Annotated in this window: 54 protein-coding genes (2 of these 54 only partly in view); 23 read left to right on the top strand and 31 right to left on the bottom strand. The window is 69.3% G+C overall.

Going from position 1 to position 56,985, the window contains the following annotated elements; translation table 11 throughout:
- Positions 1–266, bottom strand: partial view of an NUDIX hydrolase gene (locus H284_RS0119780; RefSeq protein ID WP_020077559.1) — the 5' portion only. The gene continues 166 nt to the left of window position 1, outside the view; 266 of the gene's 432 nt are visible here — the first part of the coding sequence; its start codon is at positions 264–266; the stop codon falls past the left edge of the window.
- 122 nt (positions 267–388) lie between these two features.
- On the opposite strand from H284_RS0119780, the gene imuA' reads away from it, so the two are divergent.
- The 3 genes from imuA' to H284_RS0119765 are packed head-to-tail and all read left to right on the top strand — an operon-like array spanning position 389 to position 6,157.
- Positions 389–1,081, top strand: coding sequence for a DnaE2-dependent mutagenesis accessory factor ImuA' (gene imuA' / locus H284_RS0119775; RefSeq protein WP_020077558.1), 693 nt, complete (start codon positions 389–391; stop codon positions 1,079–1,081).
- Entirely contained in the window at positions 1,082–2,749 is a 1,668-nt protein-coding gene (locus H284_RS0119770) for a DNA polymerase Y family protein (RefSeq protein WP_020077557.1), read from the top strand.
- Positions 2,750–2,764: 15 nt separating this feature from the next.
- On the top strand, positions 2,765–6,157 hold the full coding sequence (locus H284_RS0119765; RefSeq protein WP_020077556.1) for an error-prone DNA polymerase: 3,393 nt from the start codon (positions 2,765–2,767) through the stop codon (positions 6,155–6,157).
- 26 nt (positions 6,158–6,183) lie between these two features.
- Here H284_RS0119765 and H284_RS0119760 read toward each other — a convergent pair whose 3' ends face one another.
- From H284_RS0119760 to H284_RS0119750, 3 genes are read right to left on the bottom strand one after another with little or no spacing between them, the layout of a single operon-like run.
- Complete coding sequence (locus tag H284_RS0119760) at positions 6,184–7,017, bottom strand: AMP nucleosidase (RefSeq protein ID WP_020077555.1); 834 nt, start codon at positions 7,015–7,017, stop codon at positions 6,184–6,186.
- A gap of 30 nt (positions 7,018–7,047) precedes the next feature.
- Entirely contained in the window at positions 7,048–7,890 is an 843-nt protein-coding gene (locus H284_RS0119755) for a VIT1/CCC1 transporter family protein (protein ID WP_020077554.1), read from the bottom strand.
- A 51-nt stretch (positions 7,891–7,941) separates the two neighbouring features.
- Entirely contained in the window at positions 7,942–9,714 is a 1,773-nt protein-coding gene (locus tag H284_RS0119750) for a DEAD/DEAH box helicase (protein ID WP_020077553.1), read from the bottom strand.
- Between the two features lie 130 nt (positions 9,715–9,844).
- Here H284_RS0119750 and H284_RS0119745 point away from each other — a divergent pair, with 130 nt between their 5' ends.
- Entirely contained in the window at positions 9,845–10,633 is a 789-nt protein-coding gene (locus H284_RS0119745; protein WP_020077552.1) for an SGNH/GDSL hydrolase family protein, read from the top strand.
- A gap of 102 nt (positions 10,634–10,735) precedes the next feature.
- On the opposite strand, the gene H284_RS0119740 is transcribed toward H284_RS0119745, so the two are convergent.
- A complete protein-coding gene (locus tag H284_RS0119740) occupies positions 10,736–11,992 on the bottom strand; it encodes a D-alanyl-D-alanine carboxypeptidase family protein (protein ID WP_231371292.1) in 1,257 nt (418 codons plus the stop codon).
- 19 nt (positions 11,993–12,011) lie between these two features.
- Entirely contained in the window at positions 12,012–12,836 is an 825-nt protein-coding gene (locus H284_RS0119735) for a TrmH family RNA methyltransferase (protein ID WP_020077551.1), read from the bottom strand.
- A gap of 77 nt (positions 12,837–12,913) precedes the next feature.
- Between H284_RS0119735 and H284_RS0119730 the strand changes: the two genes are divergently transcribed.
- Both H284_RS0119730 and H284_RS0119725 read left to right on the top strand, forming a co-directional pair.
- Positions 12,914–13,759 carry a Sir2 family NAD-dependent protein deacetylase gene (locus tag H284_RS0119730; protein WP_018191106.1) on the top strand — a complete coding sequence of 282 codons (846 nt, stop codon included), beginning with the start codon at positions 12,914–12,916 and terminating at the stop codon, positions 13,757–13,759.
- Between the two features lie 38 nt (positions 13,760–13,797).
- Positions 13,798–14,397, top strand: a complete 600-nt coding sequence (locus H284_RS0119725) for a histidine phosphatase family protein (protein WP_018191107.1) — start codon at positions 13,798–13,800, stop codon at positions 14,395–14,397.
- 85 nt (positions 14,398–14,482) lie between these two features.
- Here H284_RS0119725 and H284_RS0119720 read toward each other — a convergent pair whose 3' ends face one another.
- Both H284_RS0119720 and H284_RS0119715 read right to left on the bottom strand, forming a co-directional pair.
- On the bottom strand, positions 14,483–15,556 hold the full coding sequence (locus H284_RS0119720; RefSeq protein WP_018191108.1) for a glycosyltransferase family 4 protein: 1,074 nt from the start codon (positions 15,554–15,556) through the stop codon (positions 14,483–14,485).
- Positions 15,553–16,488 (bottom strand): alpha/beta fold hydrolase, encoded by a 936-nt coding sequence (locus tag H284_RS0119715; protein ID WP_018191109.1) that lies wholly within the window; start codon positions 16,486–16,488, stop codon positions 15,553–15,555. The genes H284_RS0119720 and H284_RS0119715 overlap by 4 nt, the downstream gene beginning before the upstream one ends.
- 166 nt (positions 16,489–16,654) lie before the next feature.
- Between H284_RS0119715 and treS the strand changes: the two genes are divergently transcribed.
- The 3 genes from treS to H284_RS0119700 all read left to right on the top strand — a co-directional run bounded on the left by treS (position 16,655) and on the right by H284_RS0119700 (position 19,567).
- A complete protein-coding gene (gene treS / locus H284_RS0119710; RefSeq protein ID WP_018191110.1) occupies positions 16,655–18,364 on the top strand; it encodes a maltose alpha-D-glucosyltransferase in 1,710 nt (569 codons plus the stop codon).
- Between the two features lie 125 nt (positions 18,365–18,489).
- A complete protein-coding gene (locus H284_RS0119705; RefSeq protein ID WP_018191111.1) occupies positions 18,490–19,176 on the top strand; it encodes an exonuclease domain-containing protein in 687 nt (228 codons plus the stop codon).
- 70 nt (positions 19,177–19,246) lie between these two features.
- The gene (locus tag H284_RS0119700; protein ID WP_018191112.1) at positions 19,247–19,567 is read left to right on the top strand and encodes a DUF4190 domain-containing protein; all 321 of its coding nucleotides are present in this window, start codon (positions 19,247–19,249) and stop codon (positions 19,565–19,567) included.
- Between the two features lie 108 nt (positions 19,568–19,675).
- Here the strand turns inward: H284_RS0119700 and H284_RS0119695 are convergent, their stop codons facing one another.
- The 3 genes from H284_RS0119695 to glgA all read right to left on the bottom strand — a co-directional run bounded on the left by H284_RS0119695 (position 19,676) and on the right by glgA (position 22,104).
- Positions 19,676–19,927, bottom strand: coding sequence for a type B 50S ribosomal protein L31 (locus H284_RS0119695; protein WP_018191113.1), 252 nt, complete (start codon positions 19,925–19,927; stop codon positions 19,676–19,678).
- Positions 19,928–20,082: 155 nt separating this feature from the next.
- Positions 20,083–20,883, bottom strand: a complete 801-nt coding sequence (locus tag H284_RS0119690; RefSeq protein WP_018191114.1) for an ABC transporter ATP-binding protein — start codon at positions 20,881–20,883, stop codon at positions 20,083–20,085.
- Between the two features lie 30 nt (positions 20,884–20,913).
- A complete protein-coding gene (gene glgA, locus H284_RS0119685; protein ID WP_020077550.1) occupies positions 20,914–22,104 on the bottom strand; it encodes a glycogen synthase in 1,191 nt (396 codons plus the stop codon).
- 47 nt (positions 22,105–22,151) lie between these two features.
- On the opposite strand from glgA, the gene H284_RS0119680 reads away from it, so the two are divergent.
- Positions 22,152–23,396, top strand: a complete 1,245-nt coding sequence (locus H284_RS0119680) for a glucose-1-phosphate adenylyltransferase (RefSeq protein WP_026307182.1) — start codon at positions 22,152–22,154, stop codon at positions 23,394–23,396.
- Positions 23,393–24,058, top strand: a complete 666-nt coding sequence (gene serB / locus H284_RS0119675; protein WP_018191117.1) for a phosphoserine phosphatase SerB — start codon at positions 23,393–23,395, stop codon at positions 24,056–24,058. The genes H284_RS0119680 and serB overlap by 4 nt, the downstream gene beginning before the upstream one ends.
- A 72-nt stretch (positions 24,059–24,130) precedes the next feature.
- On the opposite strand, the gene fabG is transcribed toward serB, so the two are convergent.
- Positions 24,131–24,841 carry a 3-oxoacyl-ACP reductase FabG gene (gene fabG, locus H284_RS0119670; RefSeq protein WP_018191118.1) on the bottom strand — a complete coding sequence of 237 codons (711 nt, stop codon included), beginning with the start codon at positions 24,839–24,841 and terminating at the stop codon, positions 24,131–24,133.
- Between the two features lie 89 nt (positions 24,842–24,930).
- On the opposite strand from fabG, the gene H284_RS20445 reads away from it, so the two are divergent.
- From H284_RS20445 to H284_RS0119655, 3 genes are read left to right on the top strand one after another with little or no spacing between them, the layout of a single operon-like run.
- Positions 24,931–25,239, top strand: a complete 309-nt coding sequence (locus H284_RS20445) for a DUF3099 domain-containing protein (protein WP_029043034.1) — start codon at positions 24,931–24,933, stop codon at positions 25,237–25,239.
- A 5-nt stretch (positions 25,240–25,244) separates the two neighbouring features.
- On the top strand, positions 25,245–25,469 hold the full coding sequence (locus tag H284_RS0119660) for a hypothetical protein (protein WP_172823194.1): 225 nt from the start codon (positions 25,245–25,247) through the stop codon (positions 25,467–25,469).
- A complete protein-coding gene (locus H284_RS0119655) occupies positions 25,466–26,329 on the top strand; it encodes an SURF1 family cytochrome oxidase biogenesis protein (RefSeq protein WP_020077547.1) in 864 nt (287 codons plus the stop codon). The genes H284_RS0119660 and H284_RS0119655 overlap by 4 nt, the downstream gene beginning before the upstream one ends.
- Positions 26,330–26,419: 90 nt before the next feature.
- On the opposite strand, the gene H284_RS0119650 is transcribed toward H284_RS0119655, so the two are convergent.
- The 6 genes from H284_RS0119650 to sufB all read right to left on the bottom strand — a co-directional run bounded on the left by H284_RS0119650 (position 26,420) and on the right by sufB (position 32,232).
- Positions 26,420–28,018, bottom strand: a complete 1,599-nt coding sequence (locus H284_RS0119650; protein WP_029043033.1) for an ABC-F family ATP-binding cassette domain-containing protein — start codon at positions 28,016–28,018, stop codon at positions 26,420–26,422.
- Positions 28,019–28,122: 104 nt separating this feature from the next.
- Complete coding sequence (locus tag H284_RS0119645) at positions 28,123–28,452, bottom strand: metal-sulfur cluster assembly factor (protein WP_018191123.1); 330 nt, start codon at positions 28,450–28,452, stop codon at positions 28,123–28,125.
- 18 nt (positions 28,453–28,470) lie between these two features.
- Positions 28,471–29,265, bottom strand: a complete 795-nt coding sequence (sufC, locus tag H284_RS0119640) for a Fe-S cluster assembly ATPase SufC (RefSeq protein WP_018191124.1) — start codon at positions 29,263–29,265, stop codon at positions 28,471–28,473.
- Between the two features lie 2 nt (positions 29,266–29,267).
- Positions 29,268–29,597, bottom strand: a complete 330-nt coding sequence (locus H284_RS0119635; RefSeq protein ID WP_018191125.1) for a non-heme iron oxygenase ferredoxin subunit — start codon at positions 29,595–29,597, stop codon at positions 29,268–29,270.
- Positions 29,597–30,817 (bottom strand): Fe-S cluster assembly protein SufD, encoded by a 1,221-nt coding sequence (gene sufD / locus H284_RS0119630; RefSeq protein ID WP_020077545.1) that lies wholly within the window; start codon positions 30,815–30,817, stop codon positions 29,597–29,599. The genes H284_RS0119635 and sufD overlap by 1 nt, the downstream gene beginning before the upstream one ends.
- A complete protein-coding gene (gene sufB, locus H284_RS0119625; protein WP_018191127.1) occupies positions 30,814–32,232 on the bottom strand; it encodes a Fe-S cluster assembly protein SufB in 1,419 nt (472 codons plus the stop codon). The genes sufD and sufB overlap by 4 nt, the downstream gene beginning before the upstream one ends.
- Positions 32,233–32,562: 330 nt before the next feature.
- Here sufB and H284_RS0119620 point away from each other — a divergent pair, with 330 nt between their 5' ends.
- The 3 genes from H284_RS0119620 to H284_RS20605 are packed head-to-tail and all read left to right on the top strand — an operon-like array spanning position 32,563 to position 35,885.
- Positions 32,563–33,504 (top strand): COX15/CtaA family protein, encoded by a 942-nt coding sequence (locus H284_RS0119620; protein ID WP_020077544.1) that lies wholly within the window; start codon positions 32,563–32,565, stop codon positions 33,502–33,504.
- 60 nt (positions 33,505–33,564) lie between these two features.
- On the top strand, positions 33,565–34,776 hold the full coding sequence (locus H284_RS0119615; protein ID WP_020077543.1) for an ATP-binding protein: 1,212 nt from the start codon (positions 33,565–33,567) through the stop codon (positions 34,774–34,776).
- Entirely contained in the window at positions 34,773–35,885 is a 1,113-nt protein-coding gene (locus H284_RS20605; protein WP_051092490.1) for a tetratricopeptide repeat protein, read from the top strand. Before H284_RS0119615 ends, H284_RS20605 begins: the two co-directional genes overlap by 4 nt.
- Here H284_RS20605 and H284_RS0119605 read toward each other — a convergent pair.
- Complete coding sequence (locus H284_RS0119605; protein ID WP_020077542.1) at positions 35,882–36,451, bottom strand: GNAT family N-acetyltransferase; 570 nt, start codon at positions 36,449–36,451, stop codon at positions 35,882–35,884. The genes H284_RS20605 and H284_RS0119605 overlap by 4 nt on opposite strands.
- 70 nt (positions 36,452–36,521) lie before the next feature.
- The gene (locus H284_RS0119600) at positions 36,522–37,442 is read right to left on the bottom strand and encodes a heme o synthase (protein WP_020077541.1); all 921 of its coding nucleotides are present in this window, start codon (positions 37,440–37,442) and stop codon (positions 36,522–36,524) included.
- Between the two features lie 304 nt (positions 37,443–37,746).
- Here H284_RS0119600 and tkt point away from each other — a divergent pair, with 304 nt between their 5' ends.
- Genes tkt through pgl form a run of 6 tightly spaced genes read left to right on the top strand, consistent with a single transcriptional unit; the run spans position 37,747 to position 45,899 of the window.
- The gene (tkt, locus tag H284_RS0119595) at positions 37,747–39,840 is read left to right on the top strand and encodes a transketolase (RefSeq protein WP_020077540.1); all 2,094 of its coding nucleotides are present in this window, start codon (positions 37,747–37,749) and stop codon (positions 39,838–39,840) included.
- A 28-nt stretch (positions 39,841–39,868) separates the two neighbouring features.
- The gene (gene tal, locus H284_RS0119590; protein WP_018191132.1) at positions 39,869–40,999 is read left to right on the top strand and encodes a transaldolase; all 1,131 of its coding nucleotides are present in this window, start codon (positions 39,869–39,871) and stop codon (positions 40,997–40,999) included.
- Entirely contained in the window at positions 40,996–42,606 is a 1,611-nt protein-coding gene (locus H284_RS0119585) for a phosphoglucose isomerase-related protein (RefSeq protein ID WP_020077539.1), read from the top strand. Before tal ends, H284_RS0119585 begins: the two co-directional genes overlap by 4 nt.
- A gap of 25 nt (positions 42,607–42,631) precedes the next feature.
- Positions 42,632–44,173, top strand: a complete 1,542-nt coding sequence (zwf, locus tag H284_RS0119580) for a glucose-6-phosphate dehydrogenase (protein WP_026307184.1) — start codon at positions 42,632–42,634, stop codon at positions 44,171–44,173.
- Positions 44,170–45,132 carry a glucose-6-phosphate dehydrogenase assembly protein OpcA gene (locus H284_RS0119575; protein ID WP_020077538.1) on the top strand — a complete coding sequence of 321 codons (963 nt, stop codon included), beginning with the start codon at positions 44,170–44,172 and terminating at the stop codon, positions 45,130–45,132. The genes zwf and H284_RS0119575 overlap by 4 nt, the downstream gene beginning before the upstream one ends.
- Complete coding sequence (gene pgl, locus H284_RS0119570; protein WP_018191136.1) at positions 45,129–45,899, top strand: 6-phosphogluconolactonase; 771 nt, start codon at positions 45,129–45,131, stop codon at positions 45,897–45,899. Before H284_RS0119575 ends, pgl begins: the two co-directional genes overlap by 4 nt.
- Here the strand turns inward: pgl and H284_RS0119565 are convergent.
- The 11 genes from H284_RS0119565 to uvrA all read right to left on the bottom strand — a co-directional run.
- Positions 45,880–46,314 carry a hypothetical protein gene (locus tag H284_RS0119565; RefSeq protein WP_018191137.1) on the bottom strand — a complete coding sequence of 145 codons (435 nt, stop codon included), beginning with the start codon at positions 46,312–46,314 and terminating at the stop codon, positions 45,880–45,882. The genes pgl and H284_RS0119565 overlap by 20 nt on opposite strands.
- Before the next feature lie 152 nt (positions 46,315–46,466).
- The gene (locus tag H284_RS0119560; RefSeq protein WP_018191138.1) at positions 46,467–46,832 is read right to left on the bottom strand and encodes an RNA polymerase-binding protein RbpA; all 366 of its coding nucleotides are present in this window, start codon (positions 46,830–46,832) and stop codon (positions 46,467–46,469) included.
- A gap of 26 nt (positions 46,833–46,858) precedes the next feature.
- On the bottom strand, positions 46,859–47,104 hold the full coding sequence (gene secG, locus H284_RS0119555; protein WP_018191139.1) for a preprotein translocase subunit SecG: 246 nt from the start codon (positions 47,102–47,104) through the stop codon (positions 46,859–46,861).
- 70 nt (positions 47,105–47,174) lie between these two features.
- Positions 47,175–47,978, bottom strand: coding sequence for a triose-phosphate isomerase (gene tpiA / locus H284_RS0119550; RefSeq protein WP_039731453.1), 804 nt, complete (start codon positions 47,976–47,978; stop codon positions 47,175–47,177).
- Positions 47,966–49,183, bottom strand: coding sequence for a phosphoglycerate kinase (locus tag H284_RS0119545; RefSeq protein WP_020077537.1), 1,218 nt, complete (start codon positions 49,181–49,183; stop codon positions 47,966–47,968). Before H284_RS0119545 ends, tpiA begins: the two co-directional genes overlap by 13 nt.
- A gap of 15 nt (positions 49,184–49,198) precedes the next feature.
- A complete protein-coding gene (gene gap, locus H284_RS0119540; RefSeq protein ID WP_018191142.1) occupies positions 49,199–50,203 on the bottom strand; it encodes a type I glyceraldehyde-3-phosphate dehydrogenase in 1,005 nt (334 codons plus the stop codon).
- A 103-nt stretch (positions 50,204–50,306) separates the two neighbouring features.
- A complete protein-coding gene (locus H284_RS0119535) occupies positions 50,307–50,933 on the bottom strand; it encodes a superoxide dismutase (protein WP_020077536.1) in 627 nt (208 codons plus the stop codon).
- 107 nt (positions 50,934–51,040) lie between these two features.
- A complete protein-coding gene (whiA, locus tag H284_RS0119530; protein ID WP_018191144.1) occupies positions 51,041–52,021 on the bottom strand; it encodes a DNA-binding protein WhiA in 981 nt (326 codons plus the stop codon).
- A 55-nt stretch (positions 52,022–52,076) separates the two neighbouring features.
- On the bottom strand, positions 52,077–52,973 hold the full coding sequence (rapZ, locus tag H284_RS0119525) for an RNase adapter RapZ (RefSeq protein ID WP_018191145.1): 897 nt from the start codon (positions 52,971–52,973) through the stop codon (positions 52,077–52,079).
- A 34-nt stretch (positions 52,974–53,007) separates the two neighbouring features.
- Positions 53,008–54,990, bottom strand: a complete 1,983-nt coding sequence (gene uvrC / locus H284_RS0119520; RefSeq protein WP_020077535.1) for an excinuclease ABC subunit UvrC — start codon at positions 54,988–54,990, stop codon at positions 53,008–53,010.
- An 8-nt stretch (positions 54,991–54,998) separates the two neighbouring features.
- Positions 54,999–56,985: the 3' portion of an excinuclease ABC subunit UvrA gene (gene uvrA, locus H284_RS0119515; RefSeq protein WP_018191147.1), read on the bottom strand. Its footprint extends 923 nt past the window's final position; only the last 1,987 of its 2,910 coding nucleotides appear in the window; its start codon lies off the right edge, out of view; the stop codon is at positions 54,999–55,001.

Raw genomic sequence — 56,985 nt, 5'->3', positions numbered from 1 at the left:
GCGAAGAAGAAGTCGATGTAGGCGTCACCGTCCGCGCGACCATGCTGGACCAGGGCGAGCCGCACCTGATCGGGACCGAGCACGAGGCCGATCTCCTCCTGCACCTCGCGGAGCAGCGCGGCCGTGGCCGACTCCCCCGGCTCGATGTGTCCGGCGGGGAGCGACAGCTCGCCGTCCCGATACCCCGTCCCCGCGCGGCGTTGCAGCAGGATGCGGTCGCCGTCGAACAGGCACAGGTACACGGCGGCGGGATAGGTCGGGCGCACGCGTCCATTGTGCGCCGACGACTGTCGGTTGGGTGGCGTACTGTTCTTCTCCACACGGGGCGGTTGTCCACAGCGTCGAAATTCCATTTGCGTTGTTCGAACATACGTTCGAAAATGGACTCATGTCCCTCGCAGCTCCACACCTCGATGAACCGGTCGCCGACCGGGCGCAGGTGCACGAGCTGCAGACCCGCATCCGGCAGATGCAGGCGACCAAGCTCGAGAGCCGGACCCTGCAGACGCATCCAGCGCTCTCGCCCCTCCTGCCAGGAGGTTCGCTCAAGGCAGGGGCGGCGTACTCGGTCCGCGGTTCCACGACACTGCTGATGGCCATGCTGGCCGGTCCGAGCGCGGCCGGGGCATGGTGCGGAGTGATCGGGATGCCCGACTTCGGGGCAGAGGCCGCCGGGCGGTTCGGCATCGACCTCGAACGGCTCGTGCTGGTGCCCCACCCCGGCGACCACTGGCTCACCGTGACCGCGGCGGTCGTCGATGTGCTCAGCGTGGTGGTCGTCGCGCCGCCCGCCCGTGCGAAAGACGGCGACGTCGCCCGGCTCACCGCCCGGCTGCGGCAGCGCGAAGCGACTCTCATCGTCGCCGGCGACTGGCCACAGGTGGAAGCGACGCTCACCGTCGCGCGCAGCGGGTGGGACGGCCTCGGCACCGGGAACGGCTACCTGTCGTCCCGGCGCGTCACCGTGGAGTCGGCGCCACGCGGCGGGACGGGGCCACGCCGCACCGCCGAGCTGTGGCTGCCGGCCGTCGACGAGAGCTTCCGCGCCTCCGGGCCCACGCGGCTCGAGGCGGTGAGCTAGATGACGAACGGAACACGCGAAGCCGTCGTCACCCGGGCGATCGTGCTCTGGTGCCCCGACTGGCCGGTCATCGCTGCGCAGCAGGCGCTCGACCTGCCACCCGACGAGCCGCTCGCCCTGGTCGAGAAGGGCGTCGTGTTCGCCTGCTCCCCGGCCGCACGAGCCGACGGGGTGAAGCGCGGGCTGCGGATGCGCGAGGCGCAGGCGCGCTGCCCCCAGCTGAACGTGCTGCCGTACGATCCGGTGCTCGATGCCCGGGCGTTCGAGCCGGTGCTCGCCGCGATCGAGGAGATCACCCCCGGCGTACAGCCGGTCCGCCCCGGCACCTGCGTGCTCCGGGCGCGCGGACCCGCGCGCTACTACGGCGGCGAGGAGCAGGCGGCCGCCGAGCTGCTGCGCTGCCTGGAAGGGCTGGGCCTGCCGGATGCCCGGGTCGGGATCGCCGACGGTCCCTTCGCCGCCGAGCAGGCCGCGCGCTCGACGGGAGCCGCCCGGCCTCTCAGCAGCGCCACCCCCACCGGGACGACGTTGACCGATGCCACCACCGGTCGCGCCGCTGATTTCCCCGCCCCGCACTTCTTGGCCCGCAGTCGTGTGCGCATCATCCCGTCCGGCGACTCCCCGCGGTTCCTGGCACCGCTCCCGGTCGCCCACCTGGGCTTCGCCGAGCTCACGCCGCTGCTGCGCCGGTTGGGGCTGCATACCCTCGGCGACATCGCCGCGCTCTCGCGCGTGGACATGCGGGAGCGGTTCGGCGAGCGGGGCGAGCTCGCGCACACCCTCGCCAGCGGACTCGACGGCACGGCGGTGGTGCCGCGGACTCCGCCGAAGCAGCTCGACCGCTCCATCGAGTTCGAACCTCCCCTCGACCGTGTCGACCAGGTGACCTTCGCCGTGCGCGGCACGGCCGAGCAGTTCATCGGCGGGCTCACCAAGGCCGGACTCGTGTGCACGTCACTGCGGGTGGAGGTCACCGACGAGTCTGGGCGGGTCAGCGAGCGCACCTGGCTCCACCCCCGGTTGTTCTCTCCGCCCGACGTGGTCGACCGCGTCCGCTGGCAGCTGCAGGGCTCCGGCGCGATCGACTCCGGGCTGGCGTCCCCGATCTCCCGGGTGGTGCTCGAGCCGGAGGCGGTCGACGACATCGGCCACCACGAAGACGGACTGTGGGGCGGCGGCGCCGACGAGCGCATCCACCACGGCCTCACCCGGGTGCAGAGCATGCTCGGGCACGAAGCGGTGGTCACAGCCACGATCGGCGGTGGCCGCGCGCCCGGTGAACGGCAGGTGCTGGTGCCGTGGGGCGACCGGCCTGTGGGGGTGGCCCGCGCCGACCAGCCGTGGCCCGGATCGCTGCCGGCACCCGCGCCGTCGACCGTGTTCGAGGTCCCGCGTCCCGTCGCGGTGCTCACCGAAGAGGGTGCGCCGGTCGAGGTGACCGATCGCGGAGACGTGACCGCGCCGATCGCCCGCTTCTCCGCCACCGGCCAGGCACGGGACGCCCGGCCGGTCGACTCCTGGGCCGGGCCCTGGCCCGTGCGGGAGCGGTGGTGGGACGCCACCCTCTCCCGGGCGATGCACCGCTTCCAGCTGGTCGACGCCGACGGCACCGCCTGGCTGCTCGCACTGGCCGGCTCCGGCTGGTTCGCGGAGGCGCGCTATGACTGAGCGAGGTGATGCCTGATGGGGTGGAACAATCCGCCGATCCCGTGGGCCGAGTTCGAGCGGCGGCTCTCCGGACGACGCACCGGACAGCAGGCAGACGAACGCCCGTCATCGCGCAAGCGGCAGAAATACGTGCCGCAGGCAATCCCGGAGACGCCCGAGGACGCGGTCCCGTACGCCGAGCTCCACGCGCACAGCAACTTCAGCTTCCTCGACGGCGCGTCCTCCCCGGAGGAACTGCTCGAAGAGGCCACCCGGCTGAACCTGCACGCGCTCGCCCTCACCGACCATGACGGCATGTACGGGGTCGTGCACCTGGCCGAAGCGGCAGAGGCGTACGACCGGGTGAAGACCGTCTTCGGCGCCGAGCTGTCGCTGTCGCTCACCAAGCCGCAGAACGGCGAGCCGGATCCAGAGGGCAGCCACCTGGTCGTGCTCGGCCGCCGGCAGGGCGGCTACCATCGGCTCGCCGCCGCGATCACCGCGGGGCAGCTCGCCGGAGAGGAGAAGGGGAGGCCGGTGTACCGGCTCGACGAGCTCGCCGAGCAGTCGGGCGGCGAATGGATGGTGCTGACCGGATGCCGGAAGGGCGACGTCCGGCTGGCCCTCGCCGAGCACGGCGAACGTGCAGCGGAGCGGGAGGTCGCGCGGCTCGCCGACCTGTTCGGGCATGACAACGTGCTCGTCGAGCTGATCGATCAGGGCGCCCCGCGCGACTCGACCGACAACGACATCCTCACCCGTATCGCCGGCCGGCTCGGGCTGCCGACCGTTGCAACCAACAACGTCCACTATGCGAGCCCGGCGCAATACCCCCTGGCGACCGCCGTCGCCGCCGTGCGCGCCCGCCGCAGCCTCGACGAACTCGACGGCTGGCTGCCCGCCGCTGGAGCGGCCCACCTGCGCAGCGGCGCCGAGATGGCCCGCCGGTTCGCGCGCTACCCCGGCGCCGTCGAACGCACCGTCGAGATCGCCGACGACCTCTCCTTCCGTCTCCGCAGCGCACGCCCCCGGCTGCCGAAACAGGACGTCCCTGAGGGCCACACGCCGATGAGCTGGCTGCGCGAGCTCACCTGGCAGGGCGCCGCCGAACGGTATCCCGACCTCGACAGCAACCCGGCGAAACGCGAGCGCATCGAACGCGAGCTGGATGTGATCGAGGCGAAGGACTTCCCCGGCTACTTCCTCATCGTCCACGACATCGTCCGGTTCGCCCGCAGCCGCGGCATCCTCTGCCAGGGTCGCGGATCCGCGGCGAACTCGGCCGTCGTCTACCTGCTCGGGATCACCGCCGTCGACTCGATCAAGTACGACCTGCCGTTCGAGCGGTTCCTCTCCAGCATGCGCGAGGAGGAGCCCGACATCGACGTCGACTTCGACTCCGATCGCCGGGAGGAGGTCATCCAGTACGTCTACGCCAAGTACGGCAGGCACAACGCGGCGCAGGTCGCCAACGTGATCACCTACCGCCCCAAGAACGCCGTGCGCGACATGGCGAAGGCACTCGGCTACTCCACCGGCCAGCAGGACGCCTGGAGCAAGCAGATCGACTCGTGGGGCACCGTCCAGACCAGCGACGACCACGACATCCCGGACGACGTGGTGGGTCTCGCGCAACAGGTGCTCAAGTTCCCGCGGCACCTCGGCATTCACTCGGGCGGAATGGTCCTCACCGACCGGCCCGTCGGCGAGGTGTGCCCGATCGAGCACGCCCGCATGGAGGGCCGCACCGTCCTGCAGTGGGACAAAGACGACTGCGCGTGGATGGGGCTGGTCAAGTTCGACCTCCTCGGCCTCGGGATGCTGTCGGCGCTCGACTACTCGATGCGCACCATCGAGGCGTCACTCGGCGAGAAGTGGACGCTCGACAGCATCCCGAAGGAGGAGCAGGGCGTCTACGACATGCTCTGCCGTGCCGACTCGATCGGCGTCTTCCAGGTGGAGAGCCGCGCCCAGATCGGCACCCTGCCGCGACTTCAGCCCCGCAGCTTCTACGACCTCGTGATCGAGATCGCGCTCATCCGCCCCGGTCCCATCCAAGGTGGGGCGGTGCATCCGTACATCCGCCGGAAGCTCGGCAAGGAGCCGGTCACCTACCTGCACCCCTCGCTCGTGCCGGTGCTGGAGCGCACGATGGGTGTCCCACTGTTTCAGGAGCAGCTGATGCAGATGGCGGTCGCGGTCGGCGACTGCACGGCGGAGGACGCCGACCTGCTGCGCCGGGCCATGGGCTCCAAGCGCGGGGTGGAGAAGATCGAGGCGCTCAAAGCGAAGCTGTACGACGGGATGGCGAACAACGGCATCACCGGAGCCGACGCCGACGCCATCTACGAGAAGATCGAGGCGTTCGCCAACTTCGGCTTCGCGGAGAGCCACGCGATCAGCTTCGCGCTGCTCGTCTACGTCAGTTCGTGGATGAAGCTGCACTACCCGGGCGCGTTCCTCGCCGGGCTGCTGCGCGCCCAGCCGATGGGCTTCTACTCTCCGCGCACCCTCACCGCCGACGCACGCCGGCACGGCGTGATCGTGCACCGCCCCGACATCCAGCGCTCCGGCGTCTTCCCGCTCCTCGAGCCGCTCGACGACCCGGACGCTCGGCGCGGGCCGACCGGATCCGATCCGTGCCTGCAGACCGATCAGCCGCCGATCGACCCCTTCGATCCCGCGCTCCCGCTCGACTTCGCCGCGCACCGTCGCGACGCCGGTCACGCGGTACGCCTCGGCCTCGCGGCGGTCACTTCGATCGGTGAGAAGGTCGCGGAGCGCATCGTCGCCGAGCGCGAAGCGTACGGCCCCTACCGCGACCTCGGCGACCTCGCCCGGCGCACCGGACTCAACACCGGTCAGCTGGAGGCGCTCGCCGCCGCCGGCGCGTTCGACGGCTTCGACCTGAGCAGGCGGCAGGCGATCTGGGAGGCCGGCAACGCCGCCCAGGAGCGACCGGAGTACCTCGCCGGCACGGCCATCACCGTGCAGCCGCCCCTGCTGCCGATGCTCTCCCCCGCCGAACAGCTCGCCAGCGACCTGTGGGCGACCGGGATCTCGACCGACGACCATCCCATCCGCTTCCTGCGCCCGGCGCTCGCCGCCCGCGGCGTCCGCCCGGCCGACACGCTCGCCGCGGGCGAATCCGGCCGGCGTATCGAGGTGGGCGGCGTGGTGACGCATCGGCAGCGTCCGGCGACGGCGGCAGGAGTCACGTTCCTCAACATCGAGGACGAGACCGGGATGGTGAACGTCATCTGCCCGGTCGGGGTCTGGAACCGCTATCGCCGGGTCGCCCGCCAGGCACCGGCGATGATCGTCCGCGGCATCCTGGAGCGCAGCGAGGAAGGCGTCGTCAATGTGCTCGCCGACCGGCTCGAAGCACTCGACACCGGCATCCGAACCGTCTCGAGGGACTTCCGATGAGCCGCCTCAGGCCGCAGCGCGTCCCGTCACTCCTCGAACCGCAGGTGCCGCACACTGCGACCGTTGCGGCGGACCAGACGGAGCGCCTCCACGCCGATCCGGATGTGACGCTCGACGAAATCGCGCGTCACTCCGAGATCGCTCTCCGCCGTCTTCACGCCCTCCGGCGTCATCGGCTGATCCGAGATGAGCAGCAGCGCCCCGCTCGGGATGCGGTTGGCGAAACCCGCCGCAAACACCGTCGCCGTCTCCATGTCGACGGCCATGCACCGCGTCCGCTTCAGGTACTCCTTGAACGTGTCGTCGTGCTCCCAGACCCGGCGGTTCGTCGTGAAGACGGTGCCCGTCCAGTAGTCCTGCTGGAAGTCGCGGATGGTGGACGACACGGCGCGCTGCAACTGGAACGCCGGGAGCGCTGGCACCTCGGGAGGCAGGTAGTCGTTCGACGTGCCCTCGCCGCGGATCGCCGCAATCGGCAGCACGAGGTCGCCGAGCTTGTTCTTACGCTTCACCCCGCCGCACTTGCCCAGAAACAAGGCGGCTTTCGGACACACAGCGGTCAGCAGGTCCATGATCGTCGCCGCGTTCGGGCTGCCCATCCCGAAGTCGACCATCGTGATCCCGTCCGCCGTCGCATTCGGCATCGACCGATCCAGCCCGCGCACCTCGGCGCCGTACCAATCGGCGAAGCGCTGCACGTAGTCGCCGAAGTTGGTCAGCAGGATGTACTCGCCGAACTCCTCCAACGGAGTGCCCGTGTAGCGCGGGAGCCAGTCGCGGACGATGGCCTCCTTGTCCTTCATGCCGCCCTCGCTGGGCATCACATTCACCGCGGCCTCGCGGTCCTGCGCATCCACCATCCTGCGTCTCCCTTTCTCGTCCGCCACCGGTCAGCCGGCGACGGTGGTGCCGAGCAGAGACCCGACGATGAACGTCGCAGCCAGCGCCAACGCGCCGCCCACCACCACTCGTACCATGGCACGACCGCGCGAGCTGCCTCCGATCCACGCCGCGACGTAGCCGGTGACGGCGAGGGCGACGAGCACCGCGACGAAGGTGACCGGGATGCGGAACGCAGCGGGAAGCAGGATGGTCAGCATCGGGAGCACGGCGCCGCACGTGAACGCGACGGCCGATGCGAGCGCGGCATGCCACGGGCTGACGACGTCGTCCTGGTCGATCCCGAGCTCCGCCGACAGGTGCGCGGCGAGGGCGTCGTGCGCGGTGAGCTCCACGGCGACCTGTCGGGCGGTGGCAGGCGTCAGTCCGCGCTGCTCGTACAGACCCGTCAGCTCGTCCAGTTCCTCCTCCGGCATCTCCGCAAGTTCGCGGCGCTCCTTCGCGATCAGCGATCGTTCGCTGTCACGCTGGCTGCTCACCGAGACGTACTCGCCCAGAGCCATCGAGATCGCCCCACCCACGAGTGCCGCCAGCCCTGCCGTCACGATCGCCGCAACAGAGGCCGTCGCCCCCGCGACGCCGACCACGACGGCGGCGACCGAGACGATGCCGTCGTTCGCCCCGAGCACGCCGGCGCGCAGCCAGTTCAGGCGCTGCGCCAAGCCACCGCGGTGCGGTTCGTCCGGGTGCGGCCCGGCCGCCGTCTCGTCGGCCGCCGCGCGGTCCGGTGCCGCACGATCCGGCGCCGCACGATCCGCCGCCGCGCGATCCGCAGCGGCGCGGTCCTCGGCCGCCCCACTCGCTGTCAGGTCATCCGATCCAGTGTCGCCCATGCGCCCAGCCTAAGAATCACGCCGATCGCCCGCCAGCAAGGTTCGGCGACCCTAATGACTGCCGAGCCGCTTGCGCAGGAAGTCGATGCGCGCCTGCAGCTGCGTCACGCTGGCCTGCGCCACCGCCGGGCCCCCGCACACCCGGCGAAGCTCGGCGTGGATGAGGCCGTGCGGCTCCCCCGAGTTCTTCGAATACAACCCCACCAGACTGTTCAGCAACTGGCGCTGCTCCTTCAGCGTGCGGTGCAGCGGAGCAGGGGGGTGCCCTTCCGCCGTCGCCGGCCGGGAGGAGTGCCGGCGCGCCTGCCGCTGCTGCCGCTGCAGCAGCAACTCGTGCACCTGCTCCGGCTCCAAGATCCCCGGCAAGCCGATGAAGTCCAGCTCCTCGTCCGTTCCGGGCACCGCGAAGCTGCCGAACTCCTTCCCGTCGTACAGCACACGGTCGAAGTTCGCCTCCGACCCCAGCGCCTCGAACGCGAACTCCTCCGTCAGCGCCTCCGACGCGCGCTCCTCGCGGTTCGCCTCGGCCATCATCGCGTCCTCGGGGTTCCACAGGTCGCCCTCGACGTTCTCCTCGACGCGGTCGAGCGCGTGATCGCGCTCTAACTCCATCGCGTTCGCCAGCGCCATCAGCGTCGGCACGTTCGGCAGGAACACCGACGCCGTCTCGCCGCGGCGACGCGCACGGACGAAACGGCCGATCGCCTGGGCGAAGAACAGCGGTGTGGATGCGCTGGTCGCGTACACGCCGACGGACAGCCGCGGCACGTCCACGCCCTCCGACACCATCCGCACCGCGACCATCCACCGCGAGTCGCCCTGCGAGAACTCCGCGATCCGGTCGCTCGCCTCCTTCTCGTCCGACAGCACGACCGTGGCCGGCTCTCCACTGATCTGGTGCAGCAGATCCGCGTAGGCGCGGGCGGCGTAGTGATCCGTCGCGATCACCAGGCCGCCGGCGTCGGGGATCGAGTTGCGCACCTCGGTGAGGCGGCGGTCGGCGGCGGCCAGCACAGCGGGAATCCACTCGCCGCGAGGATCGAGGGCCGTCCGCCACGCCTGCGACGTGATGTCCTTCGTGTTGCCCTCGCCGAGACGTGCCTCCATCTCGTCGCCGGTCTTGGTCCGCCACCGCATGTGGCCGGCGTAGACCATGAAGATCACGGGACGGACGACGCCGTCCTCGAGCGCCCGGCCGTAGCCGTAGTTGTAGTCCGTGACCGAGGTGCGGATGCCCTGCCTGTCCGGCAGGTACGTCACGAACGGGATCGGCGCCGTGTCGGAGCGGAACGGCGTACCCGTCAACGACAGCCGTCGGGTCGCCCGCTCGAAGGCGTCCCGGATGCCGTCGCCCCAGCTGAGCGCGTCGCCGCCGTGATGCACCTCGTCCAGGATCACCAGCGTCTTGTACGCCTCGGTGATGTCCTTGTGCAGGCTCGGGCGCATTGCCACCTGCGCGTACGTGACCGCCGCACCGCGATAGTGCCGCGCGTAGCGCCCGTCGGAGTTCTTGAAGTCCGGATCGAGGTGCAGACCGACCCGAGCGGCGGCCTCCGCCCACTGGCGTTTGAGGTGCTCGGTCGGCGCGACGACGGTCACGCGCTCGACAACGCGCCGAGACAGCAGTTCGGTCGCAAGCCTCAGAGCGAACGTCGTCTTACCGGCGCCGGGCGTCGCCGCCGCGAGGAAGTCGCGGGGTTCGTGGACGAAATACGCGTCGAGCGCCTCCGCCTGCCAGGCACGCAGTTTGCCCGCGGTCCCCCAGGCCGCGCGCTCCGGGAAGGACGGCGAGAGATGCTCGGCCGCGAAGCTTCCCGCGTGCACGCCGGGACGCTCGAGACCACTGAGTTCGGGGTCACCGGGGGCCTCTTCCGGCTCGGGTGTTGCTGACGTCTCCACTTGGATCAAATCTACCGGAGCCCGCCGACAGCGGAGTCCGATGCAGAATGGAGCAATGACAGAAGCACGGCATCCCTGGTCCCGCTACGTCGCCCTCGGAGACTCGTTCACCGAAGGCATCGGCGATCCGGAGCCCGGCAGCCCCGGAGGCCACCGCGGCTGGGCCGACCGTGTCGCCGAAGTCCTCAGCCAGCAGACCGACGACTTCGCGTACGCGAACCTCGCTGTGCGCGGCAAGCTGATCCGCCAGATCCTGGACGAGCAGGTGGATGCGGCGGTCGCCCTCCGCCCCGACCTCATCACCATCTCGGCGGGCGGCAACGACGTGATCCGCCCCGGCACCGATCCCGATCAGATCGCGCTGCTGTTCGACGAGGCCGTCTCGCGGCTCAGCGTCGACGGCGCGACGATCATCGTGTTCACCGGCGTCGACGTCGGCTTCTCGCCGGTCTTCCGCGGTATCCGCGGCAAGGTCGCGATCTACAACGAGAACGTGCGCGCGATCGCCGCCCGCTACGACTGCATCGTCGCCGACCAGTGGTCGCTGACCGAGATCCAGGACCAGCGGATGTGGGCTCCCGACCGGCTGCACCTCGCACCCCTCGGCCACCACACCGTCGCGCGGATGGTCCTCGCCGCACTCAACGTCGAGAACGACCTGCAGCCGCTCCAGCCCGAGCCGCTCCCTCCGCGCACCTGGCGTCGCGCCCGCGCCGAGGACCTCTCCTGGGCTCGCGAGTACCTCGTGCCGTGGGTGATCCGCCGCATCCGCCACCAGTCCTCCGGAGACCACGTCACCCCGAAGCGACCGCAGGCCGGCCCGTTCCTCCTCAGCCGCGACTAACGCGCCAGCGCCAACACCCGCAGCGACCACCACCTCCGTGGGTCGCAACACGCCGTTACGGCCACCCCATAACGGCGAGTCGCGTCCCACAGACGCGCGACGCTACGTCCCGAGGCCGCCCGGATGCGCCAGCCGCCACCCGAACCCCGGGTCGGGCACGTCCCGGGCGAGTGCCAACGGCACCGTCGCGGTCGTCCCGTTGAGCGTGAACGTCCCCTGACCGAGGATGTCGCCCTTGAACCCCGACGACAGCGGTCGCGTCTGCAGATCCACGGTGATCGGCGTATCCGACCACACCAGGAACGACTTCGTCTCGGTCGCGATCAGCTTCGACGACGCTCCCCACGCGGTCGTGTAGGTGCCGAACACCTGACCCTTCTCGACCGGCGTCACCTGGTGGAACCCGCTCTTCATGCTGGTCATCAGCGCCTGAACCCCCGCCCACAGATCGTCGTGGGTCGGCGCACCCAGCACCACGCCGAGCACCCGCACCTTCGTCGACCCGACCGGCAGCTCCGCCGAGAACAGCAGGCAGTTGCCGGCCTCGTCGGTGTTCCCGGTCTTGATCCCGTCCATGCCCTCGAACCCGAGCAGCGTGTTGGTGTTGTCCTGCGACCCGGCGCCGGGGAGGGTGGCGTTCTTCTGCGACACGATCGACGACAGCGCGGGCGACGCGAGCACCAGCTTCCCGATGCCGATCAGGTCCTTCGTCGTGCTCACGTTCCCCGGGTCGAGGCCGTCCGGCGTTGTGACCTTCGTGCCGGTGAAGCCGTTCTTCGCCAGCCAGTCGTTGGCGGCCGACACGTAGGCGCTCGTCGACCCGTACGCCCAGTTCGCCAGCGAGATCGCGTAATTGTTCGCGGACGGCAGCAGCATCGCCTCCAGCGCCTGCTTCTCGGTCATGGAGGTGCCCGCGACCACCGGCGCCCACGACCCGCCCGCCGCGACGACGTCGTTCCAGATGTCCACATCCCGCTGCGTGAACGAGATGTCCGGCCCCTGATCGTTGCCGTTCAGCGGCTTCTTCTCCAGCACGACGAGCGCGGTGATCGTCTTCGTGATGCTCGCGATCGGCACGCTGGCGTCGCTCCCGTGCGACGCCGACGCTCCCGGATAGTCGGGCGCGACGATCGCGGCCGAGCCGTATCCCGGCCAGGCCAGCTGCACGGCCGGCTGCACGAGCTGCTTGCCGTGCGCCGTGACCGCTGCGGTCGCCGGGACCGGCGCGACCAGCGACCCCACCACATAGACGAAAGCGACGAGGATGGCGATCAGCGTCCCGAAGACCACGATGCGGCGCCGGCGGTACACCTTCCGGGAGACACGGCGCGGCGGATCGACGAGAACTTGCTGGGGCACCCTCGGATTTTAGCGGCGGCTATCCCTGCGACGGCTGAGAACGCGCGCGGAGCGCCCACAACGCGACAGCGGAAGCGGAGGCCACGTTGAGCGAGTCGACGCCATGCAGCATCGGGATGGTGACCACCGTGTCCGCCGCAGTCAGCGCGCGCCTGCTGAGCCCGTCCCCCTCCGCTCCGAACACCATGGCCACGCGCTCCGGCGGGTCGGCCGCGTACGCGTCGAGCGTCACGGCCTCGTCGGAGAGCGCGAGCGCGGCGATGTCGAACCCCGCGCCGTGGAGCAACGGCACCGCCTCATCCCACTCCGGCAGTCGTGTCCACGGCACCTGGAGCACGGTGCCCATGGACACGCGGACGCTGCGCCGGTAGAGCGGGTCGGCGCACCGCGGCGTGACGAGCACGGCGTCCGCGCCGAGGCCGGCGACCGCGCGGAAGATCGCCCCGACGTTGGTGTGGTCGACGATGTCCTCCAGCACGACCACGCGCCGCGCATCCCGCAGCAGTTCAGCGGGATCGGGCAGCTCGGGGCGGTGCATCGCCGCCAGCGCGCCCCGGTGCAGGTGGTACCCGGTGAGCCGCTCGAGCACGGCCGCGTCGCCGACGAAGACGGGGACGTCGGGATACGGCTCCAGCAGCGGCTCGATGTCCGGGAGCCACTGCTCCTGGAGCAGCACGGAGCGCGGCCGGTGACCGGCGGCCAGGGCGCGTGTGATCACCTTCGTCGACTCGGCGATGTACAGCCCGCCCGCCGGTTCGGTCACCCGCCGGAGCGCCACGTCGGTCAGGCGCGAGTAGTCGGCGAGGCCTGCGGCCTCCAGGTCGTCGATGCGGTGCAGGAACATGACGTCAACACTGCCAGCCGCACGAAACAAATCGGAAAACTGGGGTGTTTAGACTCAGAGAGGATCTGGAGGTGCCTGTGACCACGCTGACGACCGAGCTCCCGCCGGAACTCGCCCGCGGGATCGACCAGACCGTCGAGCTGCTCTCCGGCCGCCGCTTCGCCGTTCTGACCGGCGCTGGCGTGTCCACCGACTCCGGCATCCCGGACTACCGCGGCGAGGGCGCCCCGAAGCGCACCCCGATGACGTTCCAGCAGTTCCTCTCCGACGACCGCTTCCGCAAGCGCTACTGGGCCGGCAGCCACCTGGGCTACCGCCGGTTCGCGGCAGCGCATCCCAACGACGGCCACCGTGCTCTGGCGGCGCTGGAGGCCGCGGGCGCCGCCAACGGCGTCATCACCCAGAACGTGGACGGGCTGCACAAGCAGGCCGGGTCGCGCAAGGTCGTCGACCTCCACGGCGCCATGGACCGCGTCCTCTGCCTCGTCTGCGGCCAGATCTTCGCCCGCGAGGCGATCACCGCTCGCATCGACGCCGCGAACCCGTGGCTCGACACCGAGGGCGCCGTCGAGATCGCACCGGACGGCGACGCCATCGTCACCGACATCGACGCCTTCGTCGTCCCGGACTGCACCGTCTGCGGCGGCCATCTGAAGCCGGATGTGGTCTTCTTCGGCGAGTTCGTGCCCGCCGAGAAGTACCGCGAGGCCAGCGCGCTGGTCCGTTCGGCCGACGCCCTCGTGATCGCCGGTTCGTCGCTGGTGGTCAACTCCGGCATCCGCCTCCTCGAGGAGGCCCGGCGGCGCCGGCTCCCCATCGTCATCGTCAACCGGGGCGCGACCAAGGGCGACGGTCGCGCGACCATTAAGCTGGACGGTGGGACGACGGAGACACTGGTCGAGTTGGCCGAGCGGTTGGCCTGACCCGACCGCCCACGCGTCCCGGTGACGAAAGGACGCGTGTGACCTTCATCTCGCTGGTGCGGCACGGCCAGACCGACTGGAACCTCGCGAAACGCATCCAAGGCTCCAGCGACATCCCGCTCAATGCGACCGGCCGCGACCAGGCGGAGGCGACTGGACGCGCGCTCGCGGGCGGACGGTTCGACGCGATCTACGCCAGCCCGCTGTCACGCGCTCTCGACACCGCGCGGATCATCGCCGGTCATGTCGGGCTGGGCGAGCCGGAGCGCCTTCCGGCGGTCGCCGAGCGGCAGTACGGCGAGGCCGAGGGGCTGACCGGCGAGCAGATCCTGGCCCGCTGGCCCGACGGGATGCCCGTGCCCGGTCGCGAGACCCGCGACGAGGTCGTCGCGCGCGCCCTTCCCGCGCTGCGTGACCTCGGCGAGCGGCATCCCGGTGAGAACGTCATCGTCGTCAGCCACGGCGGCGTCATCTCGTCGCTGGTACGCCACGTCACCGACCACGCGCTGCCGGGGCCGGGCGAGCTGATCCCGAACGGGTCCGTCCACCGCTTCCGCTACGACGACGGCGACCTCACGCTGGACCGATTCAACCTCGGCCCGGAGGACCGCGACCTGTTCACCGCCTCCGTGATGTGACGGAACGCCACTCCGCCGCATCCAGGGGTCGCAACACGCCGTTACGGCCCGCCGATAACGGCGAGTCGCGACCCACAGATGGTCGTCAGCCCGACGCGACGCCCTCGAGCACGGTGAGCAGCCGCTCCGCCGAGCCGTCCCAGGTGTACCGCGCGGCCTGAGCGCGCGCGGCCGCCGACCGGGCAGCCCACACGCCGTCCTCCTCCAGGTGCCTGACCTTCGCCGCCACCTGCTCCGGCGCATCCGCGTTGAAATACAGTGCAGCCTCCCCGCCGATCTCCCGGAAGATCGGGATGTCGCTGACGACCACCGGCGTGCCGAGTGTCATCGACTCCACCAGGGGGATGCCGAACCCTTCGTCGTGCGACGCCGTCACCAGGGCGGTCGCCGCGGCAAGCGTCTCCGCGTACTCCTCGTCGCTGGCGCCGTCGTGGAAGACGATGCGCGCACCCGGCGCGAGTTCCGTCAGACGCTGGCGCTCGGCATCCGATACCCGGCTCATCAGGTGGAGCGTGTACTCCGGCAGCAGCGCGGCCGCACGCACCAGTGTGTCCACGTTCTTGTACGGCATGAACGAGCCCATGTAGACGAGGCTCTTGCTCTCCGCCGCGGTGCGCTCGGCCCGTCCGGGTGCGAGCTCGGGCATGTCGGCCGCATTGGGCACGACGTGCACCGGCCGCTTGGTCAGGCGGTGCTCGGCGATGAGCCCCTTCGTCGTCTCCGACACGGTCACGACCGCGTCGGAGCGGTTGAGCAGCAGGCGCTGCGGCCACCACGCCAGGTGGTACAGCCGCCACAGCCCCCGCACGAACGCCGGCAGGTCGCGCGGCGGCGTCGGGTGGCGGTAGTAGATGAGGTCGTGGACGGTCAGCACGAGCCGGTACTTCCGCCCGAAGCCGCCCATCGTCTGCATGGGCGTGAACACGACGTCGGGCTTGAGGCGGTTGACCGTCCGCGCCACCCACGGCTCGCCCATCGACGTGGGCGACGGAATGAGCTCCCACGGCAGGTCGGGCAGTAAGTCGAGCTGGCGGTGGTCGCTGATCAGCATCGTCACCGGGTGCCGCTTCGCGAGGGCGGTGACGAGGCCGGCCGTGTAGCGGCTGATGCCGTCGTGCCGGCCGATCCGCGTATAGCGGCAGTCGAACAGGATCCTCACGCGCGCTCCCCCGGCAGCTCCGCGACGAAGCGCTGGATGGCACGGGCCGCCGCCGCCGGCGTCTCGTAGTGGATGAGGTGGCCGACATCCGGGATGACGACGAGCTCCGCATCCGGGAACAGCGTCTGCAGGCGGTACTCGGCCGCGATGGGCGTGATGTCGTCCTTCTCGGCGGCGACGAGCAGCGTGCGCTCCGGGATGCGTCCCGCGTACTCGCTGACGTCGTGCGACACCGAGGCACGGAACGCCTCCAGCACGACCTGCCGATCGCTGAACGCCGAGAAGTAGCGGTCATGCTGGTCGTGGATCCAGCGGCGCAGCGCCGGCTCCTTCGTCTTCGCCATGGCCATGCTCATCACGCGCACGATCACCCGGTTGCGCAGCAGTGCGAAACCGAGCCGCTCCGGGAGCACCGCTGCGAGCCAGTAGTAGAAGATCGCGAGCCGGGTGAACACGCCACGCGGACCCTCCAGCGCGGGCTGGCCGATCGGGTTGACGAGAACGACGCCGGCCGGCCGCTCGGCCGCGCTGTGCGCGCCGCCCCCGCCGTCCGCCTCCGCCAGCGCGCCGGCCACCACGATCGACCCGAACGAGTGCCCGAGCAGCACCACCCGGCCGGCCAGCCCGAGCCCATCGACGAACGCGCGCAGCCAGCGGCCGTAGCCGACGATGTCGTGCGCCGCCTCGGTCATCGGCGTCGATGCGCCGAAACCCGGGAGGTCCGGCGAGATCATGCGGATGCCGTCGAGCTGGGCGACCACCGGCTCTAGGCCGTGGTGGTCGCCGCGGAAGCCGTGCACGAGCACCAGGGTGGTCGTCGCATCCCGCTCGCCGTAGTCCCAGTACCGGGTGGTCGAGCCGAGGACAGCGACCGCCTCTTCGCGCACGGGCACCCGCCCCAGGGCGGCGGCGTAGGGTGAGGAGACAGTCATCGCTCCCCAGTCTAGGCAGGACTGGACAGGGCACCGCCCGCACACCCTAGACTTCTCTGGATGTAATCGCTTGCACCGGATGCCGCTCCCCCGGCGGCCGCCGCGCACCACCCCGCTTCATCCCGCTCCCGGCACCACCCCCGATCCACCCCGCTGAAGGAGAACCGTGAGTTTCACCGCGCCCATCACGCTGCCCGGGCTCGCCCTCGATCCCCAGTGGTACCGCCGGTCGGTCTTCTACGAGGTCATGGTCCGCTCGTTCGTCGACAGCAACGGCGACGGTTCCGGCGACATCGCCGGCCTCACCTCCAAGCTCGACTACCTGCAGTGGCTCGGCATCGACGCGCTCTGGCTCCCGCCGTTCTTCCGGTCGCCCCTGCGCGATGGCGGCTACGACGTCTCCGACTTCACGTCGATCCTCCCGGAGTTCGGGACGATCGACGAGTTCCGCGAGCTCGTCACGAAGGCGCACGAGCGCAACATGCGCATCATCATCGACCTGCCGATCAACCACACCTCCGATCAGCACGAGTGGTTCCAGCAGTCGCGTTCCGACCCGGAGGGGCCGTACGGCGACTTCTACGTGTGGAACGACACGGACGACAAGTGGCCGGACATCCGCATCATCTTCGTCGACACCGAGGACTCCAACTGGGCCTTCGACGAGGCACGGCGCCAGTTCTACTTCCACCGCTTCTTCTCGCACCAGCCGGACCTCAACTTCGAGAACCCGGCCGTGCACGAGGCCATGTACGACGTCGTCCGGTTCTGGCTCGACCTGGGCGTCGACGGCTTCCGGCTCGACGCCATCCCGTACCTCTACGAGTCCGACGAGGGCAACGGCGAGGGCGAGCCGAAGACCCACGAGTTCATCATCAAGCTGCGCGAGTGGGTGGACCGCGAGTACCCCGGCCGCATCATGATCGCCGAGGCCAACCAGTGGCCGCGCGAGGTCGCGGCGTTCTTCGGCAGCGAGGAGGAGCCGGAGTGCCACATGGCCTTCGACTTCCCGGTGATGCCGCGCATCTTCTACGCGCTCCGGTCGCAGCAGGCGAGCGAGCTCGTGCGGGTGCTCTCCGAGACCACGGACGTACCGGACGGCGCCGCCTGGGGCGTGTTCCTCCGCAACCACGACGAGCTGACGCTCGAGATGGTGAGCGAGGAGTACCGGCAGGCGATGTACGGCTGGTACGCCTACGACCCGCGCATGCGCGCCAACATCGGCATCCGGCGCCGCCTCGCCCCGCTGCTCGACAACTCCCGTGCCGAGCTGGAGCTCGCCCACGCCCTGCTCTTCTCACTTCCCGGCAGCCCGTTCCTGTACTACGGCGACGAGATCGGGATGGGCGACAACATCTGGCTGCCCGACCGCGACAGCTCCCGCACCCCGATGCAGTGGACGCCGGACCGCAACGCCGGCTTCTCCAGCGCCGACCCCGGCAAGCTCTACCTGCCCGTCGTGCAGTCTCTGGTGTTCCACTACAACCAGGTGAACGTGGAGGCGCAGCTCGCGCAGTCGCGGTCGCTGCTGCACTGGATCCGCAACGTCATCCACGTGCGGAAGGCCCATCCCGTGTTCGGGCTGGGCGACATCCGCGTGCTGCCGACCGACCACGAGTCCGTCCTGGCGTTCGTGCGCTCGTATGCGGGCAGCGGCACGCATTTCGGCGACCAGCCGGAGGACGTGCTGTGCGTGTTCTCGTTCGCGCACAATCCCGTGTCGGTCACGCTGGAGGCGCCGGAGTTCGCCGGCCGCACGCTGTACGACCTGTTCGGCGGCGCCGAGTTCCCGACCGTCGCCGACGACGGCCGCTTCACGCTCACCCTGGGCACGCAGAACTTCTACTGGCTGCACATGGAGCCGCGCCGCGACTGAGCCGCGGTTCCCCGGTTCGCCGAGGTGCACATTGCGGTGCCCTCCCCCGGCGTGTCACGCGCAACTACGTGCACCTCGGCGTGCCGTTCCCGGGGGATGACGGTGGGTCGGCTTAGCGTGAGGACATGAGCACGTGGCACCAGCGACTCGGGGTGTTCGACCTCGAGACCACCGGAATCGACGTCGAATCGGCCCGGATCGTCACCGCCCACGTCGGCCTCCTCGACGAGACCGGTGAGGTGCTGCACCGCCGTGACTGGCTGATCGACCCGCAGGTCGAGATCCCCTCCGAGGCGACCGCGGTGCACGGCATCACCACCGAGCGCGCCCGCGAGCACGGGATGGATGCGGCCAGAGCGGTCGCCGCGATCGTCGCCCAGCTGCGCAGCCTGTTCGATCGCGGCATCCCCGTCGTGGCCTACAACGCACCGTACGACTTCACGCTCCTCGACCGCGAGGCCCGCCGCCACGGCGTCGCGCCGCTCGTCTCCCCCGGCCCGATCATCGACCCGCTCGTGATCGACAAGGCGGTGGACAAGTACCGCCGTGGCAAGCGCACGCTCACGGTCACCGCCACCCACTACGGCGTCGACCTCCTCGCCGCACATGACGCGGGAGCCGACGCCATCGCAGCCGGCCGGGTCGCGCAGGCGCTCGCGCGCATCCACGCAGAAGCTCTGGCGCTGGAGGCCGCCGAACTGCACCGCCGCCAGGTCGACTGGTGCCGCGAGCAGGCCGCCGACTTCCAGGAGTACATGCGGCGCGAGCGCGACCCGGAGTTCACGACATCGGGCGCCTGGCCCATTCGCTGACCGGGTCTCGCACCCCGCCCCCGCATGCGGGGGCTACTGCTCCGGGCGCTGGCCCGCTAGATTGTGGCGCATGAGCGACTCCAACCTGAACCCGCAGCCCCTCCCGCCGCAGCAGCAGCCCGCCGGCTACCAGCAGCAGTATCAGGGCGCGCAGCCCGGCTGGAACACCATGTCGATCGTGGCCTTCATCCTGTCCTTCATCGTCAACATCGTGGGCATCATCCTCGGCTTCATCGCCCTCAACCAGATCAAGCGCACCGGCGAACAAGGCCGCGGCCTCGCGATCGCGGCCATCATCATCGGCTTCGTGTCGGTCGCCTTCAGCATCATCTTCTCCATCATCTTCTTCGCGTCGCTCGGCGCAGCGATGAGCAACTACAACTACAACTGAGTCCGCCCACGAACGCCGAAGGCCCCCGTCCACCGGACGGGGGCCTTCGTGTTTCGGCCGGCATGACGAAGGCCCCCGTCGAATCGACGGGGGCCTTCGCGGAGCGGCTTACTTGCCGAAGCTCTTGTAGCGCGAGTTGAACTTCTCGACGCGGCCGGCCGAGTCCATGATGCGCTGCTTGCCCGTGTAGAACGGGTGCGACTCGGACGAGATCTCGACGTCGATCACCGGGTAGGTGTTGCCGTCCTCCCACTCGATGGTCTTATCGCTCGAGACGGTGGAGCGGGTGAGGAACGTCGCACCCGAGGCCAGGTCGCGGAAAACCACCGGGGCGTAGTCGGGGTGGATGCCAGTCTTCATCAGGACTTCCTTGTTGCAGCTAGTAGTCGGTTCGGTCGTGTCCGCGCAGACCGCGTGGACGGGAAGCTTCAGACCCGAGAGCCGTGGATCGTAGCCGGAAAGGCAGGATCGGTTCGGGGGCCAGCTATCGAGTCTAGCAGATCGACAGCGGCCGATCAGCCCTCGACGCCCTGGCGCGCCCGGGCGGTGTACCGGCCGTCGGACTCGGTGATCTCGACGTCGATATCGAAGGTCGCACTGAGGTTCTCGCTCGTCAAGACCTCTTCGATGGGGCCCTGGGCGGTGATCTCGCCGTCCTTCAGCAGCAGCGCACGGTTGAACGCCTGCGGGATCTCCTCGACGTGATGCGTGACCATGACGATCGCGGGCGACTTCGGGTCGCTGGCGTACCCGCCGAGCAGCTGCAGCAGCTCCTCGCGGCCGCCGAGGTCGAGGCTGGCCGCCGGTTCGTCGAGAAGCAGGATCTCGGGATCGGTCATCACCGAGCGGGCGATCTGAACGCGCTTCTGCTCGCCGTCGGACAGGCTGCCGAAGGTGCGGTCGGCGAGGTGGTCGAGGTGCCACTCGGAGAGCACGCGGTGCGCGCGACGCTCGTCGATGTCCTCGTAGAGCTCGTTCCAGCGACCCGTCACGGCGTAGGCGGCCGTCATCACCACATCCAGCACGCGCTCATTGCGCGGGATGCGGCGGGCGAGCGCGCTCGACGCGAAGCCGAGCAGCGGACGCAGCTCGGCGAGGTCGGTGTGGCCGACCGACTCGCCCAGCACGACGGCCTCGCCGGAACTCGGGTGCAGGGCCGCCGCGGCGATCTGCAGCAGGGTCGTCTTCCCGGCGCCGTTCCGGCCCAGGATGACCCACCGCTCGTCCGGTTCGACCGCCCAGTCGATACCCTTCAGGACGGGGTTGCCGTCCCGCACAACGGACACGTCGGAAAGTCGGAGAACGCTGTCGGCCATGCGTTCCAGCCTACCGTCGCCGGACACAGGTCAGTGACGACCGGCGAGCGACCGGTACACGTCCCGCGTCTGCTCCGCGATGGCCGTCCAGCTGAACGAGGTCTCCGCGCGCTCCCGTCCGGCGCGGCCCATCTCGGCCGCCCGCTCGGGGTCGCCGGCCACCTCGGTGAGGGCCGCGGCGAGGTCTGCGACGAACTTCTCCGGATCGATCGGCGTGCCCGTGCCGTCCTGCAGCTGCTGGATGGGGACGAGCCGTCCGGTGACCCCGTCCACGATCACCTCGGGGATGCCGCCGGTCGCCGTCCCGACCACGGGCAGCCCGCACGCCATCGCCTCGAGGTTGACGATCCCGAGCGGCTCGTAGATCGAGGGGCAGACGAAGACGGTGGATGCGGTCAGCGCGATGCGCAGCTCGTCGTTCGGGAGCAGGCGGTCGATCCAGACCACGCCGTCCCGCTCGGCCTGCAGCTCCTCGACGAGTCCGCTCACCTCGGCCAGGATCTCCGGCGTGTCCGGCGCCCCGGCACAGAGGATGACCTGCACCTCGGGCGGCAGCATCCTGGCCGCGCGAAGTAGGTACGGAAGCCCCTTCTGGCGGGTGATGCGACCGACGAAGATGACCGCCGGACGCCCGGGGTCGATCCCCAGGGCGCGGGCGCGATCGTCGTCGCGCAGAGGCTGCCAGCGCTCCAGGTCGATGCCGTTGTAGATCGTGACAACCTTCGTCGGGTCGAGCTCCGGGTACGACGCGAGGATGTCGCGACGCATCCCGTCGCTGACCGCGATCACGGTGTCGGCGGCCTCGAACGCGGTCTTCTCGATCCAGCTGGACACGCGGTAGCCGCCGCCCAGCTGCTCGGCCTTCCAGGGGCGGAGCGGCTCCAGGCTGTGCGCCGTGACGACGTGCGGGACGCCGTGCAGCAGCTTCGCCAAGTGACCGGCGCCGTTCGCATACCAGGTGTGCGAGTGGACGACATCCGCTCCCCCGCAGTCCTGCGCCATCTGCAGGTCGACGCCCAGCGTGGCGATCGCCCCGTTCGCGTCCGCGAGCTCCGCGGGAACGCGGTACGACGCGGTATCCGGCTCGTCCCGGGGCTCGCCGAAGGCTCGGACGATCACCTCGGTGTCGGTCCGCAGAGCCTTCACGAGCTCGGTCACATGGACCCCGGCCCCGCCGTAGATGTCCGGCGGATACTCCCGGGTGAGCAGATCGACGCGCATGACCGAAACGCTAGTACAGCGATCAGTTCGCCTCTACTGTTGTGGTCATGGCATCAGGCAAGAAGATCTTCGGCATCGTCCTCGCGGGCGGAGAGGGAAAGCGGCTGATGCCGTTGACGGCGGACCGGGCGAAGCCCGCCGTCCCGTTCGGCGGTCAGTACCGTCTCATCGACTTCGCCCTGTCGAACCTGATCAACTCGCAACTGCGCCAGATCGTCGTCCTCACCCAGTACAAGTCGCACAGCCTCGACCGTCACGTGTCCCAGACCTGGCGGCTCGACGGCATCACGAGCTCCTACGTCGCCTCCGTCCCCGCCCAGCAGCGCCTCGGCAAGCGCTGGTTCTCCGGGTCGGCGGACGCCATCCTGCAGAGCCTCAACCTGCTCCGGGATGAGAAGCCGGACATCGTCGTCGTCGTGGGCGCCGACCACGTGTACCGGATGGACTTCGGCCAGATGATCGAGGCGCACATCGCCTCGGGGGCTCCCGCCACGGTGGCCGCAATCCGCCAGCCGATCGGGCTCGCGGACCAGTTCGGCGTCATCGAGGTCGAGCCGGAGCGCCCGGACCGCATCGGCGCGTTCCGCGAGAAGCCGCGCGACCCGATCGGTCTGCCCGACTCCCCGAACGAGGTCCTCGCCTCCATGGGCAACTACGTCTTCGACGCCGACGCGCTCATCGACGCCGTGGTGCGGGACGGCGACCGTCCCGACTCCAACCACGACATGGGCGGCGACATCATCCCGGACTTCGTGGCCCGCGGCGAGGCGGCCGTGTACGACTTCAACAACAACGACGTCCCCGGCTCGACCGACCGCGACCGCTACTACTGGCGCGATGTCGGAACCATCGACTCGTTCTTCGAGGCGCACCAGGACCTCATCTCCACGCTGCCGGTGTTCAACCTCTACAACCGCTCGTGGCCGATCTTCAGCCAGGTGCTCAACTCGCCGCCCGCGAAGATCGTGCGCGACGGCCGCGGCGCGCTCGGCACGACCATCGACTCCATCGTCTCCCTCGGCTCCGTGATCTCGGGCGCCCACCTCGAGCGCAGCGTCCTCGGGCCGTGGGCCAAGGTCGACTCCGGTGCGAAGGTCGTCGACTCCGTCGTCTTCGAGCGCGCGATCATCGAGCCGAACGCGTTCGTCGGCCGCGCCATCCTGGACAAGGATGTCGTTGTGGCCGAGGGTGCCCAGATCGGCGTCGACCCGGACCGGGACCGTGCACGGGGCTTCACCGTGACCGACTCGGGCATCACCGTGGTCGGCAAGGGTGTGCACGTCGTTCCATGACGACCACCGCACAGCACACCGGGCCCGCTTCCGTCCTCGTCGTCCTCGACGCCGACTCCACGCTGCTCCAGGACGAGGTCATCGAACTCCTCGCCGATGAAGCGGGGTCGCGTCCGGAGGTCGCCGAGATCACCGAGCGGGCCATGCGCGGCGAGCTCGACTTCGAGGAGAGCCTCCGCGAACGCGTCCGAACCCTCGCCGGGCTCCCCGCATCCGTGTTCCAGCACGTGGGCGAGCGCATCCGGGTGACCGAGGGCGTCCCCGAGCTCATCGCCGGAGTCCAGGCGGCCGGTGGGGTCGTCGGTGTGGTCTCCGGCGGCTTCCACGAGCTGCTGGACCCGATCGGCGAACGCCTCGGCCTCGATCACTGGCGCGCCAACCGGCTGGTCGTCGACGGCGGCCGGCTGACCGGCGAGGTCGACGGACCGGTCGTGGATGCGGCCGCCAAGGCTCAGGCGCTGCTGTTCTGGGCCGCCGACGCCGGAGTCCACCTGCGCCAGACGGTGGCCATCGGCGACGGAGCGAACGACCTGCGGATGATGGCGGAGGCCGGCCTGTCCGTCGCGTTCAACGCGAAGCCCCGCGTGCGCGCCGAGGCCGACCTCGTCATCGACCGGCCGGACCTCTCGCAGGTGCTCCCGCTCCTCGGCCTCCGCGGCTGAACGCGCGCCGAAGTGCACGTCGTGGCGGCAATTCCGTCGTTTTTGCCGCCACAACGTGCACCTCGGCGTGGGTCAGTGACCCATCCCGAGGCCGCCGTCGACCGGGATGACCGCACCGGAGATGTAGCCGGCGTCGTCCCCGGCGATCCACGTCACGACCTTCGCGACCTCGGACGCCGACGCGAACCGCCCGGCCGGGATGCTCTTCTTGTACTCGGCCTGCTGCGCCTCCGGCAGCGCCGCCGTCATGTCGGTCTCGATGAAGCCGGGAGCGACGACGTTCGCGGTGATGCCGCGCGCGCCCAGCTCGCGGGTGATGGATCGCGCCATGCCGACGAGTCCGGCCTTCGACGACGCGTAGTTGACCTGACCGGCGCCGCCGAACAGACCGACCACGCTCGAGATCAGGACGATGCGGCCGAACCGCGCCTTGAGCATCCCCTTGTTCGCGCGCTTCACGACGCGGAAGGCGCCGCCCAGGTTCGTCTCGATGACCGAGTCGAACTCCTCGTCGGTCATGCGCATCAGGAGGGTGTCCTTGGTGATGCCCGCATTCGCGACGACGACCTCCACCGGCCCGAGCTTCTCCTCGACCTCGGTGAACGCGGCGTCGACCGAGGCGGAGTCCGTGACATCCGCCCGCACCGTCAGCGCGCCCTCCGGGCCCTCTCCCGACCGCGCGGTGACCGCGACCCGGTGGCCCTGGGCGACGAACTCCTCGGCGATGGCGAAGCCGATCCCCCGGTTGCCTCCGGTGACGAGGACGGTGCGTGGCGTGGTCATGCGATTCCCTTCAGGAAGACGGCTTTCTGCAGATTCGACCCCAGCAGGGCCGAACCCAAGTTTATGGACGTACGCTGGACTCAACGCACATGAAGAAGCCCTCAGCACCGTCGATCACGAGTCTCCCCCTCTCTCCCGATGAGGAGCGACGGCACCGGATGATCAAGTATTCGGTCGCCATGGGCGTACGTGTGCTCTGCCTCATCGCCGCGGTGATCGTCCCCGGCTGGTGGGCCGCCATCCCGCTCGTCGGAGCGATCTTCCTCCCGTACTTCGCGGTCGTGATCGCCAACGTCTCGGTGGAGCAGGGTCGAGTGGATGTTCAGCGTCCAGGCAGTATCGTTCCAGTTGCGCCGCCTCCGCAGGCGCCGAAGGACGAGCCTCGGGAGGGCCAGTGATCGGGATGGGCGAGCCGGAGCCGCTGACGTGTTCGCGCGCCGGCTGCCGGGACACCGCATCCTGGCGCATCGAGTGGCGCAACCCGCGCATCCACTCGGCCGACCGGGTGAAGGTCTGGCTGGCGTGCGACGAGCACGTCGACTTCCTGCGCGAGTTCCTGGCCGCCCGCGACTTCCCGCTGCGCGTCGTGCCGGCGGCCGAGGTCGCCGCCGGGGGGCCGATCGCGTGACCGGATCGACGACCGACGGGTGGCGCTTTGCTTTCTCCCGCCGCTGGCTGGGGTACCTCGCCTTCGCGATCGTGTTCGCGATCGCCTGCGGATTCCTCTCCAACTGGCAGCTCGCCCGCAGCAAGGAGGCCGCGGCGGCGAACGCCCTGGTGACGGCGAACTTCGACCAGTCCCCCGTCCCGCTCGCCGATGAGCTGCCGACTCTCGGCGCGTACTCGCCGAAGCAGGAGTGGAAGCGCGTCACCGTGACCGGGACGTACGAGCGCGACAAGCAGCTGCTCGTCCGCAACCGCCCGTTCAACGGCAGCCCCGGGTTCGAGGTGCTCACCCCGCTGCGGACGGCCGACGGCTCGCTGTTCATCGTGGATCGCGGCTGGGTCCCGACGGGCAACACCACCGACTCCCCCGACCATGTGCCGGCCGCGCCCGCCGGAACGGTGACGGTCGTCGCGCGGCTGAAGGCGAGTGAGCCGGCCATCGCCGGACGCACGGCGACGGGTGATCAGGTGGGCACCATCCAGCTTTCGGTGGTGAAGGAGAAGCTCGGCGGCGCGGACGTCTACACGGGCGCGTACGGACTGCTCGCCAGCGAGGACCCGGCGCCAGCCACCGCGCCGACGCCGACCGTGACCAGCCCGCCGACGCAGGATGAGGGGCTGCACTGGTCGTACATGATCCAGTGGATCATCTTCGCCCTGATCGGTTTCTTCGGCCTCGGCTACGCGCTCGTCACGGAGTACCGCAAGCGCAACTCGGACGACCCCGCGGAGCGTGAGCGTGCCGCCGCGCGCGAGCGTCGCCGCCGCGCCAAGCGCACAGACGCCGACGTCGAGGACGAACTCCTCGACGCCGCCCACTGACCCAACCCCCACCGTCGAGTACGCACAAATTGCACGCCCCGGGGGCTCCGGGCGTGCAATTTGTGCGTACTCGACGGGGGCGCGGAGGCCTCAGGCGAGGGAGATGAGGTCGAGGTAGTCGCGCGACCAGTGGTCCTCGACGCCGTCGGGGAGGATGAGGACCCGCTCGGGGTTCAGCGCCTCGACCGCGCCCTCGTCGTGACTGACCAGCACGACGGCACCTTCGTAGTGCGCCAGCGCATCCAGGATCTCCTCGCGGCTGGCCGGGTCGAGGTTGTTGGTGGGCTCGTCGAGCAGCAGGACGTTCGCCCCCGACACGACGATCATCGCCAGCGCGAGCCGGGTCTTCTCGCCGCCGGAGAGCACGCCGGCCGGCTTGTGCGCGTCGTCGCCCGTGAACAGGAACGAACCGAGCACCCTGCGAGCCTCGGTCTCGGTCAGTGACGGCGAGGACGAGACCATGTTCTGGAGCACGCTGCGCTCGACGTCGATCGTCTCGTGCTCCTGCGCGTAGTACCCGATGCGCAGGCCGTGGCCGGGCTCGACCTGGCCGGTGTCCGGCTTGTCGACGCCCGCGAGCATCCGCAGCAACGTGGTCTTGCCCGCACCGTTCAGCCCGAGCACGACGACCTTCGAGCCGCGGTCGATCGCGAGGTCGACGGCGGTGAAGATCTCGAGCGAGCCGTAGCTCTTGGAGAGATCGCTCGCCTGCAGCGGCGTGCGACCGCACGGCGCCGGGGTCGGGAACCGCAGTTTCGCGACCCGGTCGACCTGGCGCACCTCTTCGAGGCCCGCGAGCAGCTTCTCGGCGCGCGCGACCATCTGGTGCGCCGCGGCCGCCTTCGTCGCCTTCGCGCCGAACTTCGCCGCCTGCAGCTGCAGGGCGCCCGCCTTCTTCTCGGCGTTGGCGCGCTCCTTCTTGCGGCGCTCCTCGTCGGCGGCGCGCTGGCGCTGGTAGTTCTTCCAGCCCATGTTGTAGATGTCGATGACCTGGCGGTTCGCATCCAGGTAGAAGACGCGGTTGACCGTCTCGCCGACCAGTTCCACGTCGTGCGAGATGACGATGAAGCCGCCGGTGTAGTTCTTCAGGAACTCGCGCAGCCAGATGACCGAGTCCGCATCCAGGTGGTTCGTCGGCTCGTCGAGGATCATCGTGCGGGCGTCGGAGAAGAGGATGCGCGCCAGCTCGATCCGACGGCGCTGACCGCCCGAGAGGGTCTTCAGCGGCTGGTCGAGGATGCGATCCGGCAGGTTCAGGTTGGATGCGATGGATGCGGCCTCGGCCTCGGCCGCGTACCCGCCGAGCAGGTGGAAGCGCTCTTCCAGCCGGCCGTACTTCTTCATCGCGGCCTCGGACACGGCGGAGTCGGTGCTCGCCATGTCGACGGTCGCCTGCTGCATCCCGAGCACGATCGAGCCGAGGCCCCGGGCGTCGAGGATGCGCGTGCGCGCCAGGTCGTCCAGGTTGCCGGAGCGCGGGTCCTGCGGAAGGTAACCGAGGTCGCCGGAGCGGTCGACCTTGCCGGCCGTCGGGAGCAGGTCGCCGGCGAGGACCTTGGTGAGTGTCGTCTTGCCGGCGCCGTTGCGGCCGACGAGTCCGATCTTGTCCCCGTCGGCGACGCGGAAGCTCACGTCCTCCATCAGAAGGCGTGCGCCAACGCGCAGCTCCAGCCCCTGCACGGCAAGCACGTCGATCTCTTCTCTACTCGGTTCTCAGCAAACAGTTCCGGACTTTTTCGGCCCGACACGCCACGGCGCGGTCGAAAAAGTCCGGAACTGTTGAAGGGGATGTCTTAGATTGCGAAGCCGAGGGCGCGCATCATGTCGCGGCCGTCGTCGGTGATCCGCTCGGGACCCCACGGCGGCATCCACACCCAGTTGATGCGGAATGCCTCGACGATGCCGTCGAGCGCCTCAGCGGTCTGCTCTTCGAGCACGTCGGTCAGCGGGCAGCCGGCACTGGTGAGCGTCATCGAGATGATGAGCGCGTTGTTCTCGTCATCCCAGGCCAGGTCGTAGATGAGGCCCAGGTCGACGACGTTGATCCCGAGTTCGGGATCCATGACGTCCTTCAGCGCCTCCTCGACCTGGTCGAAGAGCGCTGGGCTCAAAGTGGCGGGCATGTGAGGATTCTACCTCTCTCAGGATCCGGCGACTTCGGCCGCCGAGGCGGCCGCGGGCTCGGGGGCGTCGACGTAGCGGTCGTAGCCCTCCTCCTCCAGGCGGTCCGCGAGCTCCGGTCCGCCCTGCTCGGCCACGCGGCCGGCGACGAACACGTGCACGAAGTCCGGCTTGATGTAGCGGAGGATGCGCGTGTAGTGCGTGATCAGCAGGATGCCGAGCCCGGTGTTGGCCTTCGCCCGGTTGACACCCTCGGAGACGATCTTGAGCGCGTCCACGTCGAGGCCGGAGTCGGTCTCGTCGAGCACGGCGAACTTCGGCTTGAGCAGCTCCAGCTGGAGGATCTCGTTGCGCTTCTTCTCGCCGCCCGAGAAGCCCTCGTTCACGTTGCGCTCGGCGAACGACGAGTCCATGCGCAGGGCGCCCATCGACTCCCGGACGTCCTTCACCCAGGTGCGGATGGACGGCGCCTGGCCGTCGATCGCGGTCTTGGCGGTGCGGAGGAAGTTGGTGTTGGTGACACCGGGGATCTCGACCGGGTACTGCATCGCGAGGAAGAGGCCGGCGCGCGCACGCTCGTCGACGGTCATCGCGAGGACGTCCTCGCCGTCGAGCGTGATCGAGCCCTGGGTCACGGTGTACTTCGGGTGACCGGCGATCGTGTAGGCGAGGGTGGACTTGCCGGAGCCGTTCGGGCCCATGATCGCGTGGATCTCACCCTCGTTGATGGTGAGGTCGACGCCGTTCAGGATGGGCTTGGTGCCCTGGTCCGTCTCGACGGTGACGTGGAGGTCGCGGATCTCGAGGACTGACATGGTTAGTTGTTCACTTTCGGGGCGCTGGGGTCGATGAAGACGTCTCCGTCGATGATCTCGACGGGAAACACGGGGACCGGCTCGTAAGCCGGGAGGTTGAGGGGCTTGCCGGTCACGAGGGAGAACTGGGAGCCGTGCGCCCAGCACTCCAGGGTTTCGTCCTCGACGAAACCCTCGGACAGCGAGATCTCGCCGTGGGTGCAGGTGTCGCCGATGGCGTGCACCGCACCGGACGAGTCCTTGACGACGGCGATGGGGACGCCGTCGAGCACGACGCGGGTGGCCTGGTTCTCGACCAGCTCCGCGACGGCTGCGACGCGCTGGCCCGCCATCAGTTCTCGGCCCCGGCGGCCGGCGCGGAAGGCGCCGACGCTGTGACCGACGCCGATTCCAGCTCGTCCTCGATCTTGGCCTGCAGGCGCTCCTGGAGCGCCGGCGAGCCGATCTGCTGGACGATCTCAGCGAGGAAGCCGCGCACGACCAGGCGGCGCGCCTCCTCCTCCGGGATCCCGCGGGACTGGAGGTAGAAGAGCTGCTCGTCGTCGAAACGACCGGTGGCGCTCGCGTGACCGGCGCCGACGATGTCGCCGGTCTCGATCTCGAGGTTCGGCACGGAGTCGGCGCGGGCCCCGTCGGTGAGGACGAGGTTGCGGTTCTGCTCGTAGGTGTCAGTGCCGACGGCCTTCGGGCCGATGAGCACGTCGCCGATCCACACCGTGCGCGCGCCCTGGCCCTGCAGCGCGCCCTTGTAGGTCACGCGGCTGCGGGTCTCGGGGCCGTCGTGGTGGACGTACACCTGCTGCTCGAGGTGCTGGCTGGCGTCGGCGAAGTAGGCGCCGAGCAGCTCGGCGTCCGCTCGCGCGCCGGCCAGGTGGGCCGACGGGTTGAGCCGGACGACTCCGCCGCCGAGCGTGACGGCGACGTGCTTGATGCGCGCGCCCTCGCCGAGCTCGGCGAAGTGGGCGGCGACGTGGAGGGCGTCGTCGTCCCACTCCTGGAGCGACACGACCGTGAGGTCGGCGTCCTTACCCAGGAGGAACTCGACGTTCTCGGTCAGGTGCGCCGATCCGGTGTTCTGCAGGATGAGGGTCGCCACGGCGCCCGGGGCCACCTCGACGACTGTGTGCGCGGCACGCGCCGGTCCGCCGAGGGCGGAGCGGGTCAGCGTGACCTCGCGACGGTCTCCGCTGAGGTCGGCGCCGATGGTCACGAGCAGCGCCTGCTCGAAGGCCGTCCAGGCATTGGCGGAGGCGCGGTCCTCGGGCTTTCCTGCAGCACCGATGCGGGCGTCGTCACGGCCGATCCACGCGGTGGTCACACCGGGGGCGGTCGTGGCGTCGTACACGTAGGGCGAGCCGTCCAGGTCGCCCGTGATGAGCTCCTGGATGCGCGCCACCGGCGTGTACTTCCACATCGCCTCGCGGCCGGTGACCGCAGGGAAGTCCGACACCTCGGTCGAGGTGAACCGCTCGGCGCGGCTCTGCACCGGGACAGGTGCTCGCATGTGGGTCGGGGCGGGCGCGGTGGTCTGCGTCGTCTCGATCTGCGTCATCCGACAGAGCCTTCCATGCCCATCTCGATGAGCTTGTTGAGTTCCAGTGCGTACTCCATGGGGAGCTCGCGGGCGATCGGCTCGATGAAGCCGCGGACGATCATCGCCATGGCCTCGTCCTCCGGGAGCCCGCGCGACATGAGGTAGAACAGCTGCTCCTCGCTCACGCGCGACACGGTCGCCTCGTGGCCGAGCTGCACGTCGTCGACACGGATGTCGATCGCCGGATACGTGTCGGACCGCGAGATCGTGTCGACGAGCAGCGCGTCACAGCGGACGGTGTTGGCGGAGTGGTGCGCGTTCGCATCCATCCGCACCTCGCCGCGGTAGCCGGCACGGCCGCCGCCGCGCGCGATCGACTTGGAGACGATCGACGACTGCGTGTACGGCGCCATGTGGATCATCTTGGCGCCGGCGTCCTGGTGCTGGCCGGGGCCGGCGAAGGCGACGGACAGGGTCTCACCCTTGGCGTGCTCCCCCATCAGGTAGATCGACGGGTACTTCATCGTGACCTTGGAGCCGATGTTGCCGTCGATCCACTCCATCGTCGCGCCCTCGGCCGCGGTGGCCCGCTTGGTGACGAGGTTGTAGACGTTGTTCGACCAGTTCTGGATGGTCGTGTAGCGCACGCGGGCGTTCTTCTTGACGATGATCTCGACGACCGCGGAGTGCAGCGAGTCCGACTTGTAGATCGGAGCGGTGCAGCCCTCGATGTAGTGGACGTAGCTGCCCTCGTCGGCGATGATCAGCGTCCGCTCGAACTGGCCCATGTTCTCGGTGTTGATGCGGAAGTAGGCCTGCAGCGGGATCTCGACGTGGACGCCCTTGGGGACGTAGACGAACGATCCGCCCGACCACACGGCGGTGTTCAGCGCGGCGAACTTGTTGTCGCCGGCCGGGATCACCGTTCCGAAGTACTCCTCGAAGATCTCGGGGTGCTCGCGGAGCGCGGTGTCGGTGTCGAGGAAGATGACGCCCTGCTGCTCCAGGTCTTCACGGATCTGGTGGTAGACGACCTCGGACTCGTACTGCGCGGCGACGCCGGCGACGAGACGCTGACGCTCCGCCTCCGGGATGCCGAGCTTCTCGTACGTGTTCCGGATGTCCTCCGGCAGGTCTTCCCAGCTCTGCGCCTGCTTCTCGGTGGAGCGGACGAAGTACTTAATGTTGTCGAAGTCGATCTCCGACAGGTCGGCGCCCCAGGTCGGCATGGGCTTGCGCTCGAACAGCTGGAGGGCCTTGAGGCGGCGCTGCAGCATCCACTCGGGCTCCTTCTTCAGGGCCGAGATGTCTTTCACCACCTCGGGTGAGAGACCGCGACGGGCGATGGAACCCGCGGCGTCGGAATCCGCCCAGCCGAACTCGTACTGCCCCAAAGAGGCGAGCTCAGGCCGATCGATCAGGATGTCTGACATATCTACCTCGTTTCCTTCCACTCGTAACCGGATATCAGTCCGGCTCATTCCCCTCGGCAAGCACGGCTTTCGCCGGTCGCTGCTGAGCGTCCTGATTGTGCGGGTGGCGGTGACTGCGTACCAACACGTGCGTACCTAGACTGTTCGTGGAGACGGGCCACGATGCCCCGGCCACGGACGGAGAAACCGGCCGCGCGCACGCGCTGGATTGCGCGTTCCTCGAACCCACCAATTCTACAGGTGCGGCGCGGTATTAGTAGAGGCGCGCCTGCGCATTGCCCGAGTATCCGCATCCGGCCCCGCCGATCCGACCGAGAAAGCCCCCGAACCATGAAGCGCATCATCGCCTGGCTGCCGGACCGTGTGGACACTCGGCTGAAGGTGATCGCGTGGGTCTACCTGGTGGGTCAGGTCGTCCTGGTCGGGACGGGTGGCCTGGTGCGGCTCACGGCCAGCGGCCTCGGCTGCCCGACCTGGCCGAAGTGCACGGCCGACTCACTGGTCAACACGCCCGAGATGGGCGTCCACGGCTTCATCGAGTTCGGCAACCGCGTGCTCAGCGCCCTTCTCGCGGTCGTGGCCATCGTGGCGTTCCTCGCCATCCTCCGGATGCGCAAGCAGCGCCCGGATCTGTTCTGGCTGACCCTGATCGCCGGCCTCGCCATCCCAGCGCAGGCCGTGATCGGCGGCCTCAGCGTCCTGAGCGGCCTCAACCCGTACGTGGTCGGTCTGCACTTCGTCGTGTCGATCGCCCTCGTCGCCACCTGCACGGCGTTCGTCTTCCGCGTCTACGCGGTCCCGGGCCCGCGCGTCCGCGCCGTCCCCGGCTGGTTCGCGGGTGTCGCCCATGTCACCAGCGCCGTCGTCGCCATCACGATCCTGGTCGGCATCCTCACCACGGGCAGCGGACCGCATGCGGGTGACGCGAACGCCCCGCGCAACGGCCTGAATCCCGAGATCCTGCAGCACGTCCACGCGATCCCCGCGTACGTCACGTTCGCGCTGACCCTCGTCCTCGTCGTCGGATCCCTGCGCTACCGCACGACGGCGGTGCGCCGTTTCACGCAGTACCTGCTGGCGGTCGAGCTGCTGCAGATCGTCGTCGGTCTGATCCAGGCGAACACCGGCCTCCCGGGCATCCTCGTGGGCATCCACATGACCCTCGCGGCGCTTCTGGCCTCCGCGATGACCGCGGTCATCCTCTCGCTCAAGGCCCCTGCGGCTGCGCTAGGCGCGCGAGAGGATTCAGCCGCGGACGTCGTCGCGGCCTAGCCGGCCGACGCGCGCCTCGCGCGTTCCCCGGGACATTCGCGCACTCAGTATCCTGCAGAGGTGGATCAGGATTCAGTCATTGCCGCCGTTCGCCGGGCGCTCGATGCGACACCCGACGACATCACGCTCCGGCTGCACCTGGCCGCGCTGCTGCTCGATTTCGGCGAGACGGCGGAGGCTATCGCGCAGGCTGGGGAAGCACTCCGCCGTGATCCCGGTAACCCCGATGCCCGGCGGATGATGAGTACCGCGCTCTCCGCAGCCGATCCGGCGGCGGAGCGGCCGACGCATCCTGCTCCCGCCCACTCGCCCGAGCAGTTCGACTGGTCGGAAGCGGAGCGTCAACTCGGTGAGGTCGTGAACACGACCGTCGCCCGACCCCGCGATCCCGATCCGACCGGCGTCGAACGACCTGTGGTCACACTCGCGGATGTCGGCGGGATGCCGAGCGTCAAGGCGCGACTGGATGCCGCCTTCCTCGCCCCGCTTCGGAACCCCGAACTCCGCGAGCTCTACGGCATGACGCTGGGCGGCGGGCTCCTGCTGCACGGGCCGCCAGGATGCGGTAAGACGTTCATCGCCCGTGCCCTGGCGGGCGAGCTCGGCGCCGCCTTCCTTTCCGCGTCGGTCTCGGACATCCTCTCGCCCTTCGTCGGCGAATCCGAGGCGAACATCCACCAGCTCTTCCAACAGGCGCGGCGGGAGGCGCCATGCGTCCTCTTCTTCGACGAGTTCGACGCCCTCGGACAACGGCGCAGTCAGACACGCCAGGCAGCGCTTCGTGGGGTGAGCAACCAGTTGCTGACCGAACTGGACGGCGTGGATGCGAACAACGACGGTGTGTACGTGCTCGCCGCGACGAATCAGTTGTGGGATGTAGATCCCGCGCTGCGGCGACCCGGACGGCTGGATCGCACCGTCCTCGTCCTGCCACCGGACGAGGAAGCTCGCGCAGCCATATTCACGACGCACCTCAAGAATCGGCCGGCCGACGGAATCGATATCGCGGCGCTCGCCCGCGCCACGGCAGGCTACTCGGGGGCGGATATCGCCCACGTCTGTGCGTCCGCCGCGGAATTCGCCCTCCTGGAGAGCGCCAGCACCGGTGTGGCCCGTCGCATCACCATGGCGGACCTCCAGCGCGCACGCGCGGATATCCGCCCCTCGACGGGCTCGTGGCTCAACAGCGCGAGGAACATGGTCGAGTTCGGAGAGGACGACGGTACGTTCGCAGAGCTTCGGGCCTTCCTCAAGACGTCCAAGCGCCTGTGATCGCGGCGAACCGCGCAGACGACGACGGCCGCGCGCGTCTGCTCTTCATCGCCGATCGCTATCTCGCGGTCGACAACCTCCCCTCGGCGCGAAGGTCCCTTGCGCGCTTGCTGGCGCGCGATCCGGACGATGTCGACGCTCTCTGCACACAGGCACGGATCGCGATCGCGGAGAGCGATTGGACGGGCGCCGTCGACGCCAGCGTGCGCGCCAGCGCCCTCGCGCCCGGGAACCCCTGGCCGTACCGGTTGCTGGCGATCGCCCGATCCGGTCAGGGTCGGCACTCGGCCGCCCGCTCGGCGGCGGCCGCTGCCCGCAAGGCTGCTCCCGGGGACTGGCAGTCGCATTTCGTGGTCGCAACCGTGCATCTCCGCTCCGGGCGGGTGAGCGCAGAGGCCAAGGACAGCGCTCGCGAAGCGCTCCGCCTCGCTCCTGACGAAGCGGCCGTCCACGATCTCCAGGGAGATCTCGCGCTGGCGCAGGGTTTCGTAGAGGATGCGGAGCGCGCGTACCGCCGAGCGTTGGCTCTCGATCCGGAGAACCCGGAATACCGGACCGATCTGGCGGCCACGAAACTGCGCAACGGGCGCGCGGCTGCTGCGGCCGTCGCCTGCATGGATGTCCTCGCCGCCGATCCGGGCAGTCCTCAAGCGCTCCGCACCCTCGGCCTTGTCGGCCGCTACTGGACCAACCGCCTTCTCGTCGGCTCCGGCGCCATCCTTCTCGTCATCATGGTGATCATCACGCAGACGATTCCGCCGGAGTTCGAAACCACCTGGATCGAGACGCCTTCCCTTGTCATGAACCCGTCGTTCGTGGTCTTGCCGATTGCGCTCGCGGCGCTTGCGGCAGGGCTCTGGTGGCATGTGGCGAGACAGCTCAGAGGACGCGCTGCGCCCTTCATTCGCGCTCTGAGAAGATCGGATAGAGCGTGGACGGCGACGCTCGTCGCCCTCGGAGTCGTCATCCTCGGCACGACCGCGACGGCGATCCTTCCGTACTGGATGGGTCCGGCGAACCTGTTCTTCGCCCTGATCATCGTGACGGTCGCGTGGTTGGCGCGACCGCTGGCGAGTGGCGCGCGGTTGTTCTGGGCTCTCCTGCGCTAGGGGTGTGAACGGCGGACGTCGTCGCGGCCTAGCCGGCCGACGCGCGCCTCGCGCGTCTCTCCGTGCAGGCTGACGACCGTGCGCATCCCGTCGCCGAAGCCGAAGCCCGCAGCCTCCGCCAGACGCCTGCTGGACTCGTTGCCGGGGACGTACTCCCAGTTCAGCCGGTCGAAGCCCAGCCCATCGGGGTCGAGCGCGTAGCGGGCGACGGCTCCGAGCGCCTCTCGCATGTAGCCCTGCCCGCGCGCCCAGGGGCCGGACCAGCAGCCGAGGGAGGCCGACCCGGCGCGCTCGTCCTTGCGGACCTCCAGCGCTCCGAGGAGGCGGCCGCCGCCGCGCGCGTGCAGCGCCCAGACCGTGTACCGGCGGCTCGCCAGGCCGTGCGGGCAGTAGCTGCGCACGAAGAACTCCGCGCTCTCACGCGTGTACGGAGAAGGGAGCGGCATCCATCGCTGCGTCTCGACGTCCTGGCAGGCTTCCAGCACGTCCGGGATGTCGTCGTCCGTCGGCACGTCCAGCACGAGGCGGGGCGTCGTCAGACGCAGGGTCAGCACCGGTGCCGTCATGCGCACATGCTAGAGCCCGAGGGGGCCTCGTGGCACGACTTTTCGGGCCGAACGCGTGTCCGGCCGACGATCAGAACGGCAGCAGCGGGTCGATCGCGACGGCGAGGAAGATCAGCGTCAGGTACGCGATCGATCCGTGGAACACGCGCATCGGCGACACCGTCTCGTGACGGATCGCCAGGTTGTACAGGCGGTGCGACTCGTAGATGAACCAGCCGCCGGCCACCAGGGAGACGGCCGTGTACAACAGCCCCATGTGCGCGACCGGGATCAGCAGCAGCGAGCACGCGACCATCGCCCAGGCGTACAGGATGACCTGCAGGCCGACGACGGCACGACCACGGACCACCGCGAGCATCGGGACACCGGCCTCCTGGTAGTCCGAGCGATACTTCATCGACAGCGGCCAGTAGTGCGGCGGCGTCCACAGGAAGATGATGCCGAACAGGATGAACGGCGCCCAGTCGAGGGAGCCGGTCACGGCCGCCCAGCCGATCAGCACGGGCATGCAGCCGGCGACGCCGCCCCAGACGATGTTCTGCGGGGTGCGGCGCTTCAGGATCAGCGTGTAGAAGACGACGTAGAGCAGGATGGCCGCGACGGACAGCCCGGCGGCGAGCCAGTTGGTGAAGAAGCCCAGCACCACCACGGAGGCGATGCCCAGAGCCCAGGCGAAGACCAGCGCCTCGCGGTCGGACAGCTCGCCGGTGACGAGCGGACGGTTCTTCGTCCGCCGCATCACGCGGTCGATGTCGCGGTCGATGTAGCAGTTGAACGCGCCGGCGGAACCCGCGCTCATATAGCCGCCGACGACCGTGGCGAGCACCAGCCACAGGTTCGGGATGCCGTTCGCCGCGAGGATCATCGTCGGGACCGTGGTGACCAGCAGGAGCTCGACCACTCGCGGTTTGGTGAGGGCGACGTACGCCTTCACCTTGCGAGCGACGCCGATGCGGCCCGGTTCGACACGGCTCTCTACAGCGACGTCCATTGCTCCTCGTGATGTGTCGGCGATGTACTCAGACGGTATCCGATTCTACGTCACGTCGAGGACCGGGCCACCCGACTACCCCGTGTCCGCCCGTGACACAACCGTCTGAGGGAACACCCCATGTTTCTTGCGCGTTACCTATACTTGGAGATGCTCGCCAGCCGAAGCCCTGTTCCGGCCGCACTCTTTGTAGGACGGTGACGGAGGAATGGCTCGGCGCCGATGACGTCCACGGCGCGCACTACCTCAACCGGTGCGGGTTCCACGACGACCCTCACCACATCTACGAAGGGTCAGTTTTCACGTGGCAGCACTGCAGTGGGATCCCATTGACAACAAGGCAGTAGACACGGCTCGCGTTCTCGCGGCCGACGCGGTGGAGAAGGTGGGCAACGGGCATCCCGGCACCGCCATGAGCCTCGCCCCCGCGGCCTACCTGCTGTTCCAGAAGGTGATGCGCCGCGACCCGCGCGACCAGCACTGGCTCGGTCGCGACCGCTTCATCCTCTCGGCGGGCCACTCGTCCCTGACCCAGTACGTCCAGCTCTATCTGGGCGGCTACGGTCTCGAGCTCGACGACCTCAAGAAGCTGCGCACGTGGGGCTCCCTCACCCCCGGCCACCCCGAGTACGGACACACCGACGGCGTGGAGATCACCACCGGCCCCCTGGGCCAGGGCATCTCCTCCGCCGTCGGTTTCGCTTATGCCCAGCGTTTCGAGCGCGGCCTGTTCGATCCGGACGCGGCCCCCGGCACCAGCCCGTTCGACCACCACATCTACGTGATCGCCTCCGACGGCGACCTCGAGGAGGGCGTCAGCTCCGAGGCCTCGTCGCTCGCCGGCCACCAGGAGCTCGGCAACCTGATCGCGATCTACGACAGCAACCAGATCTCGATCGAGGACGACACCGACATCGCCTTCACCGAGGACGTGAAGGCGCGCTACGAGGCGTACCACTGGGACGTGCAGGTCGTCGACTGGAAGAAGACCGGCGTCTACCAGGAGGACGTCGAGGAGCTCTACCAGGCGATCGAGAACGCGAAGGCCGTCACCGACAAGCCGTCGCTGATCATCCTCAAGACCATCATCGGCTGGCCGGCCCCGAAGAAGCAGAACACCGGCAAGATCCACGGCTCCGCCCTGGGCGCCGACGAGCTCCGCGCCGTCAAGGAGGTGCTCGGCTTCGACCCCGAGCAGACCTTCGAGGTCGCCGACGAGGTCATCGAGCACACGCGCAAGGCCATCGAGCGCGGTGCCGAGGAGCGCGCCGAGTGGCAGAAGGGCTTCGACGCCTGGGCCGAGGCGAACCCCGAGCGCAAGCAGCTGCTCGACCGCCTGCTGAGCGGCGCCGCGCCGGAGGAGCTGGAGAGCGCGCTCCCCGTGTTCGAGCCGGGCAAGGACGTCTCCACCCGCGCCGCGAGCGGCAAGGTGCTCAACGCCATCGCGCCGGTCATGCCGGAGCTGTGGGGCGGCTCGGCCGACCTCGCGGAGTCGAACAACACGACCATCGAGAGCGCAGCCTCGTTCGTGCCCACCGAGCGCTCGACGCACGAGTGGACCGGCAACCCGTACGGACGCGTGCTGCACTTCGGCATCCGCGAGCACGCCATGGCGGCCATCCTGAACGGCATCGTGCTGCACGGACCGACCCGTCCGTTCGGCGGCACGTTCCTGATCTTCAGCGACTACCAGCGGCCGTCCCTCCGCCTGTCCGCCCTCATGAACATCCCGTCGATCTTCGTCTGGACGCACGACTCCGTCGCGCTGGGCGAGGACGGCCCCACCCACCAGCCGATCGAGCAGCTCTCGACACTGCGCGCCATCCCCAACTTCACGGTCGTCCGCCCCGGCGACGCCAATGAGGTCGCCTGGGCCTGGAAGACCATGCTGGAGCGCCGCAACGGCCCGGCCGGCATCGCGCTGACCCGCCAGAACATCCCGGTGTTCGAGCGTGGAGACGGCGACGCCGAGGGCGACACCCTCGCGTCGGCCAAGAACGTCGCGAAGGGCGCATACATCCTGGCCGAGGCGCCGGGCGGCACGCCGGACGTGATCTTCATCGCGACCGGCTCCGAGGTGCAGATCGCGCTGGAGGCCCGCGAGGAGCTGCGCGGCGAGGGCATCAACGCCCGCGTCGTCTCCGCCCCGAGCCTCGAGTGGTTCGCCGAGCAGCCCGCCGAGTACCGCGAGAAGGTGCTCCCCGCGGCCGTCAAGGCCCGCGTCTCGATCGAGGCCGGCGCCGCGCTCGCCTGGGACAAGATCGTCGGCGACCACGGCCGGAGCGTCTCGATCGAGCACTTCGGTGCCTCGGCCGACTACAAGACGCTGTTCCGCGAGTTCGGTATGACCACCGAGCACGCCGTGTCCGCAGCGAAGGAATCGCTCGCGTCGCTCTGAGCGCGGGCACAAGAGGAGATAAGAGAAAATGACCGACACAACCGCCACCGCCGCGACCCCCACGGCCGCACTGTCCGCAGCGGGCGTCAGCATCTGGCTGGACGACCTGTCGCGTGAGCGCATCAACACGGGCAACCTCGAGAAGCTGATCGCCGAGAAGAACGTGGTCGGCGTGACCACGAACCCGACGATCTTCGCCGCCGCCCTCGCCAAGGGCGAGGCCTACGACGAGCAGGTCCGCCAGCTCGCCGCCGCCGGTGTGGACGTCGACGACGCGATCTTCGAGATCACCACCGACGACGTCGCCAAGGCGAGCGACATCTTCCACAGCGTCTACGAGCGCTCGAACGGGGTCGACGGCCGCGTGTCCATCGAGGTCGCCCCGGGGCTCGCCCGCGACACGAAGGCCACCATCGAGGCCGCGAAGAAGCTCGCGGACAAGATCCAGAAGCCGAACGTCATGATCAAGATCCCGGCGACGGTCGAGGGCCTCGAGGCCATCACGGAGACCATCGCGGCCGGCATCAGCGTCAACGTGACGCTGATCTTCAGCCTCGAGCGCTACCGCGAGGTCATCAACGCCTACCTCACCGGCCTCGAGAAGGCCAAGGCGGCGGGCATCGACCTCTCCGGCATCCACTCGGTCGCCTCGTTCTTCGTCTCGCGCGTCGACACCGAGGTGGACAAGCGCCTCAGCGCGATCGGCACGGACGAGGCCGAGGGCCTCAAGAGCAAGGCCGGCATCGCCAACGCTCGCCTCGCCTACGAGGTGTACGAGCAGCAGTTCGCCACCGAGCGCGCGAAGCTCCTCGTCGAGGCCGGCGCCAACGAGCAGCGCCCGCTGTGGGCCTCCACCGGTGTGAAGGACCCGAGCCTGCCCGACACGCTGTACGTCGAGGCGCTCGTCGCCCCGAACGTCGTCAACACGATGCCCGAGAAGACGCTCGACGCGACCTTCGACCACGGCCACATCACCGGCGACACCGTCACCGGCACCTACGCCGAGTCGAACGACGTGCTCAACAAGCTGGCCGACCTCGGCATCAGCTACGACGACGTGACCGAGACCCTTGAGCGCGAAGGCGTCGAGAAGTTCAACGTCTCGTGGGGCGAGCTCGTCGAGACCGTGAAGAACGCCCTCGAGGGAGCCGCCAAGTGACGTTCCGCATCCACGTCACCGGTGCGGCGGCCGACGCCGTCCGCACCGTGGTGCCGCAGCTCGTCGCCGACAAGGTGGCATCCGGCATCACCGCCCAGGACCCGGCCCTCTGGGGCCCGGCCGCCGAGGCCGAGGCGAGCAAGCGCCTCGGCTGGACCGAAGCGGTCGCCATCTCGCGCCCGCTCGTGCCCGAGATCGTCGCGCTGCGCGACGAGCTGCACGCCAAGGGCGTGAACCACATCGTCCTCGGCGGCATGGGCGGCTCGTCCCTCGCGCCGGAGGTCATCACCCGGACGGCGGAGGCCGAGCTCACCGTGCTCGACTCCACCGACCCGGGGCAGGTGCTCTCGGCTCTCCGCGACCGGCTGGAGGCCACCGCGGTGGTCATCTCCTCCAAGTCGGGCTCGACGCTCGAGACGGACAGCCAGAAGCGCGTCTACGAGAAGTGGTTCCAGGACGCCGGCATCGACCCGCGCGAGCGGATCATCGTCGTCACCGACCCGGGCTCGCCGCTCGACCAGTCCGCCCGTGAGGCCGGCTACCGCGTGTTCAACGCCGACCCGAACGTCGGCGGCCGCTACTCGGCCCTCACCGCGTTCGGGCTCGTCCCCTCCGGCCTCGCCGGCGTCGACATCTCCGAGCTCCTCGACGAGGCGGATGCCACGTCCATCGAGCTCGCGGTCGACAACGAGCAGAACCCGGGCCTCGTGCTCGGCGCCGCGATCGCCGGAACCAGCCCGCTGAAGGACAAGCTGGGCATCGTCTCCGACGGGACCCACATCGTGGGCTTCGCGGACTGGGCCGAGCAGCTGATCGCCGAGTCCACCGGCAAGGAGGGCACCGGCCTGCTGCCGGTCGTGCTCGACAAGCTCGCCCCCGAGCTCGAGTCGAAGCCGGCCGACCTCCAGGTCGTCCGCCTCGTCGCGAACGCCGAGGCGCACCACCTGTTCCCGGCCGACCGTCACGAGGGCGAGATCCTCGTCTCCGGCAGCCTCGGCGCCCAGCTCATCGTCTGGGAGTACGCGGTCGCGGTCGCCGGACGCCTGCTCGGGATCAACCCGTTCGACCAGCCGGATGTGGAGGCCGCCAAGGTCGCCGCACGCTCGCTGCTCGACAACCGGCCGGAGCCCGTCACCCCCGCGTTCACCGCGGGCGGCATCGAGGTGCGCACCACCGGGTCCTTCCTCGGCGACGCGAGCACCCTCGACGCCGCCGTGGACGCCCTGCTCGCCCAGCTCGGACCCGACGGCTACGTCGCGGTCCAGGCCTACGTGGACCGCCTCGCGCTCCCCCAGCTCTTAGGGCTCCGCGACCTGCTGGCGGCGAAGGCGAACCGCCCGGTCACCTTCGGCTGGGGACCGCGCTTCCTGCACTCGACGGGTCAGTTCCACAAGGGCGGTCCGGCGGTCGGCGTGTTCCTGCAGATCACGGCGACGCCCTCCGAGGATCTCGAGATCCCCGGCCGTCCCTTCACCTTCGGGCAGCTCATCCAGGCCCAGGCCGCCGGCGACGCCAGCGTCCTCGGCGAGCACGGCCGCCCGGTGCTGACGTTGACCCTCACGAACCCCGAGGCGGATGTCGTCTCGCTGTTCGAGGCCGTCAACTGAGCCGTCGATAAAGGAGATCACCCACGTGTCACCGGTGGAAATCACCCCGGAGTTCAACCCGTTGCGGTTGCCCTCCGACCGCCGTCTGAATCGCATCGCGGGGCCCAGCAGCCTCATCATCTTCGGTGTGACAGGCGACCTGTCGCGCAAGAAGCTGATGCCCGCGGTGTACGACCTCGCGAACCGCGGCCTCCTGCCGCCCGGGTTCTCTCTCGTCGGCTTCGCCCGGCGTGACTGGGAGGACCAGGATTTCGAGAAGGTCGTCTACGACGCGGTCAAGCAGTACGCCCGCACGCCGTTCGACGACGACGTGTGGCAGCAGCTCGCACAGGGCATCCGCTTCGTCCCGGGAGAGTTCGACGACGACGAGGCGTTCCAGCGCCTCAAGCAGACCGTCGAAGACCTGGACAAGGAGCGCGGGACCATGGGCAACCATGCGTTCTACCTGTCCATCCCGCCGAAGGCGTTCCCGATCGTCACCGAGCAGCTGAAGCGGTCCGGTCTCGCCGACCAGTCCGGCGACGGCTGGCGGCGCGTCGTCATCGAGAAGCCGTTCGGCCACGACCTGCAGTCGGCTCGCGAGCTGAACGCGGTCGTGGAGACGGTGTTCCCGCCGGACTCGGTGTTCCGCATCGACCACTACCTCGGCAAGGAGACGGTCCAGAACATCCTGGCGCTGCGCTTCGCCAACGAGCTGTACGAGCCGATCTGGAACGCCAACTACGTCGACCACGTGCAGATCACCATGGCCGAGGACATCGGCGTGGGCGGCCGGGCCGGCTACTACGACGGCATCGGCGCTGCGCGCGACGTCATCCAGAACCACCTGCTGCAGCTCCTCGCCCTCACGGCGATGGAGGAGCCCATCTCGTTCAACGCCGCAGACCTGCGCGCCGAGAAGGAGAAGGTGCTCGCCGCCGTCCGGCTGCCCAAGGACCTCGCGAAGTCGACGGCCCGCGGACAGTACGGCCCCGGCTGGCAGGGCGGCGAGAAGGTCGTCGGATTCCTGGAGGAGGACGGGATGAACCCCCAGTCCACCACGGAGACCTACGCGGCCATCAAGCTGGAGATCGGCACCCGCCGCTGGGCGGGCGTCCCGTTCTACCTGCGCGCCGGTAAGCGCCTCGGCCGCCGCGTCACCGAGATCGCGGTCGTCTTCAAGCGCGCTCCGCAGCAGCTCTTCGCGGAGTCGCAGACCAGCGCGCTCGGCCAGAACGCACTCGTCATCCGCGTCCAGCCCGACGAGGGTGTGACCATCCGCTTCGGCTCGAAGGTCCCCGGCGCCGGCATGCAGGTGCGCGACGTCAGCATGGACTTCGGTTACGGCCACGCCTTCACGGAGGCCAGCCCCGAGGCGTACGAGCGGCTCATCCTGGATGTGCTGCTCGGCGACCCGCCGCTGTTCCCCCGCCACGAGGAGGTCGAGCTCTCCTGGAAGATCCTCGACCCGATCGAGGACTTCTGGGCCACGCAGGGCCAGCCCGAGCAATACCGCCCCGGAACCTGGGGCCCGAAGTCGGCCGACGAGCTCCTCGCCCGCGACGGCCGCGTTTGGAGGCGTCCATGATCGTCGACCTTCCCGCGACGACCGTCAGCAACATCTCGAAGGCGCTCGTCAAGATCCGCGAGGAGGGCGGCGCCGTCGCCCTCGGCCGCGTCCTGACGCTCATCATCGCGACGCACCTGGGGCAGGAGGAGGAGGCCATCGAGGCCGCCAACGACGCCTCCCGCGAGCACCCGATGCGTGTGATCGTGGTGTCGACCGAGGAGGAGCGCACCCACAACGGCGACGGCCGCCTCGACGCGCAGATCCGCGTCGGCGGCGACGCCGGGGCCAGCGAGGTCATCGTGCTCCGCGCCTACGGCGACACGGCGAGCGACGAGGAGGGACTGGTCACCGGCCTGCTCCTCCCCGACGCCCCCGTGGTGGTCTGGTGGCCGGGTATCGCGCCCGAGAAGGCCTCCACCTCTCCCCTGGGCCGCATCGCGACCCGGCGGATCACCGACGCCTCCGCGCAGCCGAACCCGCAGGAGTTCCTGTTCCACCTGGGCAAGACCTACGCCCCCGGTGACACGGACTTCGCGTGGACGCGCCTGACACTGTGGCGCGCCCAGCTCGCCGCGGTGCTGGACCAGCCGCCGTACGAGCCGATCACGGCCGTCGACGTGGCTGGCGCGGCCGACTCGCCGTCCACCTTGCTCCTCGCCGCCTGGCTGCGGCTCCAGCTGCAGGTGCCCGTGCAGTACGACCTCGCCTCGCGCGCGATCGGCTCGGGCGGCATCCACGGCGTGAAGATGGAGCGCGCGTCCGGCGTGATCGAGCTGCGGCGCGAGGTCCCGAACGTCGCTCGCCTGTCGCAGCCCGGCCAGCCCACGCACGACCTCTCCCTGCCACGCCGCAGCCTGCGGGACTGCCTGGCGGAAGAACTGCGTAGGCTGGACCCGGACGACCTCTACGGCGAGGTCATCACCAAGGGTCTCGCACTGCTGGAGACCTCCGACGAAGGAGCAGGCGCCAGGGTATGACGAACGAACGGCGGGTGCTCGTTCACCCCGACAAGGAGGCTCTGACCGCGTCTGTGGCCGCGCGCTTCCTCACCAAGACGATCGACATCCTCGACGATCTGGGGGTGGCGAACATCGCGCTCACCGGCGGCACGATGGGCATCGCGGTGCTGGAGGCGGTCAACGCCTCCCCCGCCCGCGACACCATCGACTGGTCGAAGGTGCACTTCTGGTGGGGAGACGAGCGGTTCGTGCCGCGTGACAGCCCCGACCGCAACGAGCGCCAGGCCCGCGAGGCCCTGCTCGACCACATCGCGGTCCCGCCGGAGAACGTGCACCCCTTCCCGTCGTCGGACGAGGTCCCGGACATCGACGAGGCGGCCCGCCTCTACGCGGCCGAGCTCGAGGCGTTCGCCCACGAGGGCTGGCCGGTGCCGAAGTTCGACATCACCTTCCTCGGCGTCGGGCCGGACGGCCACATCGCGTCGCTGTTCCCGGACCGTCCGGGGATCCGCGAGGAGAAGGCGTCGGTGATCGCCGAGCGCGACTCGCCGAAGCCGCCGCCGCAGCGGCTGAGCCTCACCCGCCCGGTGATCAACTCGTCCGACCGCATCTGGCTCGTGCTGTCCGGCACGGACAAGGCCAGCGCCCTCGGTCTCGCCCTCGCCGGCGCCAGCTACACCGAGGTCCCCGTCGCGGGTGCCAAGGGCCGCAAGCGGACCGTGTTCTTCGTGGACAAGGATGCCGCCGTCGACGTGCCCGAGAACCTCATCGCACCCAGCTACTGACCCGCTCCCGCAGCGTCGTCAACCGCGCGCAGGGCGCACCGGTCAACGGTCCGCGTTGCCGGATCGCACGCCGGTCGTGCCCTGCCGCGGCGATGCGGCGGTCGAACGCGTGCGTCAGAAGGTGCAGGTAGAACGCGAGCAGGCGAGCCGCCTCGTCGCGCACCTCCGCCTCCCGGCCGTCGAGGTCGAGTTCGTCCACCCAGCGGTGCAGTTCGGCGAAAGTGACCCGCAATCGCAGCGCTTGCCGCGCATCCGCCGCAGTCGTCACGTCGATATCATCGCAGCGCGCGAGCAGGATGTCGGCCTTCTCGGCCGCGTCGACCGCCTCCTCCAGCAGGGCGAGCAGACTGAGCCGGCTGACCTCGTCGCCGAGCGCACGCGGAGTTTCCGCCCGATCATCCCGTGCTCCCCGCATGCCCGCAGTGTAGCCCCGAGACGTGCGCCACATCGTCGCTATAGAGCCGCGATGACCGAGATTTGCGCCAAATCGTGGTTATGGGAGAGCGATAACCGAGATTTGGCGCAAATCGTGGGGATGGGGTGGGGCGGCCTTCGTGACGTGAACGCTCAGTTGGTGGTCGGACGACCCCGACGGGCGCGCAGCTGGTTGAGGGCGTCCTCGAGCAGCTGCTCCGCCTCCTCTTCGCTGCGGCGCTCCTTCACGTACGCGAGGTGCGTCTTGTAGGGCTCCGTCTTCGCGACCGACGGCGGGTTCTCCTTGTCGCGGCCGGCCGGGAGACCGGTCGACGGCGAGTCGATGATGTCGGGGATCTCCTCCTCGGGGAGGTTCGCCGCGAAGTAGCGGACCGTCTCGTTGCCGAGAGCGTCCCAGTACGAGATCGCGACGCGGTCCGCGTGGAAACCGCGGTCCTGCTCGCCCATGGGGCCCGCGCCGACGCGCGAGCCGCGGATTGCACTGCCTCCGGATGCCATGCAGTCTCTCCTTCTTCAGTGTGCGCTTACGCGCTGAACTTCGTGATCAGACCGAGCACGACGATGCAGGTGATCCAGATCAGGCCCAGGATCACGGTGATGCGGTTCAGGTTGCGCTCGGCGACACCCGACGCACCCAGGTTGGACGTGACGCCGCCGCCGAACATGTCGGACAGACCGCCGCCGCGACCCTTGTGCAGCAGGATGAGCAGCGTCAGCAGGAGGCTGGTGATGCCGAGCAGCACCTGCAGGACGACCTGGAGAATCAGCACGTGGAACCTTTCGGGAAACGTCCGGGCCGTGCCCGGGAAGACCAACGACCAGTATAACCGGCGGGAGCCGTCAGAGACCGACGTGCTTCTGATACCGGACGATCGCGGCGAACTCGTTCACGTCGAGGCTCGCACCGCCGACCAGGGCGCCGTCCACATTGGGCTCGCGCATGAAGCCGGCGATGTTGCCCGACTTCACCGAACCGCCGTACAGGATGCGCGTCTTGGCCGCGACGTCGTCGCCCAGCACCTCGGCGATGACCGCACGCAGTGCCGCCGCCACCTGCTCCGCCTGCTCGGGCGTTGCCGCCTGGCCGGAGCCGATGGCCCAGACCGGCTCGTACGCGACGACGAAGTCGGCTGCCGAGTCGACGCGGGACAACGCGGCACGGAGCTGCGCAACCGGCACGGCGCTCGCGCCGTGGGTCTCGAGGTCCTCCGCCGTCTCGCCGACGCAGATGATCGGGGCGATGTTGTGCTTAAGCGCGGCGGCCACCTTTCCGGCGACCTGCTCGTCGGTCTCGGCGTGCAGCGTGCGCCGCTCCGAGTGACCGATGATGACGTACCGCGACTCCAGGGCCGCGAGGAACGCGGCCGAGATCTCGCCCGTGTACGCACCCGACTCGTGCTCCGAGACGTCCTGTCCGCCGAAGGCGAGTGGCAGCTTGTCGGCCGCGACCAGCGTCTGCACGCTCCGCAGGTCGGTGAAGGGCGGGAAGACCGCCACCTCCACCGCCGAGAAGTCGTGGTTGGCGTCCTTCAGCGTCCACGCGAGCTTCTGCACGAACGCGATCGCCTGGAGGTGGTCCAGGTTCATCTTCCAGTTGCCGGCGATGAGCGGGACACGCCGCACCGTGGGGCTCACTGCTGCCATCCGAGGACCTCCAGTCCGGGGAGTCGCTTGCCTTCGAGGAACTCGAGGCTCGCGCCTCCGCCCGTCGAGATGTGACCGAACTGGTCGTCACGGAACCCGAGCGCACGGACGGCCGCGGCGGAGTCGCCACCTCCGACGACGCTGAGGCCGTCGACCTCGGTGAGCGCCTGCGCGACCGCCTTCGTGCCCGCCGCGAACGGCGCCAGCTCGAACACGCCCATCGGGCCGTTCCAGAACACCGTGCGCGCTCCGCGGACGTACTCCGAGAACAGCTCGGCGGTCTCCGGGCCGATGTCGAGTCCCAGGCCCTTGTCACCCCAGTCGGTGTCCTCGATCGCGTCGACCGGGCGCACCACGTGCTCCGCGTCGGCGCCGAACTTCGAGGCCACCACGACGTCGCGCGGGAGCACCAGCTCGACGCCGAGCTCCTCGGCCTTCGCCAGGTAGCCCTTGACGGTGTCGATCTGGTCGGCTTCGAGCAGGCTCGACCCGACCTTCATGCCCTTGGCCGCGAGGAAGGTGAACAGCATCCCGCCGCCGATGAGCAGCGAGTTGACCTTCGGCAGCAGGTGACCGATGACGCCGAGCTTGTCCGAGACCTTCGAGCCGCCGAGGACGACCGCGTACGGCCGCTCCGGGTTCTCGGTCAGACGGTCGAGCACCTCGAGCTCGGCCTGGATCAGCGTGCCGGCCGCGCTCGGCAGCAGCTGAGCGAGCTCGTAGACGCTCGCCTGCTTGCGGTGCACGACGCCGAAGCCGTCCGAGACGAAGGCGTCGCCGAAGGCAGCCAGCTTCTCGGCGAAGGCACGACGCTCGCCCTCGTCCTTCGAGGTCTCCCCCGGATTGAACCGGAGATTCTCCAGCAGGGCGACGTCGCCGTCGTTGAGGCCGTTGACGGCCTCCTCGGCGCCGCCGCCGACGGTGTCCTTGGCGAAGGTCACCGGGGCGCCCAGCAGCTCGGAGAGCCGCTGGGCGACCGGCGCCAGGCTGTACTTCGCATCCGGGGCGCCCTCGGGGCGTCCCAGGTGCGAGATCACGACCACCTTCGCGCCCTGGTTGATCAGGGCGTTCAGCGTGGGAATCGACGCTCGCACGCGACCGTCGTCCGTGATCTTCGCGCCGTCCAGGGGCACGTTGAGATCACAGCGGACGACGACCCGCTTGCCGGCGAGCGAACCGAGTGAGTCGAGAGTGCGGAGCGTCACGTCGGTTCCCTGCGCTTAGAGGCGCTCGGCGACGTACTCGGTCAGGTCGACGAGACGGTTGGAGTAGCCCCACTCGTTGTCGTACCAGCTCGAGAGCTTCACCTGGTCGCCGAGGACACGCAGCAGACCCGAGTCGAAGATCGAGGAGTGCGGGTCGGAGACGATGTCGGAGGAGACGATCTCGTCCTCCGTGTACTTGAGGATGCCCTTCAGCGGGCCCTCCGCCGCCTTCTTGTAGGCCGCCTTGACCTCGTCGACCGTGACCGGGCGCGAGGCGGTGACCGTGAGGTCGGTGATCGAGCCGGTGGGGACCGGGACGCGCAGCGCGAAGCCGTCGAGCTTGCCCTTGAGCTCCGGCAGGACGAGGCCGATGGCCTTCGCCGCACCGGTGGAGGTCGGGACGATGTTGATCGCGGCGGCGCGGGCGCGACGCAGGTCGGAGTGCGGGCCGTCCTGGAGGTTCTGGTCGGCGGTGTAGGCGTGGACCGTGGTCATCAGACCGCGCTCGATGCCGAACTCGTCGTTGAACACCTTGGCGAGCGGCGCGAGGCAGTTCGTGGTGCAGGACGCGTTGGAGATGATGTTGTGCGACGCCGGGTCGTAGAGGTGCTCGTTCACGCCCATGACGAACGTGGCGTCCTCGCCGGTCGCCGGAGCCGAGATGATGACCTTCTTGGCGCCCGCCTCGATGTGCTTGCGCGCGTCGTCGGCCTTGGTGAAGCGGCCGGTCGACTCGATGACGATGTCGACGCCCAGGTCGCCCCAGCCGAGGTTGGCGGGGTCGCGCTCCGCGAGGACCTTGATCGGGTTGCCGTTGACGACGATGTTGTCGCCGTCGAGCTCCACCGTCGCGTCGAGACGGCCCGTGATGGAGTCGTACTTGAGCAGGTGTGCGAGCGTCTTGTTGTCGGTGAGGTCGTTCACCGCGACGACCTCGAGGTCGCTGCCCTTCGCCAGGGCGGCGCGCAGGTAGTTACGACCAATGCGACCGAACCCGTTGATTCCGATCTTTACGGACACAGATGTCTCCAGTTACTCGATGGGCGCCGGACGGCGCGCTTTGTCAGGTGTTGATTGCGGACGGCGGCGTCCCGGGAGGGTCCCTCCCGGGACGCCCACCCGCCTACGACAGTAGCAGCAGACCCGCGGTCTTCTCGCGCGCACGGACGAAGCGGTCATTGACATCGCCCCAGTTGGTGATGTTCCAGAACGCCTTCACGTAGTCGGCCTTCACGTTGACGTAGTCGAGGTAGAAGGCGTGCTCCCACATGTCGAGCATGAGGAGCGGGACGGTGGCCGCGGCGAGGTTGCCCTGGTGGTCGTACAGCTGCTCGATGATGAGCTTCTGCCCGAGGGAGTCCCAGGCCAGGATCGACCAGCCGGAGCCCTGGATGCCGAGCGCCGACGCCGTGAAGTGGGCGCGGAACTTGTCGAACGAGCCGAAGAACTCGTCGATCGCGGCGGCCAGCTCGCCGACCGGCTTGTCGCCGCCGTCCGGAGAGAGGTTGTTCCAGAACACGGTGTGGTTGACGTGGCCGGCGAGGTTGAACGCGAGGTCCTTCTCGAGCTTGTTGACGTAGGTCAGGTCGTCGGCGTCGCGCGCCTCGGCCAGCTTGGCGATGGCGGTGTTCGCGCCGTCGACATACGTCTTGTGGTGCTTGTCGTGGTGCAGCTCCATGATCCGGCCGCTGATGTTCGGCTCAAGAGCCGAGTAGTCGTACGGAAGGTCCGGCAGCGTGTAGTCAGCCATTACTCATCTCCACTGTTGTTGTGATTCGAGCGACTCGTCGAGTCTAGTAAGGGCAACCCGGGCGGCCGTCGGATGCTTCCTTCCGGCCGCACGTTCCCCGTCGAAACTTACACCTCGTCCAGATCGGCGGGGAGGCTCGCCTCCGTGCCGGGGATGCCGAGGTCGCTCGCGCGCTTGTCCGCCATCGCTAGCAGGCGGCGGATGCGGCCGGCCACGGCGTCCTTCGTCATGGGCGGGTCGGCGTGGTGACCCAGCTCGTCCAGGCTGGAGTCGCGGTGCGCGAGACGCAGCTCGCCCGCGTAGCGCAGGTGCTGCGGGACGTCGGGGCCGAGGATCTCGAGCGCGCGCTCCACGCGCGCACACGCGGCGACGGCGGCCTGGGCCGAGCGGCGCAGGTTGGCGTCGTCGAAGTTGACCAGGCGGTTGGCGTTGGCGCGCACCTCGCGGCGCTGCCGCAGCTCCTCCCAGTTGGTGACGGTCTGGAGGGCACCCATCGCGACGAGCATGGCGCTGATCGCCTCGCCGTCGCGGATGACGACGCGGTGCACGCCGCGCACCTCACGGGCCTTGGCCGCGATGCCGAGACGCCCTGCTGCGCCGACGAGCGCCATGGCGGCCTCGTTACCGGGGCAGGTGACCTCGAGGGCGGCGGAGCGGCCCGGGTCGGTGAGCGAGCCGTGGGCGAGGAAGGCGCCGCGCCAGACGGCGGCGAGCTCGTCGCGGGAGCCGGTGGTCAGGCGGTTCGGGAGGCCGCGGATCGGCCGGCGACGCGCATCCAGGAGTCCGGTCTGCCGGGCGAGCGTCTCGCCGCCCTCGAGCACGCGGACGAGGTACTGGCTGCTGCGACGCAGTCCGGACGCGGAGATGACGGACACCTCGCTGCGGACGCCGTACAGCTCCGCGAGGTCTTTCCGCACCCGCCGTGCGAGTTCCGGGGTGTCGAGCTCGCTCTCGACCGCGATCCGGCCGCCGATGAGGTGCAGACCGCCCGAGAACCGGAGGATGGTGGCCAGTTCTGCTGCTCGGACCGTGGTCTTGCTGACCTCGACCTTCGTGAGCTCGTCCTTGACGTCGGCGGTGAGAGCCAATCGGATTCCTTACTGTCTCAAGGCGGGGGTGGTGCCGTGGAGGGAAAAGCCGTGATCATTCACGGCCGAGGTCGCGGTGCTTGGTGTTGACCGACAGACCGGGGAAACTCCGCAACCGCGCCGCGAGCTCTTCCGCAATCGCGACGGACCGGTGCTTTCCGCCAGTGCAGCCTATCGCGATCAGAGCGTGCCGTTTGTTCTCACGCTGGTAGCCGGACATGATCGGCCGGAGCGCCGAGACGTATCCCTGGATGAACTCGTCGGCGCCGTCCTGGGCCAGGACGTAGTCGCTGACGATCTCCTCCAGACCCGTGTGCGGCCGCAGCTCGGGGTTCCAGAACGGGTTGGGCAGGAAGCGCGCGTCGGCGACCATGTCGGCGTCGGCGGGCAGCCCGTACTTGAAGCCGAAGCTCATCACCGTCACCTGCACGTCGGCGGCGTCCTCCGCCGCGAAGGTGTCGGTGATGTTGGTCGCCAGCTGGTGGATGTTGAGGTCGGTGGTGTCGACGATGATGTCGCTCGCCTCGCGGATCTCGCGCAACCGCGTCCGCTCCGCCGAGATGCCGTCGAGGATGGTGCCGTCGCCCTGCAGCGGGTGCGGCCTCCGCACCTGCTCGAACCGGCGGACGAGCACCGCGTCGGACGCCTCCAGGAACAGCACGCGCACCTTGGTGCCCTCGCGGAGGCTCTGGATCATGTCGCGCAGATCGACGAAGAAGTTGCGCCCGCGCACGTCGACCACCGCGGCGATGCGCGGCAGACCCGACTCGGCGCGGTTGGCGAGCTCGATCAGCGGACGCAGCATCTGCGGCGGGAGGTTGTCCACGACGTACCAGTCGAGGTCCTCCAGCGCATTGGCGACCGTCGAGCGGCCGGCGCCCGACATCCCGGTGACGATGAGGACTTCCTGCTGCTCGGCGTTCTGCGCGACTGTGTCGCCGTCGGTGGCCATCGTCCGGTCTCCTCCGTTGTGGTGTTCCCCCAGCCTACCGACTGCCGCCCTCTGCGAGCCGCTCGAAGATCGCGGTCGCGAGCGTGGGACCGACCCCGCGAACCTCGGCGATCTGCTCGGGCGTCGCCTTGCGCAGCTGGGCCACCGAGCCGAAGTGCTTCAGCAGCTCCTTGACGCGCGATGGACCGAGGCCCGGGATCTCGCCCAGCACCGTCCCGATGTCGCGCTTACGGCGCGCCCGCTGGTAGGTGATCGCGAAGCGGTGGGCCTCGTCGCGGAGACGTTGGATGAGGAAAAGCGCGTCGCTGTTGCGCGGCAGGATCACCGGGAAGTCGGAGTCCGGCAGCCAGATCTCCTCCAGGCGCTTGGCGATACCCGCGAGCTGGATGCCGGTCACCCCGGACTCGTCGAGAGCGCGCTTCGCGGCGGCGACCTGCGGCTGGCCTCCGTCGACGATCAGCAGGTTCGGCGGATAGGAGAACTTGCGGCGACGGCCCTCGGCGGCATCCACGATCTCGTCGGCACCGGCGGCGCCCTCGGCGTCGAGCGCCGTCTCCTCATCGACGGTGGGGGCGGCGTCGGCTGCCGCTGCGGGCGCGTCCTTCAGGTACGCCAGGCGGCGGGAGATGACCTGGTAGATCGACTCCGTGTCGTCGGTCGACTCGGGGATGCTGAACCGGCGGTACTGGTCCTTGCGCGGCAGGCCGTCCTCGAAGACCACCATCGACGCCACGATGTTCGTGCCGCTGAGGTGCGAGACGTCGTAGCACTCCATCCGGAGCGGCGCCTCGTCCATGCCGAGCGCGTCCTGGATGTCGTTCAGCGCCTTCGACCGCGCCACGAAGTCCGAGCTCCGCCGGGTCTTGTACAGGACGAGCGCGTTCTTCGCGTTCATCTCGACCGTCTGCGCGATCGCGGCCTTGTCGCCGCGCTGCGCCGTGCGCAGCTCGACGCGACCGGTGAGGCGGCCGCGGGCGGCGGAGGGGTCCGGCGTCTCGCGGCGGCGCTGGGTCAGCCACTGCTCGAGCTCCGCGGTGTCTTCCGGCAGCTCGGGCACGATGATCTCGCGCGGCGGGGCGTCCGGTCCGTCGTAGGCGTTCTGGACGACCGTCTCGACGAGTTCGGCGAGCTCCATGTCGAGCTCCTTGTCGACGACCCAGCTGCGCACACCGCGGACGCGGCCGCCGCGCACGATGAACTGCTGGACGGCCGCGGCCAGTTCGTCGTGGGCGATGCCGAAGACGTCGGCGTCGATGTTCTCCGGAAGCACGACCGCGCTCTTGCCGAGCACTCCCTCGAGCGCCTGGATGGCGTCGCGGTGGCGCGCGGCGGACTCGTAGTCCATCGTGCTGGCCGCCTGCTTCATCTTCTCGTTCAGGTCGCGCAGGTAGCCGCTGTCGTTGCCCGCCATGAACGAGGCGAAATCGATGGCGAGCGACTTGTGGTCGCCGGGCGAGATGCGCCCGACGCAGGGCGCTGCGCACTTGCCGATGTCGCCCAGGAGGCAGGGCCGCCCGGTGAGTTCGGCGCGGCGGTACACACCGTCGGAGCAGCTCCGCATCGGGAACGCTTTCAGCATCAGATCGACCGTCTCGCGGATCGCCCAGACCTTCGTGTACGGGCCGAAGTAGCGGGCGTCCTTGATGTTGCGGTTGCGCGTGATCATGACGCGCGGGATGCGGTCGCCGAGCGTCACCGCCAGGTACGGGTACGTCTTGTCGTCGCGGAACTTGACGTTGAAAGGCGGGTTGAACTCCTTGATCCAGGTGTACTCCAGCTGGAGCGCCTCGTACTCCGTGCCGACGACCGTCCACTCGACGCTCGCCGCGGTGGTGACCATGCGGCGGGTGCGCTCGTGGAGGCTGCGCAGCGGCTGGAAGTAGTTGCTCAGCCGCGCGCGCAGGTTCTTCGCCTTGCCGACGTAGAGCACACGCCGGTTCTTGTCACGGAACCGGTACACCCCGGGCTGCGTCGGGATCTCGCCGGCCTTCGGCCGGTAGCTGACGGTGTCTGCCATCGCGCCTCTTACGCGGCGCCCCGGGCGGACTCGCCCTGCAGGATCTCCTTGAGGAAGAAGCCGGTGTGGCTGCCCGGGGTCTCCGCGACCTTCTCGGGCGTGCCCGTCGCGATGACCTCTCCGCCGCCGGCGCCGCCCTCCGGACCCATGTCGATGATCCAGTCGGCCGACTTGATGACGTCGAGGTTGTGCTCGATGACGATCACCGTGTTGCCCTTGTCGAGCAGGCCGTTCAGCACCAGCAGCAGCTTGCGGACATCCTCGAAGTGCAGACCCGTGGTCGGCTCGTCGAGCACGTACACGCTGCGGCCGTTGGATCGGCGCTGCAGCTCGGTCGCGAGCTTCACGCGCTGCGCCTCGCCGCCGGAGAGGGTCGTCGCGCTCTGCCCGAGCCGGACGTAGCCGAGGCCGACGTCGACGAGTGTCTGCAGGTAGCGGTGGATGGCCGAGATCGGCCGGAAGAACTCCGCCGCCTCGCTGATCGGCATGTCGAGCACTTCGGCGATGTTCTTGCCCTTGTAGTGCACGGACAGCGTGTCGCGGTTGTACCGCGCACCCCCGCACACCTCGCACGCGACGTAGACGTCGGGCAGGAAGTTCATCTCGATCTTGATCGTGCCGTCACCCGAGCACGCCTCGCAGCGTCCTCCCTTGACGTTGAAGCTGAACCGGCCGGGCAGGTAGCCGCGGGTCTTCGCTTCCGGCGTCTCGGCGAACAGGTTGCGGATGCGGTCGAAGACGCCGGTGTAGGTCGCCGGGTTCGACCGCGGGGTGCGGCCGATCGGTGCCTGGTCGACGTGGACGACCTTGTCGAGGTTCTCGAGACCGGTGACGGTCCGGTGCTTCCCCGGCACCTTGCGGGCGCCGTTGAGCTTGTTGGCCATCACCCGGTACAGGATGTCGTTGACCAGCGACGACTTGCCCGAACCGGAGACACCGGTCACCGCCACGAAGGTTCCGAGCGGGAAGTCGACCGTGACCTTCTTGAGGTTGTTGGCCTCCGCATCCACGACGCGGATCATCCGCTTCTTGTCGACCTTGCGGCGCTTGGACGGGATGGCGATCTCCCGACGGCCCGCCAGGTAGTCGCCGGTCAGCGACTCGGTGTTGGCGAGCAGGTCGTCGTACGAACCGGAGTGGACGACGTGCCCGCCGTTGACGCCCGCGCCGGGGCCGATGTCGACAATCCAGTCGGCGGTGCGGATGGTGTCCTCGTCGTGTTCGACCACGATCAGCGTGTTGCCGAGGTCGCGCAGGGCGACGAGCGTGTCGATGAGCCGGCGGTTGTCGCGCTGGTGCAGCCCGATGCTCGGCTCGTCGAGCACGTAGAGCACGCCGGTCAGGCCGGAGCCGATCTGGGTCGCCAGGCGGATGCGCTGCGCCTCGCCGCCGGACAGCGTGCCGGCCGCGCGGGCCAGGTCGAGGTAGCTGAGGCCGACCTGGATGAGGAAGTCGAGCCGGACCTTGATCTCGCGCAGCACCTGCGCACCGATCTTCTGCTCGCGCTCCGTCAGGTGCAGCTTCTCCATGAAGTTGCGGGCGTCGCTCAGGCTGAGCAGCGAGGCGTCGGCGATGCTCTTGCCGTGCACGAGCACCGCGAGCACCTCGGGCTTCAGCCGCTTGCCGCCGCAGACCGGGCACGGGACCTCGCGCAGGTACTCGGCCCAGCGGGCGCGCTGCGTGTCGGTCTCGGCCTGCAGATACTGCCGCTCGATGTAGGGCACCACGCCCTCGAAGCCGGAGGTGTACGACATCTCGCGGCCGTAGCGGTTCTTCCACCGCACCTTGACCTCGAAGTTGTCGCCGTGCAGCACCGCGTCGCGCACGTTCTCCGGCAGCTTCTTCCACGGCGTCTTGAGCGAGAACTTGAGGTCGCGGGCGAGCCCGTCGAGCAGCTTCTCGTAGTAATTGAAGAGTCCCTTGCCCTGCGTGGTCCACGGCACGATGACGCCTTCGGCGATGCTGAGCTCGTCGTCGCCGAGCAGGAGCTCGTCA

It is taken from the genome of Cryocola sp. 340MFSha3.1, assembly GCF_000383315.1.
Taxonomy (GTDB): Bacteria; Actinomycetota; Actinomycetes; order Actinomycetales; family Microbacteriaceae; genus Leifsonia.
Note: the sequence above shows the minus strand (reverse complement) of the source record. Positions and strands in the feature narration are given on the sequence as shown.

Excerpts from the sequence above, each read along its gene's own strand:
- pgl (WP_018191136.1), top strand. The coding sequence starts at position 45,129 with ATGACGAACGAACGGCGGGTGCTCGTTCACCCCGACAAGGAGGCTCTG.
- H284_RS0119660 (WP_172823194.1), top strand. The coding sequence starts at position 25,245 with ATGGGCGAGCCGGAGCCGCTGACGTGTTCGCGCGCCGGCTGCCGGGAC.
- H284_RS0119620 (WP_020077544.1), top strand. The coding sequence starts at position 32,563 with ATGAAGCGCATCATCGCCTGGCTGCCGGACCGTGTGGACACTCGGCTG.
- H284_RS0119770 (WP_020077557.1), top strand. The coding sequence starts at position 1,082 with ATGACGAACGGAACACGCGAAGCCGTCGTCACCCGGGCGATCGTGCTC.
- H284_RS0119605 (WP_020077542.1), bottom strand. The coding sequence starts at position 36,451 with ATGACGGCACCGGTGCTGACCCTGCGTCTGACGACGCCCCGCCTCGTG.
- H284_RS0119715 (WP_018191109.1), bottom strand. The coding sequence starts at position 16,488 with ATGACTGTCTCCTCACCCTACGCCGCCGCCCTGGGGCGGGTGCCCGTG.
- H284_RS0119535 (WP_020077536.1), bottom strand. The coding sequence starts at position 50,933 with ATGGCTGACTACACGCTGCCGGACCTTCCGTACGACTACTCGGCTCTT.
- fabG (WP_018191118.1), bottom strand. The coding sequence starts at position 24,841 with ATGACCACGCCACGCACCGTCCTCGTCACCGGAGGCAACCGGGGGATC.
- uvrC (WP_020077535.1), bottom strand. The coding sequence starts at position 54,990 with ATGGCAGACACCGTCAGCTACCGGCCGAAGGCCGGCGAGATCCCGACG.
- H284_RS0119565 (WP_018191137.1), bottom strand. The coding sequence starts at position 46,314 with ATGCGGGGAGCACGGGATGATCGGGCGGAAACTCCGCGTGCGCTCGGC.
- H284_RS0119690 (WP_018191114.1), bottom strand. The coding sequence starts at position 20,883 with ATGGCCGACAGCGTTCTCCGACTTTCCGACGTGTCCGTTGTGCGGGAC.
- sufB (WP_018191127.1), bottom strand. The coding sequence starts at position 32,232 with ATGTCAGACATCCTGATCGATCGGCCTGAGCTCGCCTCTTTGGGGCAG.
- H284_RS0119745 (WP_020077552.1), top strand. The coding sequence starts at position 9,845 with ATGACAGAAGCACGGCATCCCTGGTCCCGCTACGTCGCCCTCGGAGAC.
- H284_RS0119575 (WP_020077538.1), top strand. The coding sequence starts at position 44,170 with ATGATCGTCGACCTTCCCGCGACGACCGTCAGCAACATCTCGAAGGCG.
- H284_RS0119700 (WP_018191112.1), top strand. The coding sequence starts at position 19,247 with ATGAGCGACTCCAACCTGAACCCGCAGCCCCTCCCGCCGCAGCAGCAG.
- sufC (WP_018191124.1), bottom strand. The coding sequence starts at position 29,265 with ATGTCAGTCCTCGAGATCCGCGACCTCCACGTCACCGTCGAGACGGAC.
- serB (WP_018191117.1), top strand. The coding sequence starts at position 23,393 with ATGACGACCACCGCACAGCACACCGGGCCCGCTTCCGTCCTCGTCGTC.
- H284_RS0119765 (WP_020077556.1), top strand. The coding sequence starts at position 2,765 with ATGGGGTGGAACAATCCGCCGATCCCGTGGGCCGAGTTCGAGCGGCGG.
- tal (WP_018191132.1), top strand. The coding sequence starts at position 39,869 with ATGACCGACACAACCGCCACCGCCGCGACCCCCACGGCCGCACTGTCC.
- sufD (WP_020077545.1), bottom strand. The coding sequence starts at position 30,817 with ATGACGCAGATCGAGACGACGCAGACCACCGCGCCCGCCCCGACCCAC.
- imuA' (WP_020077558.1), top strand. The coding sequence starts at position 389 with ATGTCCCTCGCAGCTCCACACCTCGATGAACCGGTCGCCGACCGGGCG.
- H284_RS0119600 (WP_020077541.1), bottom strand. The coding sequence starts at position 37,442 with ATGGACGTCGCTGTAGAGAGCCGTGTCGAACCGGGCCGCATCGGCGTC.
- H284_RS0119680 (WP_026307182.1), top strand. The coding sequence starts at position 22,152 with ATGGCATCAGGCAAGAAGATCTTCGGCATCGTCCTCGCGGGCGGAGAG.
- H284_RS20445 (WP_029043034.1), top strand. The coding sequence starts at position 24,931 with ATGAAGAAGCCCTCAGCACCGTCGATCACGAGTCTCCCCCTCTCTCCC.
- rapZ (WP_018191145.1), bottom strand. The coding sequence starts at position 52,973 with ATGGCCACCGACGGCGACACAGTCGCGCAGAACGCCGAGCAGCAGGAA.
- H284_RS0119645 (WP_018191123.1), bottom strand. The coding sequence starts at position 28,452 with ATGCCCGCCACTTTGAGCCCAGCGCTCTTCGACCAGGTCGAGGAGGCG.
- H284_RS0119735 (WP_020077551.1), bottom strand. The coding sequence starts at position 12,836 with ATGTTCCTGCACCGCATCGACGACCTGGAGGCCGCAGGCCTCGCCGAC.
- H284_RS0119755 (WP_020077554.1), bottom strand. The coding sequence starts at position 7,890 with ATGGGCGACACTGGATCGGATGACCTGACAGCGAGTGGGGCGGCCGAG.
- H284_RS0119695 (WP_018191113.1), bottom strand. The coding sequence starts at position 19,927 with ATGAAGACTGGCATCCACCCCGACTACGCCCCGGTGGTTTTCCGCGAC.
- H284_RS0119705 (WP_018191111.1), top strand. The coding sequence starts at position 18,490 with ATGAGCACGTGGCACCAGCGACTCGGGGTGTTCGACCTCGAGACCACC.
- H284_RS0119635 (WP_018191125.1), bottom strand. The coding sequence starts at position 29,597 with ATGGCGGGCCAGCGCGTCGCAGCCGTCGCGGAGCTGGTCGAGAACCAG.
- glgA (WP_020077550.1), bottom strand. The coding sequence starts at position 22,104 with ATGCGCGTCGATCTGCTCACCCGGGAGTATCCGCCGGACATCTACGGC.
- H284_RS0119560 (WP_018191138.1), bottom strand. The coding sequence starts at position 46,832 with ATGGCATCCGGAGGCAGTGCAATCCGCGGCTCGCGCGTCGGCGCGGGC.
- H284_RS0119760 (WP_020077555.1), bottom strand. The coding sequence starts at position 7,017 with ATGGTGGATGCGCAGGACCGCGAGGCCGCGGTGAATGTGATGCCCAGC.
- tpiA (WP_039731453.1), bottom strand. The coding sequence starts at position 47,978 with ATGGCAGCAGTGAGCCCCACGGTGCGGCGTGTCCCGCTCATCGCCGGC.